55 protein-coding genes, 2 tRNA genes and 2 pseudogenes (2 of these 59 only partly in view) are annotated in these 55,529 nt (G+C 67.0%); 21 read left to right on the top strand and 38 right to left on the bottom strand.

Annotation, left to right across the window (positions count from 1 at the left end; genetic code table 11):
* Together QZL87_RS05265 and QZL87_RS05260 are read right to left on the bottom strand one after the other, a co-directional pair.
* Positions 1-142: pseudogene (locus tag QZL87_RS05265) on the bottom strand (YciI family protein); its annotated part reaches 209 nt to the left of the window's first position; the annotation flags it as partial.
* Between the two features lie 90 nt (positions 143-232).
* Complete coding sequence (locus QZL87_RS05260) at positions 233-1,246, bottom strand: GlxA family transcriptional regulator (RefSeq protein WP_295324819.1); 1,014 nt, start codon at positions 1,244-1,246, stop codon at positions 233-235.
* A 128-nt stretch (positions 1,247-1,374) separates the two neighbouring features.
* Between QZL87_RS05260 and QZL87_RS05255 the strand changes: the two genes are divergently transcribed.
* Positions 1,375-2,202 (top strand): alpha/beta hydrolase, encoded by an 828-nt coding sequence (locus tag QZL87_RS05255; protein ID WP_295324816.1) that lies wholly within the window; start codon positions 1,375-1,377, stop codon positions 2,200-2,202.
* A gap of 54 nt (positions 2,203-2,256) precedes the next feature.
* Complete coding sequence (locus QZL87_RS05250; RefSeq protein WP_295324812.1) at positions 2,257-2,751, top strand: hypothetical protein; 495 nt, start codon at positions 2,257-2,259, stop codon at positions 2,749-2,751.
* Positions 2,752-2,787: 36 nt separating this feature from the next.
* On the opposite strand, the gene QZL87_RS05245 is transcribed toward QZL87_RS05250, so the two are convergent.
* Entirely contained in the window at positions 2,788-3,528 is a 741-nt protein-coding gene (locus tag QZL87_RS05245; RefSeq protein WP_295324809.1) for a CPBP family intramembrane glutamic endopeptidase, read from the bottom strand.
* Positions 3,529-3,801: 273 nt separating this feature from the next.
* Complete coding sequence (locus QZL87_RS05240) at positions 3,802-4,488, bottom strand: AraC family transcriptional regulator (protein ID WP_295324807.1); 687 nt, start codon at positions 4,486-4,488, stop codon at positions 3,802-3,804.
* Between the two features lie 131 nt (positions 4,489-4,619).
* Here QZL87_RS05240 and QZL87_RS05235 point away from each other — a divergent pair, with 131 nt between their 5' ends.
* Both QZL87_RS05235 and QZL87_RS05230 read left to right on the top strand, forming a co-directional pair.
* A complete protein-coding gene (locus QZL87_RS05235) occupies positions 4,620-5,039 on the top strand; it encodes a VOC family protein (RefSeq protein WP_295324805.1) in 420 nt (139 codons plus the stop codon).
* A 66-nt stretch (positions 5,040-5,105) separates the two neighbouring features.
* The gene (locus QZL87_RS05230) at positions 5,106-6,077 is read left to right on the top strand and encodes a nitronate monooxygenase family protein (protein ID WP_295324803.1); all 972 of its coding nucleotides are present in this window, start codon (positions 5,106-5,108) and stop codon (positions 6,075-6,077) included.
* 237 nt (positions 6,078-6,314) lie between these two features.
* On the opposite strand, the gene QZL87_RS05225 is transcribed toward QZL87_RS05230, so the two are convergent.
* The 14 genes from QZL87_RS05225 to QZL87_RS05160 all read right to left on the bottom strand — a co-directional run bounded on the left by QZL87_RS05225 (position 6,315) and on the right by QZL87_RS05160 (position 20,854).
* Positions 6,315-6,791 carry an AHH domain-containing protein gene (locus tag QZL87_RS05225; protein WP_295324800.1) on the bottom strand — a complete coding sequence of 159 codons (477 nt, stop codon included), beginning with the start codon at positions 6,789-6,791 and terminating at the stop codon, positions 6,315-6,317.
* Positions 6,791-7,615 carry a hypothetical protein gene (locus tag QZL87_RS05220; protein WP_295324796.1) on the bottom strand — a complete coding sequence of 275 codons (825 nt, stop codon included), beginning with the start codon at positions 7,613-7,615 and terminating at the stop codon, positions 6,791-6,793. Before QZL87_RS05220 ends, QZL87_RS05225 begins: the two co-directional genes overlap by 1 nt.
* 114 nt (positions 7,616-7,729) lie before the next feature.
* Positions 7,730-9,703, bottom strand: coding sequence for a potassium transporter Kup (locus QZL87_RS05215; protein WP_295324794.1), 1,974 nt, complete (start codon positions 9,701-9,703; stop codon positions 7,730-7,732).
* 39 nt (positions 9,704-9,742) lie between these two features.
* Entirely contained in the window at positions 9,743-10,426 is a 684-nt protein-coding gene (locus tag QZL87_RS05210) for a tetratricopeptide repeat protein (RefSeq protein ID WP_295324791.1), read from the bottom strand.
* The gene (locus QZL87_RS05205) at positions 10,423-10,875 is read right to left on the bottom strand and encodes a cytochrome c-type biogenesis protein (RefSeq protein ID WP_295326758.1); all 453 of its coding nucleotides are present in this window, start codon (positions 10,873-10,875) and stop codon (positions 10,423-10,425) included. Before QZL87_RS05205 ends, QZL87_RS05210 begins: the two co-directional genes overlap by 4 nt.
* A 101-nt stretch (positions 10,876-10,976) precedes the next feature.
* A complete protein-coding gene (locus QZL87_RS05200) occupies positions 10,977-11,507 on the bottom strand; it encodes a DsbE family thiol:disulfide interchange protein (protein WP_295324788.1) in 531 nt (176 codons plus the stop codon).
* Positions 11,504-13,471 carry a heme lyase CcmF/NrfE family subunit gene (locus QZL87_RS05195; RefSeq protein ID WP_295324785.1) on the bottom strand — a complete coding sequence of 656 codons (1,968 nt, stop codon included), beginning with the start codon at positions 13,469-13,471 and terminating at the stop codon, positions 11,504-11,506. The genes QZL87_RS05200 and QZL87_RS05195 overlap by 4 nt, the downstream gene beginning before the upstream one ends.
* Before the next feature lie 127 nt (positions 13,472-13,598).
* Complete coding sequence (gene ccmE / locus QZL87_RS05190) at positions 13,599-14,036, bottom strand: cytochrome c maturation protein CcmE (protein ID WP_295324782.1); 438 nt, start codon at positions 14,034-14,036, stop codon at positions 13,599-13,601.
* Positions 14,033-14,188: a hypothetical protein gene (locus tag QZL87_RS05185; RefSeq protein ID WP_295324779.1), complete on the bottom strand. Its 156-nt coding sequence runs from the start codon at positions 14,186-14,188 to the stop codon at positions 14,033-14,035. Before QZL87_RS05185 ends, ccmE begins: the two co-directional genes overlap by 4 nt.
* 3 nt (positions 14,189-14,191) lie before the next feature.
* Entirely contained in the window at positions 14,192-14,923 is a 732-nt protein-coding gene (ccmC, locus tag QZL87_RS05180) for a heme ABC transporter permease CcmC (RefSeq protein WP_295324776.1), read from the bottom strand.
* A gap of 97 nt (positions 14,924-15,020) precedes the next feature.
* Positions 15,021-16,037 (bottom strand): quinone oxidoreductase, encoded by a 1,017-nt coding sequence (locus QZL87_RS05175; protein WP_295324772.1) that lies wholly within the window; start codon positions 16,035-16,037, stop codon positions 15,021-15,023.
* Between the two features lie 49 nt (positions 16,038-16,086).
* Positions 16,087-16,662, bottom strand: coding sequence for a TetR/AcrR family transcriptional regulator (locus QZL87_RS05170; protein WP_295324768.1), 576 nt, complete (start codon positions 16,660-16,662; stop codon positions 16,087-16,089).
* A 63-nt stretch (positions 16,663-16,725) separates the two neighbouring features.
* Positions 16,726-19,485: a winged helix-turn-helix domain-containing protein gene (locus tag QZL87_RS05165; protein WP_295324763.1), complete on the bottom strand. Its 2,760-nt coding sequence runs from the start codon at positions 19,483-19,485 to the stop codon at positions 16,726-16,728.
* Between the two features lie 283 nt (positions 19,486-19,768).
* The gene (locus tag QZL87_RS05160; protein WP_295324758.1) at positions 19,769-20,854 is read right to left on the bottom strand and encodes a redoxin domain-containing protein; all 1,086 of its coding nucleotides are present in this window, start codon (positions 20,852-20,854) and stop codon (positions 19,769-19,771) included.
* A gap of 241 nt (positions 20,855-21,095) precedes the next feature.
* On the opposite strand from QZL87_RS05160, the gene QZL87_RS05155 reads away from it, so the two are divergent.
* The 3 genes from QZL87_RS05155 to QZL87_RS05145 are packed head-to-tail and all read left to right on the top strand — an operon-like array spanning position 21,096 to position 23,585.
* A complete protein-coding gene (locus QZL87_RS05155) occupies positions 21,096-22,325 on the top strand; it encodes an epoxide hydrolase family protein (protein WP_362988755.1) in 1,230 nt (409 codons plus the stop codon).
* Positions 22,326-22,361: 36 nt separating this feature from the next.
* Entirely contained in the window at positions 22,362-22,775 is a 414-nt protein-coding gene (locus QZL87_RS05150; RefSeq protein ID WP_295324752.1) for an organic hydroperoxide resistance protein, read from the top strand.
* Positions 22,776-22,802: 27 nt separating this feature from the next.
* On the top strand, positions 22,803-23,585 hold the full coding sequence (locus tag QZL87_RS05145) for an alpha/beta hydrolase (protein WP_295324749.1): 783 nt from the start codon (positions 22,803-22,805) through the stop codon (positions 23,583-23,585).
* Between the two features lie 116 nt (positions 23,586-23,701).
* On the opposite strand, the gene QZL87_RS05140 is transcribed toward QZL87_RS05145, so the two are convergent.
* The 3 genes from QZL87_RS05140 to QZL87_RS05130 all read right to left on the bottom strand — a co-directional run bounded on the left by QZL87_RS05140 (position 23,702) and on the right by QZL87_RS05130 (position 26,147).
* Entirely contained in the window at positions 23,702-24,244 is a 543-nt protein-coding gene (locus QZL87_RS05140) for a cytochrome P460 family protein (protein WP_295324743.1), read from the bottom strand.
* The gene (locus tag QZL87_RS05135) at positions 24,241-25,290 is read right to left on the bottom strand and encodes an alpha/beta hydrolase (RefSeq protein ID WP_295324740.1); all 1,050 of its coding nucleotides are present in this window, start codon (positions 25,288-25,290) and stop codon (positions 24,241-24,243) included. The genes QZL87_RS05140 and QZL87_RS05135 overlap by 4 nt, the downstream gene beginning before the upstream one ends.
* Positions 25,291-25,526: 236 nt before the next feature.
* On the bottom strand, positions 25,527-26,147 hold the full coding sequence (locus QZL87_RS05130) for a TetR/AcrR family transcriptional regulator (protein WP_295324737.1): 621 nt from the start codon (positions 26,145-26,147) through the stop codon (positions 25,527-25,529).
* Positions 26,148-26,392: 245 nt separating this feature from the next.
* Between QZL87_RS05130 and QZL87_RS05125 the strand changes: the two genes are divergently transcribed.
* Genes QZL87_RS05125 through QZL87_RS05115 form a run of 3 tightly spaced genes read left to right on the top strand, consistent with a single transcriptional unit; the run spans position 26,393 to position 29,440 of the window.
* The gene (locus tag QZL87_RS05125; protein WP_295324734.1) at positions 26,393-26,755 is read left to right on the top strand and encodes a c-type cytochrome; all 363 of its coding nucleotides are present in this window, start codon (positions 26,393-26,395) and stop codon (positions 26,753-26,755) included.
* A complete protein-coding gene (locus tag QZL87_RS05120) occupies positions 26,755-28,170 on the top strand; it encodes a D-arabinono-1,4-lactone oxidase (protein WP_295324731.1) in 1,416 nt (471 codons plus the stop codon). The genes QZL87_RS05125 and QZL87_RS05120 overlap by 1 nt, the downstream gene beginning before the upstream one ends.
* The gene (locus tag QZL87_RS05115) at positions 28,163-29,440 is read left to right on the top strand and encodes an alanine racemase (RefSeq protein ID WP_295324727.1); all 1,278 of its coding nucleotides are present in this window, start codon (positions 28,163-28,165) and stop codon (positions 29,438-29,440) included. The genes QZL87_RS05120 and QZL87_RS05115 overlap by 8 nt, the downstream gene beginning before the upstream one ends.
* Before the next feature lie 73 nt (positions 29,441-29,513).
* On the opposite strand, the pseudogene QZL87_RS05110 reads toward QZL87_RS05115, so the two are convergent.
* Positions 29,514-31,384 (bottom strand): annotated as a pseudogene (locus tag QZL87_RS05110) (ATP-binding cassette domain-containing protein).
* A gap of 221 nt (positions 31,385-31,605) precedes the next feature.
* On the opposite strand from QZL87_RS05110, the gene QZL87_RS05105 reads away from it, so the two are divergent.
* On the top strand, positions 31,606-32,262 hold the full coding sequence (locus QZL87_RS05105; protein WP_295324723.1) for an SIMPL domain-containing protein: 657 nt from the start codon (positions 31,606-31,608) through the stop codon (positions 32,260-32,262).
* A 192-nt stretch (positions 32,263-32,454) separates the two neighbouring features.
* On the opposite strand, the gene QZL87_RS05100 is transcribed toward QZL87_RS05105, so the two are convergent.
* Positions 32,455-33,135, bottom strand: a complete 681-nt coding sequence (locus QZL87_RS05100) for a 2OG-Fe(II) oxygenase (protein ID WP_295324719.1) — start codon at positions 33,133-33,135, stop codon at positions 32,455-32,457.
* A gap of 102 nt (positions 33,136-33,237) precedes the next feature.
* On the opposite strand from QZL87_RS05100, the gene QZL87_RS05095 reads away from it, so the two are divergent.
* From QZL87_RS05095 to QZL87_RS05085, 3 genes are all read left to right on the top strand, one after another.
* Positions 33,238-33,314 (top strand) — tRNA-His (locus tag QZL87_RS05095).
* 109 nt (positions 33,315-33,423) lie between these two features.
* Positions 33,424-34,476, top strand: coding sequence for a Glu/Leu/Phe/Val dehydrogenase dimerization domain-containing protein (locus QZL87_RS05090; protein WP_295324714.1), 1,053 nt, complete (start codon positions 33,424-33,426; stop codon positions 34,474-34,476).
* 130 nt (positions 34,477-34,606) lie between these two features.
* On the top strand, positions 34,607-34,960 hold the full coding sequence (locus QZL87_RS05085) for a YbaN family protein (RefSeq protein ID WP_295324711.1): 354 nt from the start codon (positions 34,607-34,609) through the stop codon (positions 34,958-34,960).
* A gap of 189 nt (positions 34,961-35,149) precedes the next feature.
* Here QZL87_RS05085 and QZL87_RS05080 read toward each other — a convergent pair whose 3' ends face one another.
* Positions 35,150-35,632 carry a DUF6456 domain-containing protein gene (locus tag QZL87_RS05080; protein ID WP_295324708.1) on the bottom strand — a complete coding sequence of 161 codons (483 nt, stop codon included), beginning with the start codon at positions 35,630-35,632 and terminating at the stop codon, positions 35,150-35,152.
* Between the two features lie 88 nt (positions 35,633-35,720).
* Here QZL87_RS05080 and QZL87_RS05075 point away from each other — a divergent pair, with 88 nt between their 5' ends.
* Together QZL87_RS05075 and QZL87_RS05070 are read left to right on the top strand one after the other, a co-directional pair.
* Positions 35,721-36,281 (top strand): helix-turn-helix transcriptional regulator, encoded by a 561-nt coding sequence (locus QZL87_RS05075; RefSeq protein ID WP_295324703.1) that lies wholly within the window; start codon positions 35,721-35,723, stop codon positions 36,279-36,281.
* A 107-nt stretch (positions 36,282-36,388) separates the two neighbouring features.
* A complete protein-coding gene (locus QZL87_RS05070; protein ID WP_295324699.1) occupies positions 36,389-37,564 on the top strand; it encodes a glycosyltransferase in 1,176 nt (391 codons plus the stop codon).
* Positions 37,565-37,753: 189 nt separating this feature from the next.
* Here the strand turns inward: QZL87_RS05070 and secF are convergent, their stop codons facing one another.
* The 3 genes from secF to yajC are packed head-to-tail and all read right to left on the bottom strand — an operon-like array spanning position 37,754 to position 40,767.
* Entirely contained in the window at positions 37,754-38,734 is a 981-nt protein-coding gene (secF, locus tag QZL87_RS05065; protein ID WP_295324695.1) for a protein translocase subunit SecF, read from the bottom strand.
* Positions 38,735-38,748: 14 nt separating this feature from the next.
* Complete coding sequence (gene secD / locus QZL87_RS05060; protein WP_295324692.1) at positions 38,749-40,386, bottom strand: protein translocase subunit SecD; 1,638 nt, start codon at positions 40,384-40,386, stop codon at positions 38,749-38,751.
* A 51-nt stretch (positions 40,387-40,437) separates the two neighbouring features.
* Entirely contained in the window at positions 40,438-40,767 is a 330-nt protein-coding gene (yajC, locus tag QZL87_RS05055; RefSeq protein ID WP_052182143.1) for a preprotein translocase subunit YajC, read from the bottom strand.
* Positions 40,768-41,022: 255 nt separating this feature from the next.
* Here yajC and QZL87_RS05050 point away from each other — a divergent pair.
* The 3 genes from QZL87_RS05050 (at position 41,023) to QZL87_RS05040 (ending at position 42,747) form a co-directional block, all read left to right on the top strand.
* A tRNA-Pro gene (locus QZL87_RS05050) sits at positions 41,023-41,099 on the top strand.
* 98 nt (positions 41,100-41,197) lie between these two features.
* Positions 41,198-41,941: a sulfite exporter TauE/SafE family protein gene (locus tag QZL87_RS05045; RefSeq protein ID WP_295324688.1), complete on the top strand. Its 744-nt coding sequence runs from the start codon at positions 41,198-41,200 to the stop codon at positions 41,939-41,941.
* A gap of 32 nt (positions 41,942-41,973) precedes the next feature.
* Positions 41,974-42,747, top strand: coding sequence for a TSUP family transporter (locus QZL87_RS05040; protein ID WP_295324683.1), 774 nt, complete (start codon positions 41,974-41,976; stop codon positions 42,745-42,747).
* On the opposite strand, the gene QZL87_RS05035 is transcribed toward QZL87_RS05040, so the two are convergent.
* The gene (locus tag QZL87_RS05035; protein ID WP_295324678.1) at positions 42,744-43,079 is read right to left on the bottom strand and encodes an EF-hand domain-containing protein; all 336 of its coding nucleotides are present in this window, start codon (positions 43,077-43,079) and stop codon (positions 42,744-42,746) included. The two genes, QZL87_RS05040 and QZL87_RS05035, sit on opposite strands and share 4 nt — an antisense overlap.
* 103 nt (positions 43,080-43,182) lie before the next feature.
* A complete protein-coding gene (locus QZL87_RS05030) occupies positions 43,183-44,160 on the bottom strand; it encodes an NADPH:quinone oxidoreductase family protein (protein WP_295324673.1) in 978 nt (325 codons plus the stop codon).
* 71 nt (positions 44,161-44,231) lie between these two features.
* Here QZL87_RS05030 and QZL87_RS05025 point away from each other — a divergent pair, with 71 nt between their 5' ends.
* Positions 44,232-44,801 (top strand): glycosyl hydrolase 108 family protein, encoded by a 570-nt coding sequence (locus QZL87_RS05025; RefSeq protein WP_295324667.1) that lies wholly within the window; start codon positions 44,232-44,234, stop codon positions 44,799-44,801.
* A 64-nt stretch (positions 44,802-44,865) separates the two neighbouring features.
* Complete coding sequence (locus tag QZL87_RS05020; protein ID WP_295324663.1) at positions 44,866-45,279, top strand: holin family protein; 414 nt, start codon at positions 44,866-44,868, stop codon at positions 45,277-45,279.
* A 115-nt stretch (positions 45,280-45,394) separates the two neighbouring features.
* Here the strand turns inward: QZL87_RS05020 and QZL87_RS05015 are convergent, their stop codons facing one another.
* From QZL87_RS05015 to QZL87_RS04975, 9 genes are all read right to left on the bottom strand, one after another.
* Entirely contained in the window at positions 45,395-45,880 is a 486-nt protein-coding gene (locus QZL87_RS05015; protein ID WP_295324659.1) for an SRPBCC family protein, read from the bottom strand.
* Complete coding sequence (gene alaS / locus QZL87_RS05010) at positions 45,877-48,522, bottom strand: alanine--tRNA ligase (RefSeq protein WP_295324655.1); 2,646 nt, start codon at positions 48,520-48,522, stop codon at positions 45,877-45,879. Before alaS ends, QZL87_RS05015 begins: the two co-directional genes overlap by 4 nt.
* Before the next feature lie 90 nt (positions 48,523-48,612).
* Positions 48,613-49,206, bottom strand: a complete 594-nt coding sequence (locus QZL87_RS05005) for a hypothetical protein (RefSeq protein ID WP_295324650.1) — start codon at positions 49,204-49,206, stop codon at positions 48,613-48,615.
* Positions 49,196-49,822 (bottom strand): glutathione S-transferase family protein, encoded by a 627-nt coding sequence (locus QZL87_RS05000; protein ID WP_295324645.1) that lies wholly within the window; start codon positions 49,820-49,822, stop codon positions 49,196-49,198. Before QZL87_RS05000 ends, QZL87_RS05005 begins: the two co-directional genes overlap by 11 nt.
* Positions 49,823-49,837: 15 nt before the next feature.
* Positions 49,838-50,653, bottom strand: a complete 816-nt coding sequence (gene speB, locus QZL87_RS04995) for an agmatinase (RefSeq protein WP_295324641.1) — start codon at positions 50,651-50,653, stop codon at positions 49,838-49,840.
* Between the two features lie 157 nt (positions 50,654-50,810).
* Complete coding sequence (gene recA, locus QZL87_RS04990; RefSeq protein ID WP_295324636.1) at positions 50,811-51,887, bottom strand: recombinase RecA; 1,077 nt, start codon at positions 51,885-51,887, stop codon at positions 50,811-50,813.
* Positions 51,888-52,087: 200 nt separating this feature from the next.
* Positions 52,088-52,441, bottom strand: coding sequence for a response regulator (locus tag QZL87_RS04985; RefSeq protein WP_295324630.1), 354 nt, complete (start codon positions 52,439-52,441; stop codon positions 52,088-52,090).
* Positions 52,431-54,797: a response regulator gene (locus QZL87_RS04980; protein ID WP_295326755.1), complete on the bottom strand. Its 2,367-nt coding sequence runs from the start codon at positions 54,795-54,797 to the stop codon at positions 52,431-52,433. Before QZL87_RS04980 ends, QZL87_RS04985 begins: the two co-directional genes overlap by 11 nt.
* A gap of 108 nt (positions 54,798-54,905) precedes the next feature.
* Positions 54,906-55,529, bottom strand: partial view of a M13-type metalloendopeptidase gene (locus tag QZL87_RS04975; RefSeq protein WP_295324624.1) — the end only. 1,431 nt of this gene lie beyond the right edge of the window; only the last 624 of its 2,055 coding nucleotides appear in the window; its start codon lies off the right edge, out of view; the stop codon is at positions 54,906-54,908.

Raw genomic sequence — 55,529 nt, 5'->3', positions numbered from 1 at the left:
CGTCGCCGTCGACCATCACTCCGGCATTGACCAGTTCCTCGTTAAACTTGCCCATCGCCTCGAACATCTCGGTCATTTCTTCGGTGGGCGGCAGGCCCTTTTCGCTGTCCTCGGTCGCTTTCACGAAAACCATCACACGCATTGTCCATCTCCTTTTCGATCGGGCCAACAGCGGCTCCTGACCACATGACGAACGAGCCGCCGTCAAATCGACAGGGGCCGCAAAAAAAATTCAGGCGACCTCGGCAAGCGATTGCGGCGTCGAAAAACGCTGGCGATATTCATGGGGCGACAGACCGGTCAGGCGGTGGAACAATTTGCGGAACGCCGCCGCATCCTCATAACCCACCGACCAGGCGATCTGGTCGACCGTCCGCCTGGTGAATTCCAACAGCTCGCGCGCCTTGCCGACACGCAGATGCTGGAGATATTCGACCGGCGTCATGCCCGTCGCCGCCTTGAAGCGGCGCTGGAAGGTGCGCTCCTCCATCCCCGCCTCGCGCGCCATCTCGGCCACCGCGACCGGTCCCGTGCCGCGCGCCTGCAGCCAATGCTGCACCTTCAATATCGCTTCGTCGCCATGGTTGAGCCGCGGCGCGAAGCTCGCATAATTTTTCTGCGCGCGTCCCGCCGGGTCGATCAGCAGGAAGCGCGCGGTCTCCATCATCACCGTCGGGCCGAGCAGCCGCTCGACGATGCGTAGACCCAGATCGGTCCACGCCATCAGCCCGCCCGCGGTGACGATGTCGCCGTCATCGACGACCATCCGGTCGACCTCCATCCGCACGTCGGGAAAGCGTGCGCGAAACTCTTCGGCGAAGAACCAGTGCGTCGTCGCGGGACGCCCCGCGAGCAGCCCCGTAGCTGCCAGCACAAAGGCCCCACCGCAATTCGACGCAAGCACGGTTCCTTGCGCATGCCGGTCGAGCAGCCAACGCGCATAGGGTTCGACCTCGCCCGGTTCGAGCAGCTTGTGCAGGCTCCCCGGCGCGATCAGTACCGCGGGCGAATTGGAAGCCGGCTCGTGCGTATGGCTGTCGTGATCGCGCGCAAAGCCCCCATCCTCCTCCAGCCGCCAATGGCTCGCGCGGATCGGGCGGCGCCCATGCTCGACCGCGAAGCGCCCCGCGACATCGAACAGGTCGGTGATGCCATGCACCATCCCCATCTGGCAGTCGGGATAGATCATCATCCCGACCTCGATCAGCGGCACGTTCGCCGCGTCCGGCACCTTCAGCTTGGGCATGGCGGCTCCTTTGTCGGAATCGGCCCGCATAATGTCGTATCCGCCAATTCCACGCAAGGGCGCCCCGGCCTATCTCCTGTCTCACCGGGACGGACATCCCGCCCTCTCGAAACGAAAGGAACCGCATCATGACCACCATCACCACCAAGGACGGCACCAACATCTTCTTCAAGGACTGGGGTCCGAAGGATGGACAGCCGATCGTCTTCTCGCACGGCTGGCCGCTGTCGGCCGACGCCTGGGACGCCCAGATGGTCTTCTTCGCGAACAAGGGCTTCCGCACCATCGCCCACGACCGCCGCAGCCATGGCCGCTCGGATCAGGTCTGGGAAAACAACAATATGGACCAATATGCCGACGACCTCGCCGAACTGATCGAACAGCTCGATCTCAAGGACGTCATCCTCGTCGGCCATTCGACCGGCGGCGGCGAAGTCACCCGCTATATCGGCCGACATGGCACCGCCCGCGTCGCCAAGGTTGCCCTCATCGGCGCGGTTCCTCCGTTGATGCTCAAGACCGAAGCCAACCCCGGCGGCCTCCCGCTCGACGTCTTCGACGGCATCCGCAAGGGCACGTTCGACAACCGCCCGCAATTCTTCAAGGACCTCACGCTGCCCTTCTATGGCTATAACCGCGACGGCGCGGTGGTCAGCGAAGCGGTGCGCGACGAATTCGTGCGGCAGGGCATGAACGGCGGCCTCAAGGGCCTGCTCGACAGCATCCGCGCCTTTTCGGAAAGCGACTTCAACGAGGACCTCAAGAAGTTCGACAAGCCGACGCTCGTCCTCCACGGCGACGACGACCAGATCGTGCCGATCGGCGCCGCGGCGCTCTCGACCGTCAAGATCGTCAGCCAGGCCGTGCTCAAGGTCTATGAAGGCGGCGCCCATGGCCTCACCGTCACCGAGCAGGACCGCTTCAACGCCGACCTTTTGGGCTTCATCAAGAACTGATCCGGACATGCGGGGCGGCGGCGCGGCCGTCGCCCCAAGCAGGGAGCAAAGATCATGATCCTCGGCCTCACCATATCGCAGTTCACCGCACTCCATGTCGCGATCAGCCTGATCGGCATCGGTGCGGGCCTCGTCGCCCTCCCCGCCTTCGCGCGCGGGCGCCTTCTCCGCCGCACGACCCACATCTTCCTCTGGGCGACCTTGCTCACCAGCCTCACCGGCTTCCTCTTTCCGATCGTTGCTTTCACCCCGGCGCTCGGCACCGGCATCCTCTCGACGCTGATCCTCGTCTTCGCCTTCGCCGCCTTTTACGGGCGCAAGCTCGCCGGCCGCGCCGCCACCGTCTATGCCGTCAGCGCCACCGCCGCGCTCTACCTCAACCTCTTCGTGCTGGTCGTGCAGTCCTTCCTGAAAGTGCCCGCGCTCAACGCGCTTGCCCCCAACGGCACCGAACCCCCGTTCGCCGCGGCACAGGGCGCACTCCTCCTCGCGGCGATCCTCTTCGGATATGTCGCGGTCAGGGCAAGCCGCCGGCCTCTCGCGGCCTGAGGCTTCCCGGAAACGGTGCAAGCCGCCCTTGTCGCATCAAGTCCACATCGCGTTGAGCGCGATCACGATCGCCACTTCGGTAAAATTACCCATCCCGTGTGCGACCATCGGCGCGAACAGACTGCGCGACCGCTCCATCAGCCAGACATAGACGAGCCCCCAGGCAAAAGCGTAAATCTGCTGCGCCATCGCCTGATAGAAGGGGTCGACGGTGAAGGATCGCCAGTGCGCCACCCCGAACATCAGCGCGACGATATAGGCGGCGACGGGCAGGTCGAGCGATCCGATCCGCAATCGCCCCGGCACCAGCACGACGAGCATCCCGACGAGCAGCCCGCGAAAGATGGTCTCTTCGGCGAGCCCCGTCGTGATCATTCCGAGCAGATAACCCGCCGAATCGAGTGGATATTTCGAATAGCTCATGTCGGGCGCGGCCTGTGCCGCGAGCGGGGGCCAGTAATCGGCGACGAGCATCACCAGCCCCATCCCGATCCCGATCAGGAAAGCGGGCCCGGCGTAGCTGCGCCCCGGCGGCCAGCGCAGATGATCGTCGGCGGCGGGAAGCAACCGGCGCATGATCAGGATTGCGATGAGGCCAAGCAGCGCCTGAAAGGCGATGGCAAAGAGCAGGAACACCGAAACATGGTCGGTCCATAGCGTTTCGCCGGCGCGATACAGCGCCCGCGCCGGGACACGCCCGAGGTCGAGCAACCCTTGCATCAGCAGCGCGGCGAAAAGGATCGGCCACAAGCGAAAGCGGAAGCCGGAAAGCGCCACGAGGGGGCGCGGCGAAGCGGGGGAGAGGCTGGTCATGCCCGCTGCCTAACGTGGCGCGGAGCCGCGTTTCTTGAACAAATGTGATGGGCAGTGACGCGTTCGACCGATTGCTGCCGATCCTCCCCGGCACGGGGAGGGGGACCACCGAAGGTGGTGGAGGGGCTCGGGCGGAGTCGCGCGACGCATAAAGGGCAGGAAACAGCTCGCGTGCCCCTCCACCATGCTTCGCATGGTCCCCCTCCCCCAAGGGGGAGGATCGTCCGCTCACCACCTCTAAACCGGCACCGCTCCACCTACCGCCACCCGCCAGCGCCGCGGCGACATCCCGGTCAAGGTCGTTACCGCACGCGTCATATGCGCCTGATCGGCATAGCCCGCCTCCACCGCGATCCCCGCAAGGCTGTCCTTGCTCGCGACGATCATCCGCCACGTCCGCTTCGCCTGACAATCGGCGCGATAGGCAGCGGGCGAAACGCCATAGAGCTTCTCGAAGCTGCGCGACACATGCTCGCGCGACCGGCCGCGCGCCGCCGCCCATTCGCCGATCCGCGGCGATGCCGACGCGCGCAGCACAGCCGACAACTGATCGGGCAACTCTTCCTCCTCGTTCGCCGGCGCGGGCGCGAGTTCGCTCAGCAGCGCCGCGACCGCCTCGGCCGGGTCGCGTTCGGCCAGCCGGACGATCCATTCGGGATCGGCGAGTCGCGCGCGCGCCGGCCAGTCGCGGCCGTCGAACGGCAGCGGCAGGTCGAGCACGACAGTCCGCTTCGCCGATATCCGGTCGCGATGCGCCGAAAAGGGCCCGTGGAGCAGCACTTCGCCCGCCCGCGCTGCCATCCGCCCGGCGTCACCGGCCTCCTCATATGCACCGGTCAGCACCACCGTCGCATAGGGTTCGCGATGACGGTGCCGTGCGATGTCGGCCGCGGCGGGCAACAGGCTGGGCTGGAGCAACTGCATCGCCCGATCCTGTCGCGCCCGGCCGGCGATCGCAACCGCCACCGGACCAACCCCCGTCACCGGTCGATGGACAGCGGGCGGGTGCGCCAATTAAAAGGCCCCTCCGAGCATGAATTCGAGGAGCGACCGCCGTGGACACACCCCCCTTTACCCTTCGCGCGATCGACCATGTGGTGCTTCGCGTCGTCGATCTCGACCGCATGGCCGGCTTTTATCGGAATGTCCTCGGCTGCACCGACGAACGTACCCAGGCCGAAATCGGGCTCTATCAATTGCGCGCGGGCAGCTCGCTGATCGACCTTGTCACTGTCGACGGCAAGCTTGGCGCGATGGGCGGCGCGGCGCCGGGCGCCGAGGGCCGCAACCTCGACCATTTCGCGATCACGATCACGCCGTTCGACGACGACGCCATCCGCGCCCACCTCGCCCGTCACGATGTCGCGATCGAGCAAGCCGGCCCGCGTTACGGCGCCGAAGGCGAAGGGCCATCGATCTACATCGCCGATCCCGAAGGCAATATCGTCGAACTCAAGGGCCCCGCCTTCGACTGAATATCTTGCACAGCTTTCCGTTTACGTTAAGGTCAGTTTCAAACCGCAACCGGAGAGTGTGATTCCATGGCCCTTCCCCCGATTTTCGACCGCCTGCGCCTGCCCGTCATCGGTTCGCCGCTGTTCATCGTATCGGGTCCCGACCTCGTCATCGCGCAGTGCAAGGCAGGCATCGTCGGCAGCTTCCCCGCCTTGAATGCGCGCCCGCAATCGCTGCTCGACGAATGGCTGCACCGGATCACCGAAGAACTCGCCGCGTGGGACCGCGACAATCCAGACCGCCTCTCGGCGCCCTATGCGGTCAACCAGATCGTCCACAAGTCGAACGACCGGCTCGAAGCCGATATCGCGACCTGCGCCAAGTGGAAGGTGCCGATCACCATCACCTCGCTCGGCGCGCGCGAGGAGCTCAATCAGGCCGTCCACGGCTGGGGCGGCATCACGCTCCACGACGTCATCGACGACCGTTTCGCGCGCAAGGCGGTCGAAAAGGGCGCTGACGGGCTGATCCCCGTCGCCGCCGGCGCGGGCGGCCACGCGGGGCGGCAATCGCCCTTCGCGCTCGTTCAGGAAATCCGCGAATGGTTCGACGGCCCGGTCGCACTGTCGGGCGCGATCGGCCACGGCCGCTCGATCCTCGCCGCGCAGGCGTGCGGCGCCGACCTCGCCTATATCGGCAGCGCCTTCATCGCGACCGCCGAGGCCAATGCCGAGGACGGCTACAAGAACGGCATCGTCGAAGGGCGCGCCGCCGACATCGTCTATTCGAACCTCTTCACCGGCGTCCACGGCAATTACCTTCGCCAGTCGATCGTCTCGGCAGGCATGGACCCCGACAATCTGCCCGAAGGCGACCTGAAGACGATGAACTTCGGCTCGGGCGGCAACACCAAGGCGAAAGCGTGGAAGGACATCTGGGGCTCGGGTCAGGGCATCGGCCCCGTCACCGCGGTGCGCCCGGTCGCCGAATTCGTCGCCGACCTCGAAGCGCAATATCTCGCGGCCCGGCGCGAGTTGGAGGCGAAGGTCCGGCTGTAAGCCTGGCGCTGTCGGACCGTTCCCAGCTCGAGGGGCAAAGAGCGGACGCTCCGCCCCTCCCCGTGCCGGGGAGGATCGTCTCCTCCGGGATGGAGAGCGGACGTTGCCTATAACCGTCGCCCCCGCGAAGGCGGGGGCCGTCAGCGGCCTTAATCAGCGGTGCCCACGTAAACCGACAGCGGCCCCTGCCTTCGCGGGGGCGACGGCTAGTTTCGACCGAAAGCCGACCTCAGCCCCCTACCCTCCGAACAACCGGTCGATCGCCGCGTCCAGATAGGGGCGATCGACGAACAGCCGCATCGGGTCGCGCCGGTTGAGCCAGAATCCTCCGCCGTGCCGATCGGTCAGCGCGCGCCGCGTCGTGTCCTGAAGCAGCCGCAGGCGCATCACCGCGACCCGCCGCGCAGCGCGGAGGTCGGCCGGGGCCTGCTCCGCGAAATGCGCCCTGATCGCTTCGACCCGCGCGGCGACGACGTCGCTATAACCCCGATGCGGCCCGCGGTGCAGCGCGTGCCCCAGCGACAGCGCCGCCGGTTCGGATGCCGGCAACATCAATCCGTTGCGCGCGAAATGCTGGAGCGCGAAGCCTTCGTCGCGGAGATGATCGAACATCGCCGCCATCTGCGCGCGTCGCAGCAGGGCGATCGGGATCAGATGGTGGCGCTGGAACCCGGCTCGCGGCGGCGGCGCCCCATGCCAACCGCCACGCCGCATCAATCGCCGCGGCCGAATTCGACGGCGACCATCGATTGCCGGTTTCCGGTCACAGGTCCGGGCGTGAGCCCGATCCACTCGCCGGCCGCAAGGCCGCGCGTGGTGCGCGCGCGCAGAACGGGACCGTTGAGCATCATGTCGAGCGCCAGCCGCGACAGGCGCCGGACCATTTCGGCGACCGTCCAGCCCGCCGGAATACGCGCTTCCAGTTCCTGCCCGGCAAAGAGCGCCAGCCCGCGCGTCACCATGGTCGCGCCTTCGCCGGCCTCGCGGCGCCGGAACGCGACCAGATGCAGCACCGGCGGCATTCCGCTCGCCAGCATTTCGGCGATCGAGGCGCGGAACTGCGGCGCGTCGGACCAGAGCCGCGCGGGCGACCAGAAGATATGGCTGGCGTCGAACAGGTCGATCAGCACCACCATCATCTTGAAAAATTCGCGCATCCGCGTCGTCTGTTCGCGCGATGGCGCCGCCGCGCGGTCGTTTTCGGGAATGAAAATCCAGCAATCGCCGCTCTCGCGCCAGCCCTGCGGCAGGCTGGCGGCGAGCAGGCTCGTCAACGGGTGTTCGGGATCGACCAGATCGAGCGCCGTGCCCGCGGCGGGGCCGGCGAGCACGGAGACCGCCCCGAACGTCATGCGAAAACAGGGCACGGCGATCCGCGCGTCGGAGGCCGCGCCGGCCCGCTCGGGCCGCAATCCCATATGCCGAAGCGATGTTTCGAGCGCATTGCCCGACGCACCGCGCATCGCAGGCCCGAGAATCAGCGCAAAGGGTTCCGGCGGAACCGGCAGGATCAACGCATCGCGGTCATCGGCATCCATCTGTCGCGCGCCCTTCGTGGGTTCGCCGCTTGCATCGCAAGACGGACCGCAATGTTCAAACGCTTATTGGCGCATGTCGGAAAGTTAATCGGGCGCGCCCATGCCCCGTCGGCGTCAGATCGCGACCTGGCTGCCCAGTTCGACGACGCGGTTCGTCGGCAGGCGGAAATATTCCATCGCGCTTTCCGAATTGCGCAGCATCCATGCGAACAGCTTTTCGCGCCAGATCGGCATGCCCGGCTTGCTCGCCGCGATCAGCGTCTGGCGCGACAGGAAAAAGCTCGTCTCGAGCATCTTGAACTCACCGCCGCAACTTGTGACGCGCCCCAGCGCGGCGGGGACGTCGATCGGCTGCATGAAACCGTAATTCAGGATCAGCCGGTGGAATCCCTGCCCCAGATCGTCGAGCGCGCAGTGATTTTCCGCGCGCACATAGGGGACGTCGGCGATCTTGATCGTCAAGAGGATGATGCGCTCGTGCACATGCTCGTGCAGCACCTTGTTGTGCTTCAGATTGTGGAGCAGCGCGTGCGGCACCCCGTCGCTGCTCGACGTCATGAACACCGCGGTCCCCGGCACGCGCGTCGCGCTATTCGCCGCCGATTTGACGAACACCGGGATCGGCATCGCCCCCTCGGCCATCTGCTGCTGCATCAGCTTGCGCCCGCGCGACCAGGTCGTGAGCATCGTGAAGATCGTCAGCCCGATCGCCAGCGGCACCCAGCCGCCATCGGGCACCTTGATCAGATTCGCGCCGAAATAGGCGATGTCGACGATGAAGAAGACCGCAAGGATCGGCAGCGCCTTCCACGCCGGCCACTTCCACAAGGTGAAGAGCACGACGCTCATCAGGCAGGTGTCGATGAACATCGCGCCCGTCACCGCGATGCCATAGGCGGCGGCGAGGTTGCTCGACGATCCGAAGCCGAGGACGAGCAGGATGACCATCACCATCAGCCCCCAGTTGACCATCGGAATATAGATCTGTCCCGCGGCCGACGCGCTGGTATGCTCGACGCGCAGCCGCGGCATGAAGCCGAGCTGGATCGCCTGCTGGGTCAGCGAGAAGGCGCCCGAGATCACCGCCTGGCTCGCGATGATCGTCGCGAACAGCGCCAGGATGACGATCGGCACCCGCCACGCATCGGGCATCATCAGGAAGAAGGGATCCTGGATAATGCCGAGCCGCGCGCCCATTTCGGCTTCGAGCACCATCGCGCCCTGCCCCATATAATTGAGCATCAGCGCCGGCAGCACGAAGGTCAGCCAGCTCAATCCGATCGGCCCGCGTCCGAAATGCCCCATATCGGCATAAAGTGCCTCGGCGCCCGTCACCGCCAGCACGACCGCGCCCAGCGCGATGAAGGCGGTGAAACCGTCGACGTAGAAGAAGCGCAGCGCGTTCAGCGGATTGAGCGTTTCGACGATGATCCCCGGATGATCGACGATATGGATGAGGCCAAGGATCGCGAGCATCGTGAAATAGGCGAGCATGATGGGACCGAACAGCATTCCCACTTTCGCCGTCCCGCGCGACTGAAGCGCGAACAGCCCGATCAGGATCGCGAGCGCGATCGGCACGATATAAGGCTCGAACCCCTCGTTGACGTAGCTCAGCCCTTCGGTCGCCGAGAGCACCGACATCGCCGGGGTGATCATGCTGTCGCCATAGAAGAGCGCCGTCGCGAACACGCCGAGCAGGATGATCGGCCAGGTCCAGCGTTTCTCGCCCGACGAGCGGCTGATCAGCGCGAGCAGCGCGAGGCTTCCCCCCTCGCCCTTGTTGTCGGCCTTCATGATCGTCAGCACATATTTGAAGGTGACGACGAGCATCATCGACCAGAAGACGAGGCTCAGCACGCCATAGATATGCAGCCGGTCGGCGTCGATCGAATGATGCCCGGCAAAGGTCTCGCGAAACGCATAGAGCGGACTCGTGCCGATGTCGCCGAACACGACGCCGATCGCGCCGACGGCCAGCTTCAGCTTGCCATCGCCATGATGCCCATGGCCGTGATGGCCGGTATCGGCGGCGGCCGGTGCGACGCCTTGCGCGCCGCCGTCCGCCTGTTGCGACTCAGCAGTCATCGCGCGCCTTTAGACGAGCCCGCGCCTTTGGAACAGGTTTCAATTCGGGACGCTCGCGGCCGGTGCGTCGGCCGGAGTTCCGCCCGAGGTTTCGGGAGGAAGCTGCGGCCCCAGCGCCTGCTTGAGCTGCGCCAGCCGCATTTCGAGGTCGCCCCGCCACGGCGCGTCGGCCGGGCTGCGCGCGAGCAGTTCGCTCCACACCGCCTCGGCGCCCTTCAGGTCGCCGCCCTGCGCGAGCGCGAGCCCCGCGAAGAAGGGCGGCGCCGGATGCGACGGATCGCGCTTCGCCGCCTCGTCGAAGGCGAGCGCCGCCGCGGGCGACATCATGCCGCCGCCATGCGCCGCGAGCGCGTTGCCGAGCCCGACCCACAGGTCGACATTGTCGGGATATTTCTCCAGCCCCTTTTCGAGCGTCTTCGCGGCCAGTTCGGTCTTGCCCGTGCGCGCAAAGCCGTCCGACATGCCGAGCCACTGCGCTGCGGGTCCAAAGCGTTCGGCCATCCCCTGTCGCTGGTCGGTCAGCGCCTCGCCGAAGCCTTCGGGCTCCTGAGCCGTCAACACGGGCTTGCCCGCCAACGACGGACTCCCCTGCAGCGCATAGCCCGCGAGGCCCAGCATCACCGCCGCCCCCGCGAGCGGCCGCGCCGCGGCGGGAAGCCTGCCGAGCCAGAAAATGCCGCCGATCGTCAGCGCCGCGGCAAGCAGGACCCAGAGCCAGATCATGCGCCATCCTCCGCATCATCCCTGCCGCGCCGGAACCGGCCGAACGCCAGCCATCCCCCGACCGCGAGGAACAGCAGCGGCCCCAGCCACAGCAACGCCGTCGCGCCATCGAACGGCGGGTCATAGCTCACCCAATTGCCATAGCGCGCGACGAGCCAGGCCTTGATCGCATCCGGACTCTCACCCGCCGCGATCTTGCTGCGCACCTCGTGCCGCATGTCGCCCGCGAGCGGCGCGTCGCTGTCGGCAATCGACTGCCCCTGACAGACGAGGCAGCGCAATTCCTCCATCAAGGCCTTGGCGCGCGCTTCTTTCGCCGGGTCGTTCAATTGTTGATAGGCATAGGGCGCGGGCGGCAAGCGATCCTGCGCCGCCGACGGCAGCGCGAGACCGAGAAACAAGGCCGAGAGCAAAAAAGCCCACGCGCCCCTGCGCAGGCAGGGGCCCATCACCCGCCGTCTCGCCGCCGCACTACGATCCGTTCGGTAACCGGCCGTCCGGTGATGGCCCCCTGCCTTCGCAGGGGCACGGCGACTTTGAAACGAGACACTCACTTCATCGCCTCAAGCTTGGCGACGATCTCCGGCACCTGATCGGCGAGGATCACGCCCTGAATCTGCTCGCGGATGATCCCCTTGCCGTCGATCAGGAAGGTTTCGGGCACGCCCGACGACCCGAGCGCGATCTGGACGCTGCTCTGCATGTCGGCGCCGATGCGGTCGAACGGATTGCCATATTCGTTCAGGAACATCGCGACATCCTCGGGCCGGTCGCGGATCGCGATGCCGTCGATCGGCACCCCCGCGGCTTTCAGCGCCTCAAGCTGCGGCGCCTCGGCGCGGCACGGGATGCACCAGCTCGCAAAGACGTTGACAAGGCGCGGCTTGCCGTCGGCGAGCTGGCTGCTCTTGAGCCCCTCGACGCCCGCCGTCGCGGGCGGCAGGTCGAACAAGGGCATCGGCTTGTCGATCCATTGCGACTGGATCAGCGTCTCGGCGGGCGTCACCAGCCGATAGATGAAGGCCCCGAACAGCAGCCCCATGATCGCCAGCGGCACGAACAGGACCCAGCGATTCTTCATGCGAAACGTTCCTCTGCCTTGCGGGCCCGGCGCGCGCGCCAGATCGCCAGCAATTGCGCGCGCCCGAGCAGCGACAGCGCGGCACCGATCGCGATCAGCGCGCCGCCGAGCCAGATCCACCATACCAGCGGCTTCCACCAAAGGCGGATCTGGTAGCGGTCGGCGCGGCCGTCGTCGCTCGTTACCGGCTGGCCGAGCACGGCATAAAGCTGACCGCCCGGCCGCGTCAGCAACGCCGCCTCGTTGGTCTCGGTCGGCGCGGTGCCCATCAGCCCCGGAAAGGTGCGCGCCTCGGGCATCATCGTGAAGCTGCCGCCCGACGAGGTCGTCGCGACCAGCGTCCCCTCGATCGCGGTATAATTCGGCCCCGCGACCGGCTTCACCCCGGCGAACTTCACCGAAAAATCGCCGATCTTGATATTGTCTCCGGGAGCCGCCGCGACTAGCCGTTCCTTGATGAAGGCGCTTTCGGCGCCCATGCCGGCGAGGCACACCGCGACGCCGAAATGCGCGACGACCATGCCCCACGTCGGCAGCGGCGTGCGGCGGAGATTGCGCCCCCACAAGGGCGCAAGGCTCGCGACCGCGACGATTCCCGCGACCGTCATGCCGAGCAGGGGCAGGATGCCGACCTTGCCGCCGAACAGGATCAGCCCGAACAGCACCGCCGCGCCCGCAAAGATCGCGAGCGGCAGCCGCGACCATAGCCTTTTCCCGTCATCCTTGCGCCAGCTCAACAGCGGCCCTGCGACCATGACAAGGCAGAGGATCAGCGCCAGCGGCCCCGCGACCTTGTTGTAATAGGGCGGCCCGACCGAAATCTTCTCGCCCATCGCCTCGGCGACGATCGGGTAGAGCGTGCCGAGGAGCACGAGCGCGAGGATCGTCGTGAGCAGCAGATTGTTGATCACCAGCGAGCCTTCGCGGCTCAAGAGCGCGAATTTCTTGCCCTCGGCGACCGCCCCGGCGCGCAGCGCGAACAGGGTCAGCGCGCCGCCGATATAGATCGCCATCAGCACGAGCAGGAAGGTGCCGCGCTCGGGATCGACCGCGAAACTATGGACGCTCGTCAAGAGCCCCGACCGCACGATGAAGGTCCCGACCATCGACATCGAGAAACCGATCACCGCGAGCATCACCGTCCATGCGCGCAGCGCATTGCGCGTCGCGGTCACCGCGACCGAATGGAGCAAGGCCGCGCCCGCGAGCCACGGCACCAGCGAGACATTCTCGACCGGATCCCAGAACCACCAGCCGCCCCAGCCGAGCTCATAATAGGCCCAATAGCTGCCCGCGGTGATACCGAGGGTCAGAAAAATCCAGCTCCCGAGCACCCACGGCCGCATCGCGCGCGCGAACGCCGGGCCGATCTCGCGCGTGATCAGCGCGCCGACGGCAAAGCTGAACGCGACCGACAACCCGACATAGCCGACGTAAAGCGTCGGCGGGTGGAAGGCCAAGCCGATGTCCTGCAAGAGCGGGTTGAGCCCCTGCCCGTCGGGCGGCGCCACCGGCAGCCGCTTGAACGGGTTGGAGGAGAAAAGCAGGAAAGCGAAGAACCCGAGGCTGAGCGCCGCCTGCGCCGCGAGGGTCGCGACCAGCGTATCCTCGCGCAGCCGCCGCTCGAAAATCGCGATCAGCCCGCCCGACAGCGACAGGATCATCAGCCACAGCAGCATCGACCCCTCATGGTTGCCCCACGTCCCCGCGATCTTGAAGATCATCGGCTTCAGGCTGTTGCTGTTGCGCGCGACGAGTTCGACCGACATGTCCGACCGCACGAAGAGCGCGATCAGCAGGCCGAACGCGGCAGCGGTGAGCACGCCCTGCGCGACACTCGCGGGACGCACCAGCGCCGCGAGATCCTTCGGCCCGCCGCGAAGGAACAGCGTTCCCGCGACCAGCGACAGGCACGCAAGCGCCGCCGCGATCCAGAGCAAGGCGAGACCGAGTTCAGCGATCATGCGATCACACCATCGATATATGAAACACCGTCATTGCGAGGAGCCGAAGGCGACGCGGCAATCCAGAGTCGCGTAAACCGCCCTGGATTGCTTCGCTCCGCTCGCAATGACGAAACTGAAAAACCCCTCATGCCCCCGCCGCCGCCTTCATATTCTTCGGCATATCGCCCATCTGCGGCGGCATATAACGCTCGTCGTGCTTCGCGAGGATGCGGTCGGCCACGAACACACCGTCGGCGCGCATCCGGCCGTCGGCGACCATGCCGCTCTCCTCGCCGAACAGATCGGGCACGATGCCCTTATATTCGACCGGCACCGACGCCTTGCCGTCGGTCGCGACGAAACGGATCGTCAGCCCGTCGGCCTGCCGCACGATGCTGCCCTTGGCGACCATGCCGCCGAGCCGCATCGCCTCGCCGGTCGCGGCCCGGCCGCCCGCGACCTCGGCCGGGGTGCGGAAATAGGCGGCTTCGTCGCGCAGTGCGCTCGCCGCGAGCACGCCCGCGCCGGCCACGCCGGCCAGCGCGACCAGCGCCAGAATCAACCGTTGATGCTTGGCCTTCACTTGCGATCCTTTCGCAGCGCGTCGCTGCGCTTCTCGGCCTTCCTCATCGCGCGCCAGCTCGCCCACAGCACCGCGCCGGTCAGCACGACCGTCAGCCCATAGGCCGCGGCGACGAACGCCCATTGGCCGCCCCCGCTGATCACCCCCGTCACGCGTCAATCCTCCTCGTCGGCCAATCGCCGCAGCCGCGACGCGACGCGGTTGTCGGCGATGATCCGCCGCATCCGCATCAGCACGATGGCCCCGAATAGCAGCGAAAAGCCGAGCACGGTCAAGCCCAGCGGCCACAGCAAGGCGCCGTCGATGCTCGAACCGCGCAAAGTGATGCTCGGCCCTTGGTGCAGGCTGTTCCACCACACGACGCTGCGGTTGATGATCGGAATATTGATCGCGCCGACCAGCGCATAGATCGCCGCGCCGCGCGACAGCGAGCCGCCCTGCCTTTGCCCGTCATCGCCGCTCGTCAACGCAATGAAGCCGGCATAGAGGAAAAGCAGGACGAGCATCGACGTCATCCGGCCGTCCCACTCCCACCAGGTCCCCCAGGTCGGGCGGCCCCAGATCGATCCGGTCGCAAGGCAGAGCGCGGTGAACAGCATCCCCGGCACCGCGATCGCGCGCGCGGCGATGCCCGACAAAGGATGCCGCCACACGAGCTGGACCAGTCCCGCGACCGCGAGCGACGTCCACCCGCCCATGCCGAGCCACGCCGAAGGGACGTGGACATAGAGGATGCGCGCGGTCTCGCCCTGCTTGTAGTCGCCCGGCACCATCGCCAGCCCGGCCCACGCCCCGGCGAGCGCGAACAGCAGCCCGGCGCCGAGCAACCACGGCGTCAGCGGCTTGGCGATCGCCAGAAAACGGGTCGGATTGGCGTAGGCGTGCATCGGTTTCGCCTCGTCCTTAGGCGAGCCGGACAGGAGGGTCCAGCGATTTGCCCGGCGCGATCTGGCGGCGCCTCTCTCGCCGCAACGCGCGCAGAGGTCAACCTCCGGCGAATATCCGGGCTTGATCCGCCCCCCTGTCGCGCACGCCCTGGAGCAGCAGCAGCTTGCCGGTGGTCGCCCGGCTTTCCATCGCTGCATGGGCAGCCGCCGCCTCCGGCAAGGCGAACTCGGTCGCCGGCGCGATCGTCACCTTGCCTTCGCGCACCCATTCGAACAGCCGCGCCGTGCGGGCACGGAGCAATTCAGGTGTATGGATGTGGTCGGAGAAAACGGCGTAGCCGATCTTGACGCTCCGCGGCAGGCTCATGATGTCGATCCCGCCCGGGCCGCCCAATACCGGCCCATACCAGCAGAATGTGCCCGAGCGGCGCAGCGACGCGAGTGATCCTTCGAAAGTGGCGGGACCCGAACCGTCATAGACGACGTGGACGCCCTCGCCCCCGGTCAGGCGGAGCACCTCGTCCGCGAAGTCGCCCGCGTCAGCGACGATCACATGATCGGCCCCCGCGGCCTTGGCCGCGTCGATCTTGGCCGCCGACGAGACTCTGCCGATCACCGTTCCGCCACGCAATTTGATGATTTGCGTGAGAAGCTGGCCCAGGCCGCCTGCCGCCGCATGCACCAGCGCGACGTCGCCCGGCTGGACCGGATAGAAGTCGGTCGCAAAATGACTTGCCGTCAGCCCCTGCATCATCAGCGAAGCCGCCAGCCGATCATCGATATGATCCGGCAGCGGTACGGCAGACGTCGCCGGAAGAACGATATGTTCGGCGTAACTGCCCGGCGCATAGACCCACGCGACGCGCTGGCCGACCGTGAGATCGCGGACCCCCTCGCCCAACGCCGCGATGCGGCCCGCCCCTTCGGCGCCCAGCACGCGAGGCAAAGGCATTTCGTGCCACGCCATGCCCTGCCTGATCCCCACATCCATGAAATTCACCCCGGCGGCCGAAACGTCGACCAGAATTTCGCCCGGCCCCGGAACGGGCTTGGGCAGATCGAGGATCTTCAACACATCGGTCCCGCCCACCGCGGTCATCGCAACAGCTTTCATTTGTCATTCTCCTTATTGAACGATCATTCCATAATCAGGCAAAAAAAATTCAGCGCAGAGAGCGCATGGCAAGGTCCGCGAGTCCCGAGACCTGATCCCTCCCCGCTCCGCCGCGCGCAGTGAGACGGATGGCGGAAATCGTGGCGATCAGGAAAGTCACGAGCTGATCAATATCGAGATCCGCTGCCAGATCGCCCTGGTCCCGCGCCGCGCCAAGCGCCTTCGCGAGAGCCCGGCCCAGAATATCGCCGGATGCCTGGCGTATTTTTACGAGTTCGGGGCGCGTGCAACCAAATTCGGTGATCGATCCCACACCGAGACAAGGGCGTTCGGCCTCCGCCGCCACGCGTTCCAGCATCGCGCGAATCCCCTCGATCGCCCTGTCGTGGCGATCGAGCACCTCGATATGCTCCCGCACCTCGCCCTGCGAATAATGCCTCACAGCAGCGCAATAGAGTCCCCATTTGTCGCCGAACGTGTCGTACAGGCTTTGACGGCCGATTTTCATCGTATCGACAAGCATCTGGGCCGAGGTGCCTTCGAAGCCATGCTCGCGGAATATTTCCACGGCAGCATCGACGGCGGCCTCCACATCGAATTCCTTGGGTCGTGCCATATCGCCCATATAGATTATTGGAACGAACATTCAATAATAAATTGCGCGGCGTACTTGCCGCCACTTGCCGGCCTATGCGGACAGCATCTTCTCTATGCGAACTTGCCAGGCTCGCGCCCCTTGCCCGCGGGCGAGGGACATCGCGTCGCGGAGCAATTTCTCGCTCATCGCGTGATCGCCATCGATCCGACGGACCAGTTCCGCCTTGATCCGCAAAAGTTCGGGCATGGCGAAGAGTTCGCCCAGCCCTTCGCAGCGGGATATTGCGGCTTCGGCGAGATCCTGCGCGTCGCGAAGCCGCTCGCTGCGCAGCAAACCCCATAGCAGCATGAGCGTGAACGGCGTTACGAGCAGCTCGTATCGAGCGGCACGCAGGCTGGCGATACTCTTTTCGAGGGTAGCGAGGGCATCCGCCCGCGTTCCGCGCTCGAAATCGAGCGCGCCGCGAAAGCCTTGAGCCGCGACGATATAGGGACCGAGCGCACTGGCCTGCGCGCGTGCGGAAAGAGCCTCGACCGCTTCTTCCGCCGCCTCGAGATCGTCGCTCCACAGATGGATGATCGCCGCCCAGACCAGCGCTATGCACTGGGTGATCCCGTGCTCGAGCTGCCCGGTCTCGCGAACCGTCTGCCGGGCCAGGCGGTTCGCTTGCTCTACTTCGCCCGCAAGCCAGAGCGTATAGGCGAGTGCGATCCCGGTCCGGCTGCGGTTGTCGAAGCCGTAACGGATCGTCCGGCTCCGCAGCGCCGGCCCGCTCTTTTCCATGGCATCTTCGAGTTCGGCGCGTGCGCGCAGCAGGTCGCCCGCGAGATAGTGCGAAATGCCCGACAGGGAGCGGGCGATGCCGGACGCCTCGCCGCCGCCGATATGCGCCGCGACCTCGACTGCCCGCCCGGCATGGGATCGGGCAGCGGCATAAGCGCCAAGCCGTTTGCTGAAAATGTGCAGACGGGCGAGCATCCGCAGCTGGTTCCAGCGATCTTCCAGCCGAGTCGCGAGGTCGAGCGCATGGCCCAGCGCATCGCCCGCCGCCGTGCCGTTGCCCTGCGTAAACATCAGCGCCGTTCCCAGTGCCCCCTGAAGCTCCAGTTCCACCTCGGGCGCGGTCCCGCCGCCGGCATGTCCCGCTTCGGCGAGCGCGCGGGCGCACCAGCTCTGGCACTCGATCAGATGCGACAGGTTGAGAAAGACGGGTGCGCTCGCCGCGGCGAGGCGCACGCCGGTTTTCAGGTCGCCATCATCGCCGAAGCTGAAGTCCAGCGCGCTCCGAATATTGCCGAGTTGCTGGCGAAGCGGCGTGGTGTCTTCGAGCGCGTTCTCCTCGTCATCACCGGTGATCGCCTCGAGTTCGTCGAGGTAAAAGCTCGCATGGCGGCGCGCCGCGGCAGCAAATTCGCCGATCCCCCGCGCGCGCAATTTCTCCCGGGCATAGGCGCGGGTCATTTCAAGCAGACGATAGATGCCGGCGCCGCCGGTGCGATTGACCGCGACGAGCGATTTCGCCGCCAGTTCGTCGAGCGCCAGCGCCACTTCGTCCGATCCCAGGCTTCCGTCAGCGGCGACATGGAGCGCGGCATCGATCGAGAAGGGGCCAACGAAAATCGAGAGCCGCTCGAACAGGATCTTTTCGGCTACGGGAAGGAGGTCATAGCTCCAATCGAGCGTCGCTTGCAGGGTTTTCTGGCGCCGCTGGGCGGTTCGCCGGCCCGACCAGCCGAGACTGAATCGCTCGCCGAGCTGGCGCGCCGTCGCCGGAATGCCGTGGGTCGCCGCGCGTACGGCGACGAGCTCGATCGGCAGCGCCATGCCGTCGAGCCGGCGGCAGATGCCAGCGGCAAGGTGCATCGTCTCCTCATCCGCGACGAAGTCGCTGTCGGCGGCGGCGACGCGCGAGCAAAAAAGCTCGACCGCGGGATAGGCGAGGATTTGTTCGACCGTGAGGCCGCCGGTGTCCTCGGGATAGGGCAAGGCTCCCAGGCGGTGAATATGCTCGCCGCGAACCCTGAGCGGCTCGCGCGATGTGGCGATGAGACGCATGAGAGGCGCCTCGTCGATGAAGCGCTCGACGATCGTCGCGATCGGTTCGATCAAATGCTCGCAATTGTCGAGGACCAGGAGGAAGCGGTGCTCACGGATATGCCCGAGGATCACCGCGAGCGGATCGTCGCCATCGACGGCAATGCCCATCGCTCCCGCGATCATCGACGGTACGACCGCGGAATCCTCCAGCATGGCGAAGTCGACAAAGGCGGCATGGCCGCCGAAGTCGGAAGCCCTGCGATGCGCTATTTCCACCGCGAGCGATGTCTTGCCCACCCCCGCCGGACCGACGATCGTGAACAGGGGCGTGCCGGCGATCCGCTCGCCGAGCCGTTCCACATCCCGCTCGCGCCCGACCAGCTGCGGCTGCGGCGGCAGAGCGGGTGTGCGACCACCGTCACCGCCTGCGATGCCGTCGGCGCTCGGCGCTACCGTGCCAGCGGAGACACCGGCGGCCGCCCGCCGTTCCACTGGCGCGACAAAGGCATAGCCGACGCCGACCTGCGTCGCGATATAACGGGCGCCGCCCTGACCATCGCCCAGCAATTTGCGGAGGCCCGCCATGTGAAAGCGAAGGCTGCCGTCTTCGACGACGACGTCGGACCACACCCGCTTCAGAAGATCGCGCTTCGACAGCACCGCTCCGGGCTTTTCGATCAGGGCGACGAGAAGGTCGAACGAGCGTCCGCCGATCGGGACCGGTTCGCCGTTCCGCGTCAGCAGCCTTTCGTCCGGCCACAGGCGGAATGGCCCGAATGCCAATTGATCGCCGAGTCTCTCGCTGTCGGTCACGCTACCCTTGTTCCCCGCGCCTTTCGCCCCGATACCATTGCGGCATGCGGCTGGCGTCCCGACCTGTGACAGAAAGCGTTCGTCTGTCCAAGCCGGAGAGGTTACAAGTTTCGCGGGCGCACCCCCCGATCGGCGGCCGTACAGGGCCAGTCGACATTCAGGAGATGGCGAGCCGAAAATGGTGGTTTTCCGTGACCCGGAGCGCAGCGTGCTTCTGCACGTGAGCACCGGAAGCGCGGAAGGCCGCCATTTGCAGGCCGCCAGAACTGAATGTCGATTGGCCCTAGCCGAAGGTGAAGACATAGGCCCGCACACCCGGGCCCGAGAATTCGACCGTCACCGTATGATCGTCGATCGCCCCGCTTTGCCGGACGAGCTGGTATAAGCGGTCCTCGCGCACCTCGCCCCAGCCTTCGGCATTGACGTCGGCGCCGTGATCGGCGCCCGGCGCCGCGCCGTCGATCATGACACGAAAACGCACCGGCCGGCCATCGGGCGCGCCTCCAAGAACGAGATGCGCATCGCGGGCATGAAAGCGAAAGCGGATCGCGCCCGCCGCGCCGTCCAATGCCGCAAACTCGCGGCCGACCGTCCATTTGCCGGCCAGGTTCCAATTGTTGAGCCCAAGATCGGCAGCCGCGGCATAGCTGGCGGCCCTGTCCTTTCGCAGCCCGCCGGGCGACCGAAAATTTTCCGCCTTGTCATAACCGACATAGGATTCGGGCGACCCCAGATGCGCCCAATCCGCTTCGGCCTCGACGCCGGTGCCCGTGATCGGCGAGACGGGAGCGGCGGCAAGATCCTGACCAGCCTCCACCAATAGCTTGCGGATCAGTTTCTCCGCGCCGGCATATTCGCCCTCGCCGATACGATAGCCGCGAACGCGCCCCTCGGCGTCGATGAAATAAAATCCCGGCCAGCCCTGGTTCGCGAAACGCTGCCACACCGCATAATCATTGTCCTGCAGGTTGGGATAGCGCACCCCAAGCTGGTTCGCCGCCTGGCGCACCCTCGCGGTATCATGCTCGAACCCGAATTCCGGCGCGTGGACGCCCACCACGACGAGGCCCTTGTCGCCATAACGCTCGTCCCACGCGCGAAGATAGGGCAGCGCGCGCAGCGAATTGATGCACGAATAGGTCCAGAAATTCACGACCACGACCTTGCCGCGCAGCGCCTGCGGGCCGCCCGGAACGGCGGTGAGCCACGGCTTTGCGGAACCGAGCACCTCCAGCGGCCGCGCTGTCGCACCGAATGGCGCGCTTTGTGCGTGGGCAATGGCGAGAGCGTCGCCGAAGCAGACCGCGGTAACCGCGCCTGCAGCGACGAGCGCCGCGGCGATGAAGCCGATCGATCGTCTTTTGGTCATGATGCCTGCCTTCCATTGCAGCCGGTTCCGAACGATCCGGTCATCGCAATGTAAGGCGCCCCATGCGCGCCACCCGTTAGTCGCCGACGGCGCGCGTTAGTTTGCGCGCAGCGAGCCTAACATCACCTCACCACGCCTAACGGGCGGCCCGCGGCGATGCCGCTATGTCTTCAGCCGATCCTTTCCCGCACTCAGGAGACGAGATTTGTCCGCAGATTTTACGACTTCACGCCGCGGATTCGTGGCCGCTGCCGCCGCGCTCGGCGCGATCGCCGCCGTTCCGCCCCTCGCCCGCGCCGGCACTGCCGCGATCCGGCCGTTCAAGGTCGCGATCCTCGACGCCGATCTGGCGGCGATGAAACGCCGTATCGCGGAGACGCGCTGGGCCGACGCGCAGCCGGTCGCCGACGATGGACAAGGCGTGCGCCGCCAGACGCTGGAACCGCTGATGCGCCATTGGGCCGGCGACTATGACTGGCGCAAGGTCGAGGCGCGGCTGAACGCGCTGCCGATGTTCGTCACCGAAATCGACGGGCTCGACATCCACTTCATCCATGTGCGCTCGCGCCATGACAAGGCGATGCCGATGATCCTGACGCATGGCTGGCCGGGCTCGATCCTCGAATTCATGCGCGTGATCGATCCGCTCACCAACCCGACCGCGCATGGGGGCAAGGCTGAGGACGCCTTCCACCTCGTCATCCCCTCGATCCCCGGTTTCGGCTTTTCCGGCAAGCCGGCGGTCGCCGGCTGGGGCTCCGACCATATCGGACGCGCGTGGTCGACGCTGATGCTGCGTCTCGGCTATGATCGCTACGTCAGCCAGGGCGGCGATTGCGGCTCGGTCATCTCGCAGCGCATGGCGCTCCAGCACGTGCCCGGCCTGCTCGGCATTCACCTCAACATGCCCGCCGTGGTCCCCGCCGACATCGCCCGCACGCTCGCGGCAGGCGACCCCGCCCCCGCCGGCCTGAGCGCAAAGGAGCGCGGCGCGTTCGACCAGCTCGAAGCCTTCTACCGCGACAATTCGGCCTATGCCGCCATGATGAACACGCGGCCGCAGACGATCGGCTATTCGCTGGTAGACTCGCCGGTCGGGATGGCAGCGTGGATGTATGAAAAGATCGCGCAGTGGGTCCATGCTGACGGCCAGCCCGAGCGCGTGCTCGGCCGCGACGCGATCCTCGACGATATTTCGCTCTACTGGCTGACGGGCACCGGCGCTTCGGCCGCGCGCATCTATTGGGAAGACCATTCGAACAATTTCAACGCGCGCGGCATCATCGACATGCCCGTCGCGGTCAGCGTCTTTCCCGGCGAGATTTTCCGCGCGCCCAAAAGCTGGGCCGAACGCTGCTACACCAACCTCACTTATTTCAACGAGGTAAGCGACGGCGGTCATTTCGCCGCCTGGGAGCAGCCGCAGCTGTTCGCCGAAGAAGTCCGCGCGGCCTTCCGCCCGCTTCGCTGATCCCCACCCCTCACCCGTGCAAGAAGGAGAATGACGATGTCCGATACCAAGACCCTCTATACCGCCGCCGTGCATGTGACCGGCGGCCGCGACGGCGCCGCGAAGAGCAGCGACGGCCGCCTCGACGTCAAGCTGTCGAGCCCGGGCGGTCCCGGTCAGGGGACCAACCCGGAGCAATTGTTCGCGGCGGGCTGGTCGGCCTGTTTCCAGGGCGCGATGGGCATTGCCGCCCGAGCGAAAGGCGTCACCCTGCCCGCCGAACTCGCGATCGATGCCGAAGTCGCGCTTCGCCAGGGCGACGACGGCTATTCGCTCGCCGCCCGGCTGAACGTCCACGTCCCCGGCGTCGATCCCGATGTCGCGCGCCAGATCATCGAGGCCGCGCACCGCACCTGCCCCTATTCGAAAGCGATCAAGGGCAACATCGACGCCGTCGTGGCGCTCGTCTGAGCCAATTCCGCCATCGAGGAGATTGACATGCGAAAATATATTTCGGGCGGGCTGGCGCTGGCCGCCGCACTGCTCGCCTCCGGCGCGCAGGCGCAGTCCGGGCCCGCCAAACCGACCATCGTTCTCGTCCACGGCGCCTTCGCCGATTCGTCGAGCTGGAACCGGGTCATCACGATCCTGCAGCGCGATGGCTACGCCGTGGTCGCGGCGCCCAATCCGCTGCGCGGCGTCCGCGCCGACGCCGATGTCGTCGCGGACGTCGTGAGGAGCATCGATGGCCCGGTGGTGCTCGCGGGACACTCCTATGGCGGCTCGGTCATCAGCGAAGCCGCCGAAGGGCTGCCGAACGTGAAGGGACTCGTCTATGTCGCCGCCTTCGCGCCCGACACCGGCGAGACCGCGCTCGGACTGACCGGCCAGTTCCCCGGCAGTACGCTCGGCCCCGCGCTCGCGCCGCCGGTCAGGCTGACGGCCGGCGGCAACGACCTCTATATCCTCCAGGCCCGCTTCCACGACCAGTTCGCCGCCGACGTCCCCGCCGCCGAAGCGCGGCTCATGGCGGCGGGCCAGCGCCCAGTCGCCGAGGCGGCGCTGTCCGAGCCCTCGACCGCACCCGCCTGGAAGCATCTGCCCTCGTGGTTCATCTATGGCGACGCCGACAAGAATATTCCGCCGGCCGCCATGGGCTTCATGGCCGAGCGCGCGAAGGCGCGGCAAACCGTGGTGGTCAAAGGCGCATCGCACGTGGTGATGGTGTCGCATGCGCCCGAAGTGGCGAGCGTCATCGAGCGGGCGGCCGCCGCCCGATAGGAGCGCGGCGCCGGCTCTCTCCCCTCCCCCGGAGTATCGGCGCGCACTCCCGGCCGGTCATGTTCCCGACATGACCGGCCGTGTTTGCTTGGGAAATGTGGGCAAGCCCGCCCGGATCAACGGGAATAGTCGGTGAAGACCAGATCCTTGCCCGGATCGAGCGCTTCGAGCTTCTGGTGACAGGCGAAGCAGGACTCCACGAGCGCCCGGTCGGGGTTCGCCCGGCCATCCTCGAACTGGCCGTAACCCCAGCCCCCGGTGGCGGCATAGCGTTTCGCATCCTTGACGCTGACCTGCACATTGGTCGGCGCCCCCGCGACGAACGACTGCGGCGCGGGAAAGACCTTGTCGTTGCGCGCCGAGGCTTCATATCGCCACGCGAGCCGGACGAGGATCGCGCCGTCGGGGAAGGGGCGCTTGCCTTCCCGGAAGGCCCTGATCGCGATGTCGTTGCCCAGAATGGCGCGAATGTCGTTGTTCCGGCCATTCTCCTGCGCGACGCTGATCAGCTTCCAGTCGCGGTAGCCCTCGGGCAGTTCCACGCCATGGATGGGCGACGCCCGCTCTTCCGCCCGTGACGCGGCGACGCCTGCCGACAGACCGAAGAGCAGCGTCGAGGCGATCAGCGCGGCGGCGCCCAGCTTTCGCACCCCGATCATCGCACAAGCTTCGCGACATCGAGCACCGCCTGCGCGAACGCGGCCGGGGCTTCCTGCGGCAGATTGTGGCCGATGCCGCCCGCAATCAGGCGATGGGCATAGGGGCCGGTGAACTTGGCGCGATAGTGTTCCGGCTGCGGATGCGGCGCGCCGTTCGCGTCGCCTTCCATCGTGATCGCGGGGATCGTCACCGGCGGCATGGCCGCCAGCTTTGCCTCGATCGCATCATATTGCGGCTCGCCATCGGCCAGACCCAGCCGCCAGCGATAATTGTGGATGACGATCTCGACATGATCCGGATTGGCGAAGACGGCGGCCGAACGCTCGAAAGTGGCATCGTCGAAAGCCCATTTCGGCGAAGCGAGTTGCCATATCTGCTTGTTGAAGGCGTTGGTGTTCGCCGCATAGCCCGCCTTGCCGCGCTCGGTCGCGAAATAGAACTGATACCACCATTGCAGTTCGGCGGCGGGCGGCAGCGGCTTGGCGTTCGCCGCCTGGCTGCCGATCAGATAGCCGCTGACCGAGACCAGCGCCGCGCAACGCTCGGGCCAGAGCACCGCCATGATGTCCGCCGTGCGCGCGCCCCAGTCGAACCCCGCGACGATGGCCTTCGGAATTTGCAGCGCATCCATGAGCGCGATGCCGTCGGCGGCGAGCGCCGCCTGCTGTGCATTGCGCGGGGTCGCCTCCGACCGGAACCGCGTCGTCCCATGCCCGCGAAGATGCGGCACGACGACGCGATAGCCTCTGGCCGCCAGCAGCGGCGCCACCTCGGCAAATGCGTCGATGGCATAGGGCCAGCCATGGAACAGCAGAACCGGCGTCCCCGATGCGGGCCCCATTTCGACATAGCCGATATCGAGCGCGCCGGCATCGACCTGCCGGATCGGGCCGAAAGAGGGCGGACCTGACGACGGCGCGCTGCCCGATGCGATGTGCGCGCGGGCTTGCGCGGCGCCGCCAACCAAAGTGGCGGCGATCAGGGCGCTGCCGCGCAAGAAGCCCCGCCGATCCGACGTGGCGGTTTCTGATCGAGAAATGGTCATGATTTGCTCCTTCGGATGATCCAGATGCCGCAAGCATTAGCGCCATTCGCGCCAAAGGCTTGTTAGCTGCCGTGATCTGCTGTGAGCAGTGCGCTACGCGGTAAAATCGCTGGCGATGCTGAGCGGCCGCCAGCGCTCGAGTTCGTCGAGCCGTTTCCGGTCGGACAAAGCCTTTTTTATGCCCGCCCGTTGATTGCTGCTCGGGGAGCTCCGGCGGGAAACCCGGCGGCGCTCTCTCAATCGAAAAGTGCCAGCGCAGCCAATTTTTGCATCTCGGCGGTTTCGGCGAGAATCGCGTCCCTGTCGATCCCGCTCTCCGCGTGGAGCAGCTCGGTCGCGACATAGCCGAACTCGACGAGCATCCGCATGCGGAGCCAGATATGATCGCGCGGACGATCGGGGAGGAATTGTGCGAAGGCCTCGGTGAGCCTGTCCGTCACAAAACGGTGGGACTCGATACGGATATGCTCGAGGCGCGGGCTCGAATGCAGCGCCCGCTCGATCCAGATCCCGCCCGGTTCCGCTTCGGTAATGTCGGCCGTCTCGCGAAGCAGCTCGCCGGTGTTTTCAGCATAGGCGCGGATTCCGCCGGCGGCATGCCGATCGAGCCAGCGAGCGAGTGCTTCGTTCTGGCGGTCCATCAGCCGCTCGCCTAGCGCCACGACGACCTCATACTTGTCCGCGAAATAATAATAGAGTGCTGGCGGCGTGACGCCCGCGCGCTCGCAGATCAGGTTCGTCGTGATCCGGTCGATCCCGACTTCGGCGAGCAGCTCGCCCGCGGTATCCAGGAGGCGCTCGCGTGTCGGCTTTTTGCGAATCCGCGCAGCCGCTTGCTCGGTTTCATCTTTCGCCACCACGCACCAAATCCTTTGCTCTCCGGCCTGCGTCGCCCGGGATTGCACCAATATAGCAAATACTATAATATAGCAAAAACTATAACGGTCAGGGGATAAAATATGTCGAGATTCAGGGCCGATCCGCGAATCTCCGCTGCCTTGCTGCCGATCGTTGCCGCATCGCTTCCGGCGACCGCGGCGGCGCTCGCGCCGGTATTTCCCGGCCGGCGACAGCCCGCTTCCCGGATGTTCGGGATCGAACCATGGTCCGAATATTGATGCGCGCGCTGCTCCTCCTCTCCGCGCCGCTCCTGCTGACCGCCTGCCAGTCGGAGCCGCCGGCGAAACCGCTGACGCCCGAACAGAGCGCGGCGCTGAAGCCCGCCGACACGCGCGTCGCGGGACTCTACGAGCAGGCGTGCAAGTCGTGCCACACCGTCGCCGACACCGGCGCGCCGCTGTCGGGCGACCGGACGCAATGGGATGCGCGCTGGGCGAAGGGCGAGCCCGAACTGCTGAACAGCACGATCCGCGGCCTCAATGGTATGCCGGCGGGCGGGCAATGCTTCTCCTGCTCGCCGGACGATTATAAGGCACTGATACGCTTCATGGCGGGGAGGGATTGATGGGCAAGGTCACACGGCGAGCCCTGCTCGCGGGCGGCGGCGTCATCGGCGTCGGCGCGCTTGGCGCCGGCGGCCTTGCGGGGCGCAACTGGCTGCGCGACCGCGAACCGCCCCTGCCCGCTTCGCAGGATGCCAGCGGGCGGCTGCTGTGGAGCAACTGGTCGGGCATCGCGACCTCCTATCCCGCAAAGCGCGCCGCACCGGCGAGCGAGGATGAACTGCTGTCGATCCTGACCAGGTCGCCCGCCCCGGTGCGGCCCGTCGGCTCGGGGCACAGCTTCACCGCGCTCGTGCCGACCGGCGGCACGCTGCTGACGCTCGACGGCATGGCGGGGCTCGTCGGCCACAACGCGGCAAAGAACCAGGCAAGGGTGCGCGGCGGCACCCGCCTCGCCGACCTCGGCCCCGCGCTCGCCGCGATCGGGCAGGAGATGGTGAACCTGCCCGACATCAACAAGCAATCGATCGCGGGCGCGATCGCCACCGGGACGCATGGCACCGGGCGCGGCATCCAGGCGATGCACGGCGCGATCGTCGCGATGCGGATCGCGACACCCGCGGGCGAGATCGTCGATTGCAGCGCGACCGAACGGCCGGAGGTCTTCCACGCCGCGCGCGTCGGGCTCGGCGCCTTCGGCGTCGTTACCGAGGTGACGCTGCAGAACCAGGCACTGACCCGCGTCGCCAAACGCGTCGAAATCCGCCCGACGGGCGAGGTGCTGGAGGATTGGCCGGCGCTGCGCCGGCGGCACCGCAACGTCGAATTCTATGTCCTTCCTTTTACGGGCCATTCGGCGGTCATCACCCACGACGTCACCGGCAAGCCGGTGAAGCCCCGCGGCCCCGACGCCGATGTCGAGACGCTGATGGGACTCAAGCAGCTTCGCGACTGGTTCGAGTTCGCGCCGTCGCTGCGCCGCAAGTTCGCGGCCGAGGAGCTGGCGAAGATCCCGCCCGAGGAGGTCGTCGACGAAGGCTGGAAACTGCTGTCGAACGAGCGGCCGGTGCGCTTCAACGAGACCGAATATCATCTGCCGATCGAAGCGCAGATTCCGGCGCTTCGCGAAATTCTCTCAGCGATCGAGACCGGGCGGCGCGATGTGTTTTTCCCGATCGAAGTGCGCGTGATCGCCCCCGACGATGCCTGGCTCTCGCCCTTCTACAGCCGGGAAAGCGGGTCGATCGCGGTCCATGCCTATTACCGCGAGAGCCATGACTTCTTCTTCAGCATCGTCGAGCCGATCTTCCGCCGCCACGGCGGCCGGCCGCACTGGGGCAAGCTGCACAGCCTGAAGGCGCGCGATCTCGCCGCGCTCTATCCGCGCTGGAAGGAAGCGGGCGAAGTGCGCCGCGAACTCGATCCCGACGGACGGATGCTCAACGATTATCTCAAGGGGATTTTCCTCGATGGCTGAACCGGAACGCAAACGGCGCTGGACGCGCCGCGCGGCGATCGTCGGCGGCGGGCTGGCGGTCGTAGGCGGCGCGGCCGTGCTCGCCTCGCGCAAAGGCGACAAGGGCGGCGCGCACGACCGCTATTTCGCCAATCTGTCCGCGGCGCTGCGCAGGGCGGGAATCGCGCATCCGGTGCTCGTCGTCGATCGGGCGCGGCTCGACCGCAACATCGCCGCCGCGCGCACGACGCTCGCCCCCTCGCGCCTGCCGCTCCGCGTCGTCGTCAAGTCGCTGCCCGCGGCGGGCCTCATCGACCATGTCGCGCGCGGCCTGGCGACGAGCCGCTTCATGGTCTTCAACGGCGCGATGCTCGAAGCGATGGCGGCGCGCCCCGAAGCCGATCTGCTGCTCGGCAAGCCGCTGCCCGCGGCCGAATTCGCCGGCCTCGTCGACAGGCTCGGCGCCGAAACCGCGAGCCGCATCCAGTGGCTGATCGATACGCCTGGGCGGCTGAAACAATATGCCGCGATCGCCGCCGCGCGGACGATGCCGCTGCGCGCCAATATGGAGATCGACGTCGGGCTCCACCGCGGCGGCTTCGCCGACGGCAAGGCGCTGGCCGAGGCGGTCGATCTCGCGCGCACCCTCCCGCAGGTCGCCGTCAGCGGGCTGATGGGCTATGACGCGCACGTCCCGAAGATGAGCGACCCCGACGAGGCCTATGCCGCCTCGCAAAAGCTCTACCGCGCGGCGGCGGCGGTGCTGCGCGAAAAGCTCGGCGTCGATCCCGGCACGCTGACGCTCAACGGCGCGGGCAGCCCGACCTATGCGCGGCACGCGCAGGGGACGGCGGCGAACGAGGTGTCGGTCGGTTCGGCCTTCGTGAAGCCGGTCGATTTCGACCTCCCCTCGCTCGCGCGCCATGTGCCGGCGAGCTTCATCGCGACGCCGGTGATCAAGGCGGGGCGCATGGAGCTTCCCGGCAACGAATGGCTGACCGGGCCGCTGACCTTCATGGACGCCAATGCCGCGCGCGCCTTCTTCATCTATGGCGGCCACTGGCTCGCGACCCCGGTTTCGCCGCCGGGCCTCCAGTTCAGCAACCTCTACGGCCGCTCGAGCAACCAGGAAATGCTCACCGGATCGACCAGCGTTGCGCTGAAACCCGACGACCATGTCTTCTTCCGCCCCAATCAGAGCGAAGCGGTCTTCCTCCAGTTCGGCGACATCGCGCTGTTCGACGGCGAGGCGATCACGGGCAGCTGGCCGGTCTTTCCCGCCTCGGCTTGACGGCGCGCGCCGGACGCGGGCCGGCGCAGCTCCCCAAGTCGCTCGCGGATCGATCGGCTGCGTGTCCTCGCTGCTATTGGAGAGCTTCGACCTCTTCGGCCAGCGTCAGCCAGCGGTCCTCGGCCGCCGCCTTTTCGCCGCGCAGCTCGTCGAGTTTCGCCGTCAGCGCCTGGAAGCGCGCATTGTCGCGCGTGAACAGGCCGCCATCCGAAAGCTCGGTCTCGATCTCCGCCATCTCCGCCTCGATCGCCTCGATCCGGCCGGGCAGCATGTCGTAGTCGCGCTGATCCTTGTAGCTGAGCTTCTTGCGCGTCGTCGGCGGGGGCGGCGGCGCGGCGCCTGCAGGAGAAGGACGGGACTTGGTGCTCATCAAGGCCAACCTGGCATCATGAGCACCAAGTCCCGTCCTTCGAGCGGGGGCGGCGGCGCGGCGCCCGATGCCTTGACCTTGGCTGCGACCGGCTTGACCCGCTTCGCTTCCCAGTCGGCATAGCCGCCCGCGACGATGTCGACCTTGCCCGACCCGTCAAGGCCGAGCGTGACGGTGACGGTGCGATCGAGGAAATCGCGGTCGTGGCTGACGAGCAGCACGGTGCCGGCATAGTCGGCGATGACTTCCTGCAACAGGTCGAGCGTTTCGAGATCGAGGTCGTTGGTCGGCTCGTCGAGCACGAGCAGGTTCGATTCGCGGGCGAATTCGCGCGCCAGCAGCAGCCGCGAGCGTTCGCCGCCCGAAAGCGCGCCGACGCTCGCCTCGACGACGCCGGGGTCGAAGAGAAATTCCTTGAGATAGCCCTGGATATGCTTCTTTTCCCCGCGCACCTCGACCCAGTCGCCGCCGTCGGCGAGGACATCCCTGACCCGTTTGTCGGGCGAGAGCAGGCTGCGCTGCTGGTCGATGACGATGCCGTCGAGCGTCGGCGCGAGGGTGACGGTGCCGCTGTCGGGCGCGATCTCGCCCGTGAGCAGCTTGAGCAGGGTCGACTTGCCCGCGCCGTTGGCGCCGACGATGCCGATGCGGTCGCCGCGCTGGACGCGGAAATCGAGATTCTTGATGATCGTGCGGTCGCCGAAACTTTTCGACACGCCCTCGGCGACGATCACCGATTTCGAGCGGACGTCATCGTTGGCGAGGCCGAGTTTCGCAACGCCGGGGCCGCCGATCATCGCGGCGCGGGTGGCGCGCATTTCCTTCAGCTTTTCGAGCCGGCCCTGATTGCGCTTGCGCCGCGCGGTGACGCCGCGCTCGAGCCAGTGCGCCTCGAGCCGCAGCTTGGCGTCGAGTTTCTGCGCGGCGCGCGCTTCCTCGGCATAGACAGCCTCGGTCCATTCGTCGAAGCCGCCGAAGCCGATTTCCTTGCGGCGGATGCTCCCGCGGTCGAGCCACAGCGTCTGCCGCGTGAGCCGCGTCAGGAAGGTGCGGTCGTGGCTGATCACGACAAAAGCGCCCGTGTAGCGCGCGAGCCAGGATTCGAGCCAGTCGATCGCGGCGAGGTCGAGGTGGTTCGTCGGCTCGTCGAGCAGCAGCACGTCGGGATTCTGCGCCAGCGCGCGGGCGAGCGCGGCGCGGCGGCGCTCGCCGCCCGAGGCGCTGGCGGCGGTACGGGTCATGTCGATGCCGAGCTGGTCGGCGATGGCGGCGACCTCATGGCTTTCCGGGCCGTCGACCCCCGCGACCGCGAAATCCATCAGCGTCGCAAAGGGACGGAAATCGGGCTCCTGTTCGAGCATCACGACATGGGTGCCGGGCACGATCGTGCGCTTGCCCTTGTCGGGGTCGATCCGCCCTGCGAGCAGCTTGAGCAGCGTCGTTTTACCCGCGCCGTTGCGGCCGATCAGTGCGAGCCGGTCGCGTGCCCCGACATAGATGTCGAGGTCCTGGAACAGCCAGCCGCTGCCCTGCACAAGGCCGAGGCCTTCGTATGAAAGAATAGGTGCCGCCATGATGAACGGCTCGCTACTGGCGCGTTCAGCATCATGCAAGCGCCGTCCGCGCAAAGGGCGGAACGCGTTCGCTCCGTCTGCGTTACGGGGCGGAGATCACAAAGAACCGGAAGCCCGGTTCGCAGGAGAATGAAATGACGAAGCAAATGCTCGCCGCTATGGCAACCGGACTGGCTCTGGTCGCGGCCACGCCCGCAATCGCGCAGCAAGGAGGCCCGGCTATGACGGCAGCGACGACCCAGGGACCGATATTGACCTTCAGCGTCAGCGAAGAAGTGCGCTCGCGCCCCGATCAGGCGACCGTCGGCGCCGGGGTGACGACGACCGCGCCGACCGCGGTCGAGGCGATGCGCGCCAATGCCGCGGCGATGGACAAGCTGATCGCCGCCGCCAAGGCGCGCGGGATCAAGGCCGAGGACATCCAGACGAGCGGCATCAACCTGTCGCCGCAATATGATTACAGCAACCGCACCGACGGCCAGCCGCCGCGCTTCCTCGGCTATCAGGTGTCGAACAGCGTGCGCGCGACGACGGACAAGATCGACGACATCGGTCCGCTGCTCGACGCGCTGGTCGCCGCGGGCGGCACCAATATCGACGGGCCGTGGTTCGGCATGAAGGACGCCGACGCGCAGCTCGTCGGCGCGCGCGGCGCGGCGATCAAGGCGGCCGAGGCGAAAGCGCAGGATTATGCGCGGCTCGCGGGCTATCGCGGCGTCGAACTGGTCTCGATCAGCGAAGGCGGCTTTGCCGGCCCGCCGCCGCCGATGCCCTATGCGCGCGGCATGGTCGCGGCCGAAGCAAAAGCCACACCGGTCGAACCCGGGCAGGTCGCGAACACGCTGACGCTGAATTTCCAGTATCGGCTGGTGCGGTGAGATTCCCTCCCCCTTGATGGGGGAGGCAGCGAGACTTGGCAGCTTGCTGCCTAGTCGCAGCGGTGGGGGTGCGGTTTCGGTCTGAAGCCATGGTGCAAGGACGGAGCATCACCCCCATCCAACTCCGCCTAGCGCCTGCGGCGCAAGGCTCCGTATCCTTCCCCCATCGAGGGGGAAGGAGGCCGATAAATCCTACCCCAGCTCCCCCGCCCCCCACGGCCACGGCCGTTCGCGAAACCATTTGGTGATGATATATTTGCGGCCCTTGCGCACCTTCATCCCGTGATGGAGCGTATCGGGGTTGGCGGTGCCGTCGGGGCGCACATTGTTCCACGCGAGCAGCTTGCCGACCTCGGGCTGGTGCATCTTGCCCGTCGCGAGGAAGCGCGTCGCGCCGCCCGCCGCCGGTTCGTTGAGATAGATCATCAGCGTCCAGCTCCGCTGGCCCGGCACCGCGCAATAGGTGTCCCAGTCGGCGCCGTGCGGGTCGAAATAGTCGGTATGCGCCTTGAACTCCTGCCCGACGTCGTAACGCTGGCCCTGCATCGGCTCGCCATATTCCAGCGGAATGCCGGTGAGGTCGTGGAGGCGCGCGTTCACCGCGATCACCAGCGGGTCGCGGTGGTCGAGATCGCAGGTCGTGCTGGTGCGGAAGGCTTCGTCGCCATTCGGGTCGGCGATGGTCGACGGGCGCACGTCGCGGTCGATCTGCGCGATCAGCGCGGCGCAGGTCTCTGCGTCGAGGAAGCCGGGCAGCATGAACTGCTGCAGCTTCGGCGTCGGCGCGCGGCGGATGCCGGGGGCCGCGGCGAGCCGCTCGGCGGTGCGGTCGGCGCCCGAGGTCGCCATGTCGACATGTTCATTGCCAGCCATGGCGCGCTTTTACCGGCCCGGCCCCGCGCGAACAATGCTTGACGAAGGAGGAGGGCGCGCCTATCGCCGCGCGCTGTCGCAGGCGGTTTCGCCGGGCATGTGGCGATCATAGCTCAGTTGGTTAGAGCGCCGGTTTGTGGTACCGGAGGTCGCGGGTTCGAGCCCCGTTGATCGCCCCATTTTCTCTGTCATCGCGCGTTCGAGATTTTGGGGACGCTTTTGAGGTGACTCGCTTCGCTCGTTTGATTATTACGCCTTCACGTAATTTTTTAACGTGAGGATGAGCCAATGTCCGCTGTCTGGGATTTCGCCGATTTCGACGATCATGAACATGTCCACATGTTCCGTGACCGGCAGAGCGGACTGACCGCGGTCATCGCCGTCCACTCGACGCACCTCGGGCCCGGCGCGGGCGGTGTGCGCTACTGGCATTATCCGCAGCGCGCGGCGGCGATCACCGACGCGCTGCGCCTGTCGCGCGGCATGAGCTACAAGAATGCGATGGCCGGCCTGCCGATGGGCGGCGGCAAGGGCGTCATCCTCGCCGACGAGCGGGGCGCGAAGAGCCCCGAACTGCTCGCCGCGTTCGGCCGCGCGGTCGAGTCGCTCGGCGGCGCCTATGTGACGGCGGAAGACGTCGGGATCAATGACGCCGACATGGTCGAGATCGCGAAGCAGACGAAGCATGTCAGCGGCTTGCCGGTGGCGAGCGGCGCCGATGCCGGCGGCGATCCGGGACCGTTCACCGCGCTCGGCGTCTATCTGGGCATCAAGGCGGCGATTCGCGAAGGGCTGAAGACCGACAGCGCCAAGGATGTGCGCATCGCGATCCAGGGCGTCGGCAGCGTCGGCGGCGGCGTCGCGCGGCGGCTCGCGGCCGAGGGCGCGAAGCTGACCCTCGCCGACGTCAATCTGGCGCGCGCGAAGGCGCTGGCCGAGGAACTGGGCGCCGAGCTCGCCGATTCGGCGGCGATCATGGAGGTCGAGGCCGACATGCTGAGCCCGAACGCCCTGGGCGCGATCCTGACCGAGCAGAGCATCGCGAAGCTGCGCGTGCCGATCGTCGCGGGCGGCGCGAACAACCAGCTCGCAACCGCGCTCGACGGCCAGCGCGTCCACGATCGCGGCATCGTCTTTGCCCCCGATTATGTGATCAATGCGGGCGGCATCATCAACGTCGCGCTCGAATATCTGGGACAGGGTAACCGCGAGGAAGTCGAGAGCCGTATCCACCAGATCCCCGGCCGCCTCGCCGAAATCTGGGCCGAGAGCAAGGCGAGCGGCACGCCGGCGTCGGTCGTCGCCGACCGCATGGCGCAGAAGCTGATCGGGCGGGGTTAAGCTCAAGCGTCGCCCCCGCGAAGGCGGGGGCCGCTGGAGAGATAGCGTAAGGCGGATTGCGGCCCCCGCCTTCGCGGGGGCGACGGTAAGTGGATGGCGTGGTCGATTAATTCCGCTAAGCCAACCCTTGATGAAACGGCATTTCTACCTGGTCGCGGGCTGGGCTTCGCTGGGACTCGGCGCGATCGGTGCTTTCCTGCCGTTGCTGCCGACGGTGCCGTTCGTCATCCTCGCCGCCTTCTGCTTCGCACGATCATCGCCGCGGCTCGAGGCCTGGCTGCTCACCCACCCGCATTTCGGCCATCACATCGCCGCGTGGCGCGGAAAGGGCGCGATCAGCCGCAAGGGAAAGGTCGCCGCGACCGCCGCCTTTGCGTTCAGCATCATATTGGCGGCGATCTTTTCGCCCTGGCCGTGGGTGATGCTGCCGGTGATCGCCGCGGTGGTGACGGGAAGCTGGATCTGGACGCGGCCCGAGGGGTGACTTTCGCCGGCTATGGGGGGATCGACGACGCTTAGGAGTTGAGCTGGTTTCCCCTCCCGCCTGCGGGAGGGGCAGCGAAACTTGCGAACTTGTTCGCTAGTTGCAGCGGGGTGGGCAATCGCAATGTCGCTGCCCACCCGTGACCAGAGGCGCGTGACTCTGGTCACCCCCTCCCCCAAGCCGTCGGCATCACCCGGTCCCGTAAAACCTCGCCAACCGGTCGAGCGCCAGCCCCAGCACCAGCTTGCCCGACCGCGCCGGCCACCCCAGCGCCTTCTCCGCGCCGCCGATCCCTTCGCCCGCGCAAATGACGCGCCAGCAAATATCGGCCAGCCCCGGCCCCGCCGCATCGAGCGCCGCGTGAAAGCGCCGATGCGCGTCGATCCGCGCCAGCGACGCGTCGGACGCGCGCGCGCCGCCGCGGCTCTTGCCCGGCGGCGCGGCGTCCCAGCGCATCGTCACCCGCGCCGCCAATCCCGCGTGCTCGTAATCGCCGCGCAGCCGCTCGCCCGCCGCGAGTTGCGCCGGCGTCAGCATCCCGCGCGACGCGAGCCAGCCGATCGGAGTCTCCGCGACATTGACCGTCACGTGCCGCATCACCCGCGGCCCGGCTTTGCCAGGGCCGATCCGGTCGTCGGGATGCAGGCGGGTTTCAAGGCGGCGTGCGGTCATGCGATTCTCCTTTGTTGCACGCCGGGCTTGACACTGGATTATTTTGTAGGAAAGAAGAAACCGATTTGGTTATCAAGGAATCGCCGCCATGATCAACAGCATTCGCGCCGTCCGCCGCGCCAAGGGCCTGACGCTCGAGGAGGTCGGCCAGCGCTGCGTCCCGCCGACGACCGCGCAGACGATCGGCCGCCTCGAAACCGGGACGCGCACGCTGTCGCTCGGCTGGATGAACCGCATCGCCGCGGCGCTCGGGGTCGACGCCGCCGAGCTCGTCCGGCTGCCGCAGGATACGCAGCTCACCATCACCGCTCTCCTCGGCGCCGAGGGCGCGCAGGCGCCGGCGCGCGTCGAGCAGGCGCTGCCCGCCCGCCCGGGCGAGGATATGGTCGCGGTGCGCGTCACCTCGTCGATCGGCGACTATCGCGCCGGCGACGAAATCTGGTGCCGCCGCATCGAGAGTGACTGGGCCAGCGCGCTCAATCGCGACCTGCTCGTCCCGCGCCCCGCCGGCCGCTTTTTCTTCGCGCGGCTGCTCAACGTCGATGGCGAAAAGCTCCATCTGCTCCCGCTCGGCACCGGCCAGCGCCAGCAGGTCGTCAACAATCCGCCCTGGGCCGCCGTCGCGGTGCGGCTGCTCCGCACGCTATAAGCCCCTTCGTTCGCCCTGAGCTTGTCGAAGGGCCGTCCTTTTTCTCTACGCTCGCAAGGAAGAACGGTGCTTCGACAAACTCAGCACGAACGGAGGGGAGGTCGGGCATGAACCGGCCCCTGCGCATCCTCAGCATCGCGACGCTCTTCCCCGACGCCGCGCGGCCGAACTTCGGCCTGTTCGTCGAGAAAAGCCTGCGCGCGCTCGCCGCCGAGCCCGGGATCGAACTCACGATCGTCGCGCCGCTCGGCCTGCCGCCCTTTCCGCTCTCGCTCCACAATCGCTACCGCGCGCTTCGCGGCCTGCCGCAAGCCGAGCAATGGAACGGCCTCACTGTCCTGCGCCCGCGCTTCGCGCTGATCCCGCGCTACGGCGCGCGCTTCAATCCCGCGCGGGTCGCGCGCGCGGTGCTGTCGGCGGTGCGCGGGCGCGCGTTCGATGTCGTCGATGCGCAATTCTTCTACCCCGACGGCCCCGCCGCGATGCGCGTCGCGGCCGCGCTCGGCCTTCCCTTTTCGGCGAAGGCGCGCGGCGCCGACATCGGCCATTTCGGCCATGATCCCGCGACCCGATCGCAAGTGATCGAGGCCGGCGCGAAGGCCGCGGGCCTGCTCGCCGTTTCCGAAGCGATGCGTCGCGACATGGCGGCGATCGGCATCGACGCGCAAAAGGTCGCGGTTCATTACACCGGCATCGACACCGCGCGCTTCCACCCCGGCGACCGCGCCGCGGCGCGCGCCGCGCTCGGCATGGACGATGCCCCCGCGATCCTCACCGTCGGCGCGCTCATCCCGCGCAAGGGGCAGGCGCTGGTGATCGAGGCGCTGTCCGCGCTGCCCGGTGTCCACTATTGGCTCGCCGGCGCCGGCGAGGAGGAAGCCCGCTATCGCGCGCTCGCCCGCGAACATGGCGTCGAAGCGCGCGTCCATTTCCTCGGCCCCGTCGCCAATGCCGGCCTGCCGCAGCTTTATCGCGCCGCCGACGCGGTCGTCATGCCGTCAGCCAGCGAAGGGCTTGCCAATGCGTGGGTCGAGGCGCTCGCCTGCGGCACCCCAATCGTCATCAGCGACGCCGGCGGCGCCGCCGAGCTCGTCACCTCACCCGTCGCCGGGCGTATCGTCGCGCGCACGCCCCGCGCCATCGCCGAAGCGGTGCAGGCGCTGCTCGCCGCCCCGCCCTCTCCCGCCGACGTCGCATCGAGCCTCGGCGGCCGTTTTGACTGGGGCCGCAACGGCCGCGAACTCGCCGATCATCTGCGCCGCTGCGCCAGGCGCCGAGCATGATCGGGCCGTCTCCTCCCCCATTTCGTCATCCCGGCGAAGGCCGGGATCTCACCCTCTCGGCCTGACGCACCGGCGAGATCCCGGCCTTCGCCGGGATGACGATTCGATAAGAGCGTTCATGCTTCGGATACGTCAACGCCAGCCCGCTCGAAAAGCGGACCGGCGTTGGCGTTCACAAATCGAAGGCGATCAGACGACCGCGCCGTCGTCCTTGCGGGTCACGCGCTCGCCGCCCTCGATCCCGGCGACGGTGCGCGGCACGAAGCTGTGCGGGCCGACCTTCAGCCACACCAGCACCGGCGTCGACATCAGGATCGACGAATAGGTGCCGACAAAGACGCCGAACAGGATCGCGGCGGTAAAGCCGAAGATCACGTCGGGGCCGAAGATCAGCAGCATGCCCAGCGCGAGCAGCATCGCGACGCTCGTCATCACCGTGCGCGACAGCGTCTCGTTGATGCTGAGATTGAGCAGCGGGACGATCTCCATCTTGCGGTATTTCTTCAGATTTTCGCGAATGCGGTCATAGACCACGATCGTGTCGTTCAGCGAATAGCCGACGATGGTCAGCAGCGCCGCGACGCTGTTGAGGTCGAACTGCAACTGCGTCACCGCAAAGAAACCGAAGGTCAGCGCGACCTCGTGGAACAGGCGGCCGAGCGCGCCGACGCCGAACTGCCATTCGAAGCGGATCCAGATATAGATCGAGATGCCGAGCATCGCGAGCGCGAGGCTGATCGCGCCGGTGCGCAGCAATTCCTCCGACACCTTGCCCGACACGGTCTCGACCGATCCGGTCTTCGCGGTCGGAAACGCCTTCTGGATGCCGGAGACGAGCTGCTGCCCCGCGCGCTCCGCCGCGGCCTTGTCGCCCTCGGGCAATCCGGTGCGGATCGACACCGCCTTGTCCGATCCGAATTGCTGGATCGTCGCTTCGCCGAGGCCGATGTCGCCGACCTTGTCGCGGATCTCGTCGATCGGCGGCATCGTGCCGGTGAATTCGACGCGGACCGACTGGCCGCCGACGAAATCGACGCCGAGGTTCAATCCCTTGACCGCGACGAGCGCGATCGAGACGACGACGAGGAAAAAGCTCATGAACGAGGCGACCTTGCGCCACCGCAGGAAGTCGATGTTCGTGTCGTCGGGGACGAGTTTGAGCAGGCGCATCTTTCGCTCCCTCCTTAGATATTGATCGCCGTCGGGCGCTTGGTCCGCAGCCAATGGGCGACGAACATGCGCGTGACGGTCACGGCGGTGAAGACGCTGGTGACGATGCCGATGGTCAGCACGACGGCAAAGCCCTTGATCGGGCCCGAGCCGAACCAGAACATCAGCAGGGCCGCGATGACGTTGGTGACGTTCGCGTCGAAAATCGCGCGGCTGGCTTCGGTATAGCCGAGTTCGACAGCCTGAAAGACGCGCCGCCCGCGTTTCAGTTCCTCGCGGATGCGCTCGTTGATGAGCACGTTCGAGTCGATGGCCATCAGCACGTTCGCGTCGACCGCGGCACCGATGGTCAGCACAAAGCCCGCGATGCCCGGCAGCGTCAGCGTCGCGTTGAACGCCGCCATGATCGCGATGATCAGGAAGACGTTGAAGATCAGCGCGATACAGGCATAAACGCCGAACCGGCCATAAACGACCAGCATCAGCACGAGCACCGACACGGTGGCGACGATGCCCGCGATCGCGCCCTTTCGGATAGAATCGGCGCCGAGTTCGGGGGTCACCGTGCGTTCCTCGACCACCGTCATCTTCACCGGTAGCGCGCCCGAGCGCAGCGAGATGGCGAGAGCATTGGCGCTCGCGACGCTGAAGCTGCCCGAAATCTGCGCACTCCCGCCCAGGATCGGTTCGTTGATCGACGGCGCCGACAGCACCTTGCCGTCGAGCACCATCGCGAATCTCTTGCCGACATTCTGCGCGGTCACCTTGGCAAAGGTGCTCGACCCGCCCGAATCGAAGCGGATCGAAACGACCGGCTGGCCCGACTGCGGGTCATAGCTTTGCTGCGCGTTGATCAGCTGTTCGCCGCTGATCATCACCTGGCGGCGCAGCACCTCGAACGCGGCGCCGCTGCCCTCGCCTTCGGCATAGGGGACGATTTCGCTGCCCACCGGCACCCGGCCCGCGGCGGCCTCGGCCGGGTCGGCATTGGTGTCGACCATGCGGAATTCGAGGCGCGCGGTCTTGCCGATCAACTCCTTCAGCGCGGCCGGATCCTGCAGGCCCGGAACCTGCACGACGACGCGGTCATTGCCTTCGCGGATGATCGTCGGCTCGCGCGTGCCGAGCGCATTGACGCGCTTGTCGATGATGTCGCGCGCGGTATCCATCGCATTCGCGACCGCCTGCGCCTGTCCCGCGCTCGTCGGGGTCAGCACGATGCGCTGCGAATCGATGACGGTGATGCTCCAGTCGCGCTGCCCGGTCAGCCCGGCGCCCCGCGTCTCGCTGAACAGGCGCTCGCGCGCTTCGTCGAGCTGCGCCTGGTCGCGGACGAGGAAGCTGATCTTGCCGCCCGCGTTCGACAGCTCGCCGATCGCGATATCGTCGTCGGCGCCGCTTTCGCCGCGCATTGCGGTGCGCACCGTCTTTTCCATGTTGGTGAGCTGCGTCTTCCTGAGGTCGGCGATGTCGGCCTCGAGCAAGAGGTGGCTGCCGCCGGCAAGGTCGAGGCCCAGATTGACCTTCGCCTGCAACACCGACGGCAGGCTCTCCCGCGTCTTTTCGGGGAGGAAGCTGGGGATGGAAAAGAGGATGCCGAGCAGCAGGATGATGCTGATGCCGACGGTCTTCCAGCGCGGGAAATCGAGCATAGGGTGATTCCGGTTCGGAGGGGCGGGCCCGCGGACGCGGGCCGCGCCGCATCAATCGTTGGCGGGCTTGCCACCGGGCTGCAGGACGTCGGCCAGGGTCGACTTCACGACCTTGATCTTCACCCCCTGGGCGATTTCGACATCGACGAAATCATCGTCGACGCGCGTGATCTTGCCGACGATGCCGCCGCCGGTCACCACCTGGTCGCGCGGCTTCACCGCCGCGACCTTGGCGCGATGTTCCTTCGCGCGCACCTGCTGCGGGCGGATCAGGAAGAACCAGAAGACCGCGAAGATCAGCAGATAGGGGACCAGCATCAGGAAACCGGCAGCCCCGCCGCCCGATCCGGCCGCCTGGGTCAGAAGCAATTGCGTCGACATGGATGAAGAACTTTCGTTACAGGCAGCGCCCGCTCCCCTCCGGAGCGAGCACGCAAATATGGCGCGGCGCCTATCATGCAGGGGCCGTGCGCGCAACCGGTCGTGCGCGCGCCTCCCCCGTGACGGCCGCGCCCGACATGGGGTCCGCGGCGGCGAGATCAAGCCCGCGGTATCAAGTCTGCCGAAAAGCCGCCATCGCTGCTTGCATCCCCCGCCAAGGCGCGCTAGGGGCCTCGCCTGCCCAATCGGGCCGGTCGGGACGTAGCGCAGCCTGGTAGCGCATCACACTGGGGGTGTGGGGGTCGGAGGTTCGAATCCTCTCGTCCCGACCAATTTAACGGACAAGTTGACAGCTTGCTGACAGCATGCCCCCGCCATCGGCGAGGCTCGGCAACGCGCGCACGCGCGCACGGCAGGAAAGCGAAGGACGATGCAGGCAGGCCTTTTGATCGTTGCCGCCGCATTCCTCACGTCCATTCTCTCGGGCATTTTCGGCATGGCGGGCGGCCTTGTCTTCATGGGTGTGCTCGCGTGGATACTGCCCGTTGCCCCTGCCCTCGCGCTCCATGGCGTGATCCAGTTCACCTCGAATCTCTGGCGCGTCGTGCTGCACCGCGCGCATGTCGCCTGGCCGGCCCTGCTCTGGTTCGGAGTCGGCGCGGCGGCCTCGATCGGCTTCTTCTCGCTGGTGATCTTCACGCCGACCAAATTCTTCGTCTTCCTGGCCCTCGGCCTGATGCCGGTCCTCGTCTGGTTGCCCGAACGCTGGCTGGCGCTCGACGCGACCAATCGCTGGCACGCGATCGGCGGCGGCTTCGTTTCGACCGGTCTCGCGCTCGTCTCGGGCGTATCGGGCCCGGTGACCGATCTTCTCTTCATTCATAGCAAGCTGAACCGGCATCAGGTCGTCGCGACCAAGGCGGTAATGCAGGCGATCGGCCACGCTTCGAAGGTCCTCGTCTACGGCTCATTGCTGCTCGGCGCCGCGACGCGCGAAATCGTCCCGCTGTCCGTCACCGCGGTCGCGGTGCTCGCATCGATGGCGGGCATCATGGTCGGTGGCGCCATCCTCGGCCGCATCAGCGAGGCGCATTTCCGCGCGAGTCGCCGCTGGATCGTCACGATCATCGGCGCGGCCTTCCTCTATCAGGCGATCCTGATCGCCGCCGCTTGAGCATCGCGATACAGCGCACTACGAGCGCCCGCATGGAATTTGCTCCCGAAATCTTCGCCTTCCTGATCGCGGTCGCCTTTCTCGCGGGGACGATCGACGCGATGGCGGGCGGCGGCGGGCTTCTCACGATTCCGGCGCTGATGGCGGCCGGGGTGCCGCCGGTATCGGCGCTCGCGACGAACAAGCTGCAAAGCACGATCGGCACCGGATCGGCCTTCGCGACCTTCTGGCGCGCGGGGCATGTCGACCTCCGCCGCTTCGCCTGGCCCGCGGCCGGCGCCTTCGCTGGCTCGGTGCTCGGCGCGACCGCGGTCCAATATGTCGGCTCGGATTTTCTCGCGGCCTTCGTGCCGATCCTCCTGATCGCGATGGGGCTTTATTTCCTGCTCGCGCCGCCGATGAGCAGCGTCGACCGCCACGCCCGCACCGGCCCGCTCGGCCTCACCCTCATCGTCGCCGCGCTCGGCTTCTACGACGGCTTCTTCGGCCCGGGCACCGGCTCCTTCCTGACGCTGACGCTCGTCGCGCTCGGCGGGCTCGGGCTCGTCCGCGCGATCGGCAACACGAAATTCCTCAATCTTTCGACCAACATCGCGGGGCTGCTCGCGATGATCGTCGGCGGCAACGTCCTCTGGCTGCTCGGCCTGTCGATGGCCGCCGCCAACGTCGCGGGCAATCAGCTCGGCGCGCGGCTCGCGATCCGCTTCGGCGGGCGCGGGGTGCGGCCGCTGCTCGTCGTCATGTCCTTCGCGCTCACCGCAAAGCTGCTCGCCGACCCCGCCAATCCGCTCTGGAGCCTGTTTTAGGACTCGCCCTTGCCGTCGCCCTCCGCCGGCGGCGGCGGCGCGGCGCGCATCTTGCGGGTGGCCTGCAGTTCGGCCTTGTCGACCGCGCCATCGCCATTGGCATCGGCGCGCTTGATGAAGGCGTCGATCTTTTCGGGGCTCTTCAGCGTCGCATCGCCCCGCCGTTCGGCGCGCATCTCCATCATCTTCGTGATTTCGGCCTTGTCGAGCTTGCCGTCGCCATTGGCGTCCATCCGCTCGAACATGCGCCCGCCACCCTGCGGCGGCTGCGCGGCAGCGATGGCGGGCAGCGCCAGACCCAACGAAGCGACAATCCAGATAGCTGTCTTCACGTCATTTCCTCTCGAATGATGCGGCGACCCCGCCGCGACGCCCCGGCGCGTCAACTCAATGACGGCGCGATGTCGCAAAATTGTCCCAGCATCGCTCGGCCCGTCACGGTTTCAGCACCACCTTCCCCACCACTTCGCGCCGCTCGAGCATCGCAAAGCCCTCGCGCCAGTCGGCGAGGTCGAGCGCGGCATGGACGTGCGGCCGGATCCTGCCTTCATTCGCCAGCGCGTCGATCGCCGCGACATTATCCGCCCCGCGCTCGGGAAAGCGCCGGCCATATTCGCCCGCGCGCACCCCGACGACCGAGAAACCCTTGATCAGCGGCATATTCACCGACACCTCGGGAATCCGGCCCGAGGCAAAGCCGACGACGAGCAGGCGTCCCCCGAAAGCGATGCAGCGCGTCGATTCGTCGAACACATCGCCGCCGACCGGATCGAAGATCACATCGGCGCCCTTGCCGCCGGTCAGCGCCTTCACCTCCTCGCGGAACCCCGGCCCCGCCGCGATCACCGCATCGGGCGCATAAAGCCGCGCGACCGCTTCGCGCTTTTCCGCACTGCTCGCCGCCGCGATCACCCGCGCGCCCAGCGCCTTCGCCAGGTCGACCGTCGCCAGCCCGACGCCGCCCGCGGCGCCATGGACGAGCAGCCACTCGCCGGGCTCGATCCGCGCGCAGCGGACGAGCGCGACATAGGCGGTCAGATAGGCGACCGGATAGGCGGCCGCCTCGTCCCAGCTCAGACCATCGGGTTTCGCGCGCAACGCGCGCGCGGGAACGACGGCATATTCGGCCATCGCGCCGAAGCGATTGCCGCCGACCACCGCGTCGCCCGCCGCCCAGCCGGCCACCCCCTCGCCTACCGCATCGATCTCGCCGGCGAACTCCAGTCCCGAGACGAAGGGGAGCTCGGGCTTCAGCTGATAGCCGCCCGCGGTCATCAACAGGTCGGGAAAATTCACCGCCGCCGCGCGCACCCGCACGCGCACTTCGCCGGGTCCGGGCACCGGCACCGCCAGATCGGCGAGCCCCGCGCCGCCATGGTCGGGAAGCAAATCACGCACCTGCAAAGCCCGCATGGAGAAAAGCCTTTCCTACAATATCCCAATATGGTTCGTTTTACCTGTTCAACAAACCAAAGGAGCGAATCATGCCACGACCCGACCCACTCGCCAGCGACGCCGACGCGTTGATCGACGCCGTCATCGACCGCGAAGGCCGCTATGTAAACCACCCCGCCGACCGCGGCGGCCCGACCTGTTGGGGAATCACCGAAGCGGTCGCGCGCGCAGAGGGCTATGCGGGCGCGATGCGCGACCTGCCGCGCGCCGACGCGGCATCGATCTATCGCCGCCTCTATTGGCTGCGTCCCGGCTTCGACAGGGTCGCGCTGCGGGCGCCGAAGATCGCCGCCGAACTGTTCGATACCGGCGTCAACATGGGCACCGGGACCGCCGCCGGTTTCCTGCAGCGCGCGCTCAACGCTTTGAACCGCGCCGCGCGCGACTATCCCGACATCGCGGTCGACCGCGCGATCGGCCCGCGCACCCTGTCGGCGCTCGACGGCTTCCTGACAGCGCGCGGCAAGGGCGGCGAAACCGTCCTCCTCCGCGCGATGGAGGCGCTGCAGGGCGAACGCTACATCGCGCTCGCCGAGCGCCGCCCGAGCCAGGAAGCCTTCCTCTACGGCTGGCTTGCGAACCGCATCGGCGACGCCTGACGGGTATCATTATACCGAGACGTATCGACAAGTTTGACAAGTTACGGAAAAAGGACGTGTCCATATGAGCATCATCGAAGGCCTGATCGGCCCCATCGCCAAGCTGATCGACAAGATCATCCCCGACCCCGAAGCGCGCGACCGCGCCAAGCTCGAGCTCATCAAGCTCGAGGGCAGCCAGGAGATGGAGGCGATCCGCACCCGGATGACCGCGATCGTCGCCGAGGCCAACAGCGCCGACCCGTGGACCAGCCGCGCGCGGCCGAGCTTCCTCTACGTCATGTATGCGCTCTTGCTGTGGGCAATCCCGATGGGCCTGATCGCCGCCGCGCGCCCCGACATGGCAAAGGGCATCGCCGACGGCATGAACGCCTATCTCGCAGGGATTCCCGAACCGCTCTACGCTCTCTTCGGCACGGGCTATCTGGGCTACACCGCCGCGCGGGCGTGGGGGAAAGCGAAGGGGGTGGAAGGCTGATCACCTCACCGAAATAAAAAAGCTGTGTGCCCCCGCGAAGGCGGGGGCCCATCGCCGGTCGGCGCTATTTTGAACCGACGGGAGATGGATCCCCGCCTTCGCGGGGATGCACGCTTCATTTCGAAGCTGTCTCCACCACCGCCGCCAAATTCGCCAGCGACGAATTCAACCCCGCTTCATGATCCTTCGCCGAAATCCCCGGCGGCACATGATGCGCGTCGATCGTGACCAGCGTGCCGCCGCCCTTGCGCGACAGATACCAGTGCATCGCCATCGTCCCCGAAAAACGCGGATCGTCGGATTCGAATTCGACCTCCCAGACGATCAGACGTCCCTCGTCGAGCGTCGGGATATGCACCTCGACGACATCGCTATCGTCGTCGCTCTTGGTTTCGACCTCGGGGTCGTCGAACGCCAACCGCAGCCGGAATCCCCCGCCGGCGCGCAAGTCGCAATGCTCGAACGCGCCCGTCGCGCCCTCGGGCGGCAGCCAGCGCGCCAGCTTGTCGGCGCTGGTGAAGGCCGCGAACACGTCGACCAGCGGCGCCGCGATCAGCCGTTCGGCATGATCGGTGCGCCGCGTCTTCTTTGTCGGTTTCAAGCGAGCGCGGCTTTGACCGCCGCGACGGCATCGTTCGCCGCGCCGCCGTCGGGACCGCCGCCCTGCGCCATGTCGGGACGGCCGCCGCCGCCCTGTCCGCCGAGCGCCGCGACCGCCGCCTTGACCAGATCGACCGCGCTGTGGCTGCCGGTCCTGTCGTCGGTCACCCCAACCGCGACCGAGGCGCGCCCGTCGTTCACCGCGACGAGCATCGCGACGCCGCTGCCGACCTGCTTCTTGAGCCCGTCGACCGTGCCGCGCAATTCCTTGGGGTCGAGCCCGTCGACCACCTGCGCAAGGAACGCGACGTCGCCGACCTGCTCGACCGCTGGACCAGCGGACGAGCCGCTACCACCTCCCATCGCGAGCGCCTTCTTCGCGTCAGCCAGCTCGCGCTCGGCCTTCCTGAGCTGCTCGGCAAGCGCCGCGACGCGCGCCGGCACTTCGTCGGGCGAGGTCTTGAGTGCTGCAGCAGCAGCCTTCAGCGCCTCGTCGCGACCATTGAGCCACTGCCGCGCCGCCTCGCCGGTCAGCGCCTCGATACGCCGCACGCCCGAGGAGACCGCGCTTTCGCTGACGATCTTGAACAGGGCGATGTCGCCGAGCGCGCGGACGTGCGTCCCGCCGCACAGCTCGACCGAATAGCTCTTGTCGTCGGCATGCCCCATCGAAAGCACGCGAACCTCGTCGCCATATTTCTCGCCGAACAGCGCGAGCGCGCCCGCCGCGACGGCATCGTCGGGCGTCATCAGCCGCGTCGATACAGCTTCATTGCCGCGGATCTGCGCGTTCACATCGGCCTCGATCTGCGCGATCTCCTCGGCGTTCAGCGCCTTGGGATGCGAGAAGTCGAAGCGGAAACGATCCTCGGCGACGAGGCTGCCCTTCTGCGTCACATGCCCGCCAAGGCGGTTACGAAGCGCGGCGTGCAGCAGGTGCGTCGCGCTGTGATTGGCACGAATGCGGTCGCGGCGTTCGGCATCGACGGTCAGCTGCACCGTGTCGCCGACTTTCAGCGTCCCCGCCTCGAGCTTCGCCTGATGCGTGTGCAAGCGGCCGAGCGGCTTGCCCGTATCGCTCACCACCGCCTTCGCGCCCTCCAGCGTCGCGATCGTCCCCGCGTCGCCCATCTGGCCGCCGCTCTCGCCATAAAAGGGCGTCTGGTTCGTCAGCACGACGACCGCGTCGCCCGCCTTCGCCTCATCGACCGGCTTGCCGTCCTTGACCAGCCCGATCACCGTCGCCTCGCCAGCGGTCGAGGTATAGCCGGTGAATTCGGTGCTGCCGTTCGTCTCGGCAAGGTCGAACCAGATCTCATCCGACGCCTTCTCGCCGCTGCCCTTCCACGCCGCGCGCGCCGCCGCCTTCTGCTGCGCCATCGCCGCGTCGAAGCCCGCGCGGTCGACCGCGATGTCCTGCGCGCGCAGCGCGTCCTCGGTCAGATCGTAAGGGAAACCATAGGTGTCGTAGAGCTTGAACGCGACCTCGCCCGCCAGCGTATCGCCCTTGCTCATTCCCGCGGTCGCCTCGTCGAGCAGCCTCAGCCCCTTGTCGAGCGTCTGGCGGAACTTGGTTTCCTCGCGCTCCAGCGTCTCGGCGATCAGCGGCTGCGCGCGGATCAGCTCGGGATAGGCGGCGCCCATCTCGGCGGTCAGCGACGGCAGCAGCCGGTGCATCAGCGGATCCTTCGCGCCGAGCAGATGCGCGTGGCGCATCGCGCGGCGCATGATCCGGCGCAGCACATAGCCGCGTCCTTCATTGGACGGCAGCACGCCGTCGGCGACGAGGAAGCTCGATGCGCGCAGATGATCGGCGATCACGCGGTGGCTCGCCTGGGTCGCCCCCTCAGCGGGCACGCCCGTCAGGTCGACCGACGCCGCGATCAGCGCCTTGAACGTGTCGGTGTCGTAATTGTCGTGGACGCCCTGCAGCACCGCGGCGACGCGCTCCAGCCCCATGCCGGTGTCGATGCTCGGCCGCGGCAGGTCGACGCGCTCGCCGCCCGGCAGCTGCTCATATTGCATGAACACGAGGTTCCAGATCTCGACGAAGCGGTCGCCGTCCTCTTCCGGCGATCCCGGCGGGCCGCCCCAGATATGATCGCCATGGTCATAGAAGATTTCGCTGCACGGACCGCAGGGCCCGGTGTCGCCCATCGACCAGAAATTGTCGCTCGTCGCGATGCGGATGATCCGCTCGTCGGGCAGGCCTGCGATCTTCTTCCACAGGTCGAACGCTTCGTCGTCGGTGTGATAGACGGTCGCGGTCAGCTTCTCGGGCGCGAGGCCCCAGGTCTTGGTAATCAGCGTCCAGGCGTGGTGGATCGCCTGTTCCTTGAAATAGTCGCCGAAGGAGAAATTCCCCAGCATTTCAAAGAATGTATGGTGCCGCGCCGTATAGCCGACATTGTCGAGGTCATTGTGCTTGCCCCCGGCGCGCACGCATTTCTGCGCCGACACGGCGGTGCTGTAGGGGCGCTTCTCGAGCCCCGTGAAGACATTCTTGAACGGCACCATGCCCGCGTTGACGAACATCAGCGTCGGGTCGTTATACGGCACCAGCGGCGCCGACGGCTCGATATGATGTCCTTCCTGCCCGAAATAGTCGAGGAAAGAGCGGCGAATGTCGTTGGTCGATATCATGCGCGCGATCTAGTGCGGAACGACGCGTTTCTCAAGCGCGATGCGCGCGGCGGCCGAACGCCGATGAACGCGCCCCGATCCGGCTCGGGATCAAAAGGCCGTGGCAATCCCTTTGCCCAGATAGCAGGGCAGCTGGCGCAGCACGTCGGCCTTCGGCACCCCGTCCTCCATCAGTTCGGGCGGCACTTCGGACGTATCGGTGCGCACGACGGTCCAGCCGGCGGCCGGCTGCGCGCGGTGGACCACGACATAGCCGCAGTCCATCGTGCCGTCCTTGCGGTCGCCGCGAAAATCGAAGGCGGCATAGAGCCCCGCCGGCTGCCCCGCAGGATCGAGATACCAGCTGAGGCGCAGCGGGCGGATTTGCCCGTCGGCCCACAGGGTCGCCCGCTTGCGCAGGTTCATTTCCCATTCGAGCCGCGGGTTCGATGCCTGGAACGACAGGCGAAACATCGCATAGGCAGCCGCGTAATCGCGCTTTTCGAGCGCGAGCGTATATTCGGCGAACCTGTCGACTGCGCCTTCCTCATCGATCGCCGTCGGTTTGAAGTCCTTTCCTTCGGGAGCGACAATCTGGCGCTCTACCTCGGGCGCGAGCATGGGCGGCGCGGCGAAGCTTACCGGAACGCCGGCAATCAAGGCCGCGAGGGTCAGCAGCGCGCGGCCTCGACAATCAATAGCCATAATAGGCGCCGCCCTTTTCGCGCGCGCGGCGCCACGCCGGCCGGTCGTGGCACATGTTCACAAAGGCGGCGAGCTTGGGATAACGCGGCGCCATGCCCTGCATGATCGCGATCTCCGCCGGGAAGCTCAGCATGATGTCGGCGGCCGACAGGTCGTCGCCGATGAAATGACCATTCTCCCCCACCCGGCTTTCCATATAGGCGAAATGCGCGTCGAGCTGCTGCGCGATGCGCGGCTCGAGCGGCGCCGCGGCTTCGCCGAGCCGCGCGGTGTAGATACGCAGCAGGATCGGCGTCATCGCCGACCCTTCGGCGAAGTGCAGCCATTCGAGGTGGCTGATATACGCGTCGCTGCCGCGCTCCGGGACCAGATGCCCGCCACCGTGCCGCTCGCAGAGATATTCGGTGATCGCGCCCGATTCGGTGATGACGCGGCCTTCGTCTTCTATCACCGGCGATTTGCCGAGCGGATGCACCGCGAGCAGTTCGGACGGGGCCAGATTGGTCACTGGGTCGCGGTCGTAATATTTGATTTCATACGCCGCGCCGATCTCCTCGAGCAGCCAGAGGATGCGCTGCGAGCGGCTGTTGTTCAGATGGTGGACGATCAGGCTCATGGGCTTTCCTTCGGATCAGGGGCGATAAGGGCCGTTGCGGTCGATCAGCGCCGCCAGTTCGCGGACGAGCTTGGCGCCGAGGATCGCGGTGACGCCGCCGACGTCGCGGCCGGGATGGAGTTCGACGATGTCCGCCCCGACGATCGGCGCGGTCTGCTTGTGCAGCACCGCGAGCAGTTCGCGCACCGTCAGCCCGCCCGGTTCGGGATGCGCGACCCCGGGCGCCGCCGACGGGTCGAGCCCATCGAGGTCGATCGAGATATAGAGCGGGCCGCCCAGAACCGGGACGCGGTCGGGCGAGAAATCGGCCATCGGCACGATCTCGACCCCGAAGCGCGCCGCCTGTTCGCGGCAATGATGGGTGAGGGTGCGGATGCCGACCTGCACCAGCCGCTTCGCATGGCCCGCCTCGCAAATGCGCGCGAAGGGCGAAGCATGGCTGCGCGGGTTGCCGGCGAAATCGTCGTAGAGATCGGGATGCGCGTCGAAGTGGAGGATCGTCACCGGCCCGTGGCAGGCGGCGGCGGCTTCGACGAGGGGGAAGGTCACCGCATGATCGCCTCCGAGGGCAAGCGGAATGTCTCCATCTTCGCGTACATAAGCGACGTGGCGGCGGATCGCGGCGTCGTCCTGCGCCGTGTCCTCAGTGAGCGGGAGGTCGCCGTCGTCGGTGAGCGCGATGTCGGTCCCGATTTCGGGGCCGAGCTCGCTCGCCATATTGCCGCGGTCGCTCCACAGCATCGCACGGATCGCGGCGGGCCCGGCGGCGGCGCCGCGTTCGAAGCTGCTGTTGATGTCGGTAGGCAAGCCGAAGAGGCGGATCGCGGGCATGCGCCGCTTGTAGCGGCTGCCAGGGTCCGCGCAAGGATCAACGGCGGGCGGGCCGACCTGCTTGGGAGGGGGAGAGCGCAGGTCAAAGGGGCTGGTGGCCCGCCGCCGTCGGCCGGCCGGTTCGAGCAAGGCGAACCGGCCGGATGGCAGTCTCGGATCAGATGTCGTCGCCCTCGTCGTCGGGGCCGGCCATCATTTCCTCGGCCACTTCGTCGGTGCGGCCGCGGATCGCGGCTTCGAGCCGCTCGCGCAGTTCGGGATTTTCGGTCAGGAAATTCTTCGCATTTTCGCGGCCCTGCCCGATGCGGATCGAGTCATAGCTGAACCAGGCGCCCGACTTCTCGACGAGCCCGGCCTTGACGCCGATGTCGAGGATCTCGCCGATCTTCGAAATGCCCTGCCCGTACATGATGTCGAATTCGACCTGCTTGAACGGCGGCGCGACCTTGTTCTTCACCACCTTCACGCGGGTGGTGTTGCCGACGATCTCGTCGCCATTCTTGATCTGGCCGGTGCGGCGGATGTCGAGGCGGACCGACGCGTAGAATTTGAGCGCATTGCCGCCGGTCGTGGTTTCGGGATTGCCGTACATCACGCCGATCTTCATGCGCAGCTGGTTGATGAAGATCACCATGCAGCGCGAGCGGCTGATCGAGCCGGTGAGCTTGCGCAAGCTTTGCGACATCAGACGCGCCTGCAGGCCGACATGGCTGTCCCCCATTTCGCCTTCGATTTCGGCACGCGGGACGAGCGCGGCGACCGAGTCGACGACGAGCACGTCGATCGCGTTCGAGCGGACCAGCGTGTCGACGATTTCGAGCGCCTGTTCGCCGGTGTCGGGCTGCGACACGATCAGCTCGTCGATATTGACGCCGAGCTTGCGCGCATAGACGGGGTCGAGCGCATGTTCGGCGTCGACGAAGGCGACGGTGCCGCCGGTCTTCTGCGCTTCGGCGAGCGTGTGCAGCGCAAGCGTCGTCTTGCCCGAGCTTTCGGGGCCGTAGATTTCGATGACGCGGCCGCGCGGCAGCCCGCCAACGCCGAGCGCGATGTCGAGGCCGAGCGAGCCCGTCGAGATCGCCTCGACCTGCATCGCTTCCTTCGAGCCCAATTTCATCACCGAGCCCTTGCCGAACGCGCGATCGATCTGCGCGAGCGCGGCGTCGAGCGCCTTCTGCCTGTCCGTGTTGTTCACTGATTTCCCCGATTCGACGAGTGACAATTGTCCGGCCATTTGCCGTCCCTTTCCAGCTCTAGAGCGACAGCGGAAGCATCGCAACGCCCGAACCATGTGCCACATTTGTTCTCATAGAACAAGGGGGGAACAAAATATTCTGCCCATATTATCCGTCGCCCCCGCGGAGGCGGGGGCCGCTGGAGGCAGATAGCGAAGATTAGGCCGACAACGGCCCCCGCCTCCGCGGGGGCGACGGGCTATTGAGCCCCGAATTCTTCCAGCGCCGCCTCGATGTCGCTGATCCGGAACGGCTTGGTGATCAGCTTGCGGTGCGCATGCGCGGGCGGAATGACATCGCCCCCGCCCGAGGTGAAGGCGAAGGGAATGTTTTTGGCGGCAAGCGCGTCGGCGACCGGCCAACCCTTTTCGTCGCCGAGGTTGATGTCGACGAGCGCGCCGCCGAGCGGCTCGGACGCGATCAGCGCGAGCGCTTCCTCGTTGCTCGTCGCCTGCGCGGGTTCGGGCAGGTCGAGCGCGTCGAACATGTCGGCGAGCATCATGCCGATCAGCACATCGTCCTCGACGAGCAAAATGCGATGGTTACCGGTCATTCGGCACCCGATGCGCGGCGTCGTCGAGCGCCGCCGACGTCGCCTCGGCAAGCTGCGCGACCGAGAAGGGCTTGGGCAGGAAGGAAACGTCGTCGATGTCGATCGACTGGCGCAGCTGCTCCTCGGCATAGCCCGACATGAAGAGGACGGGCAGGTCGGGGCGCTTGGCGCGCATCGCGCGCACCATCGCCGGACCGTCCATCGTCGGCATCACGACGTCGCTGATGATCAAATCGACCTTCTCCATCTGCGCAAAGCGCTCGAGTCCCTCTTCGCCCTGCGAAGCGGTGACGACGCTATAACCCGCACGGGTCAGCGCGCGTTCCGCGACGGCGCGCACCATATCCTCATCCTCGACGAGCAGGATGGTGCCGGTGCCCCACTGGCTCTTCTTCGGCTTGGCCGGCGGCGGCGGCGCGACGGACGCCTCGCCCCCGGCGCGGTGGACGGGCAGATAGATGGAGAAGCTGGTCCCCTGCCCCGGCTTGCTGTCGGCGAAGATGAAGCCCGCCGACTGCTTGATGATACCATAGACGGTCGAGAGACCGAGCCCCGTCCCCTTGCCGACGTCCTTGGTCGTGAAAAAGGGTTCGAAAATCTTGGGCAGCACGTCGGCGGGAATGCCCATGCCGGTGTCGCTGACCTTCAATGCGCAATAGTCGGCGGGCGGCATGAATTCATTGCCCATCTGGCGCACGTCGGCCGCCGACACCGGATAGGTCTCGATCGTCAGCGTGCCCCCGCCCGGCATCGCGTCGCGCGCATTGACCGCGAGGTTGATGATCACCTGTTCGAGCTGGCCCGGATCGGCGCGCACCGCGCCGAGCCCGCGACCATGATGCACCGAGAGTTGCACCGTCTCGCCGATCAGCCGCTTCAAAAGATGCGACACTTCGGAGATCACGTCGGGGAGCTGCAGGATTTGCGGGCGCAGCGTCTGCTGGCGCGAGAAAGCGAGCAATTGCCGCGTCAGGCTGGCGGCGCGATTGGCGTTGCTGCGGATCTGCTGGATATCGTCATAGTCGCTGTCGCCCGGCGTGTGGCGCATCAGCATCAGGTCGCACGCGCCGAGCACCGCGGTCAGAATATTGTTGAAATCATGCGCGACGCCGCCCGCGAGCTGGCCGACCGCCTGCATTTTCGATGCCTGCGCGACCTGGCGCTTGAGCCGCGATTCCTCGCTCGAATCCTTAAGGCTCAAAAGCACCGCCGCTTCGCCGAGCCCGCGCACCCCGACGACGCGCATCGACACCGGATCGCCGCTCTGTCCCGCGAGCCGGATCGACAGGTCGCCGCCGACCTGCTGCCCGCTGCTGTGGCGGCGGATCATGTCGGCCAGCGGCCCCTTGTCCTCACCGACGACGATGTCGCCGGGATAGCGCGGCATCTTGCCCTCGGGCAGGCTCGCCGCGCGCACGAAGGCGCGGTTCATGTAAAGGAAGCGCCCGTCGCGATCGACCATCGCGAGCCCGAAGGGCAGCAGCGACAACAGGGTTTCGACATAGGTCTGCGCGGTGCCGCGGTCGGTCGGCCCCATTTCCTCGTCGAGCAGCGCGAGCAGCATCGGCGAATGGCTGTCGGCGGGGGCGAGCGGGATCTGGATCAGCCGCACCGGGGTCGCGCGGTCGCCCTCGCGGGCAAAATAGAGCGCGCCGGCATCGTCGAGCCGGATCATCGGCGCGACGTCGCGCCCCGCATAATGCACCGCCTCATCCTCGCCCAGTGCGCGGAGCAGGAAGGCCTGATTGGCGACGCGCAGCCGCCCCTCCGCGCTGACGAGCGCGGCCATCACCCCGGCATGACCGAGCGTGCGGCCCGCGGGACCGCCCAGATGGCGGACGATTTCGGCGACGAGATCGAGCCGTTCGAGCGCCGAGAAGCGCCAGACGAGATAATCCTCCGACTGCCCCGCGCGCGTCACCTGCGCGCGCAGTTGCAGCGGGCCGATCGCAATATCGTCGGCATGGCCTTCGCCGTCGCGCCACGCGATGCGGCCGGCATTTTTCAGCATTTCGGCGCCGCGCCCTTCGAGCGGCAGGCCGGGCGGCGTCACGAAACCATTGAACCATGTTCCGAACAGGTCGTTGGCGCAGACCATCCGCCCCGCGCGGTCGGTCACCGCGATCGCGACATCGTCGTGATTGACCGCCTGGCGCAGCATCGTCCAGTCGGGCGCAACCGCCCCGCCTGACACTGCCGCCGGGAACAGGCGGCGCGCGAGCAGCACCCCGCCCGCCGCAACGGCAAGCCCGGCAAGGAAGCCCGCCGCCAGCACCATGTCGCGCGTCGCCCAGAACAAGAGCGCGGCGGACAGCAAGGCCAGTCCGCCGAGCAGCGCCTTGTCGACCTGCGACAGGCCTGCCGGGGTCGCGAGCGGCCCGGCGGGGCCCGCCCCCCTGATGACATCACCATCAGCGGAGGGCAGGCTTTGCACGGTCAAATGACACTCTTTCTCAGTGGCGCATCACCAGATGCGAACGCGGTCCTTGGGCGCCAGATAGAGCTTCTGGTCCGGCTTGACGTTATAGGCCTTATACCAAGGGTCAAGGTTGCGCGAGACCCAAGCCCGCTGAATCGACGGCGAATGCGGATCGGTCGTGATGCGCTGCGACAGATTCTGCTCGCGATAGTTACGCCGCCACACCTGCGCCCAGCCGAGGAAGAAACGCTGGTCGCCGGTCAGCCCGTCGATCACCGGCGCTTCCTTGCCGCCGAGCGACTTCTTGTAGGCGTCGTAAGCGATCGTCAGCCCCGCGAGGTCGCCGATATTCTCGCCGAGCGTGAAGGTGCCGTCGAGCTTCTCGCCGGGAAGGACTTCATAGGCGTCATATTGCGCGACGAGCGCCTTGCCCGCCGCCTCGAACGCCGCGACGTCGGCGGGGGTCCACCAGTCGGAAAGCTTGCCGGTCTCGTCGTACTTCGCGCCCTGATCGTCGAAATGATGGCTGATCTCGTGGCCGATCACCGCGCCGATGCCGCCATAGTTGATCGCCGCGTCGGCGTGCGGATCGAAGAAAGGCGGCTGCAGAATCGCGGCGGGGAAGACGATCTCGTTCATCCCGAAATTGGCATAGGCGTTGACCGTCAT

Source organism: uncultured Sphingopyxis sp. (genome assembly GCF_900078365.1).
Classification (GTDB): Bacteria; Pseudomonadota; Alphaproteobacteria; order Sphingomonadales; family Sphingomonadaceae; genus Sphingopyxis.
This window is presented reverse-complemented; position numbering and strand designations above follow the sequence as displayed.

Coding starts and splice junctions, on each gene's coding strand:
- QZL87_RS05205 (WP_295326758.1), bottom strand. CDS start 10,875: ATGGGCCCCTGCCTGCGCAGGGGCGCGTGGGCTTTTTTGCTCTCGGCC.
- QZL87_RS05195 (WP_295324785.1), bottom strand. CDS start 13,471: ATGATCGCTGAACTCGGTCTCGCCTTGCTCTGGATCGCGGCGGCGCTT.
- QZL87_RS05105 (WP_295324723.1), top strand. CDS start 31,606: ATGACGGCAGCGACGACCCAGGGACCGATATTGACCTTCAGCGTCAGC.
- QZL87_RS05100 (WP_295324719.1), bottom strand. CDS start 33,135: ATGGCTGGCAATGAACATGTCGACATGGCGACCTCGGGCGCCGACCGC.
- QZL87_RS05075 (WP_295324703.1), top strand. CDS start 35,721: ATGATCAACAGCATTCGCGCCGTCCGCCGCGCCAAGGGCCTGACGCTC.
- QZL87_RS05200 (WP_295324788.1), bottom strand. CDS start 11,507: ATGAAGAATCGCTGGGTCCTGTTCGTGCCGCTGGCGATCATGGGGCTG.
- QZL87_RS05115 (WP_295324727.1), top strand. CDS start 28,163: ATGGCTGAACCGGAACGCAAACGGCGCTGGACGCGCCGCGCGGCGATC.
- speB (WP_295324641.1), bottom strand. CDS start 50,653: ATGCCCGCGATCCGCCTCTTCGGCTTGCCTACCGACATCAACAGCAGC.
- QZL87_RS05080 (WP_295324708.1), bottom strand. CDS start 35,632: ATGACCGCACGCCGCCTTGAAACCCGCCTGCATCCCGACGACCGGATC.
- QZL87_RS05070 (WP_295324699.1), top strand. CDS start 36,389: ATGAACCGGCCCCTGCGCATCCTCAGCATCGCGACGCTCTTCCCCGAC.
- QZL87_RS05125 (WP_295324734.1), top strand. CDS start 26,393: ATGGTCCGAATATTGATGCGCGCGCTGCTCCTCCTCTCCGCGCCGCTC.
- QZL87_RS05230 (WP_295324803.1), top strand. CDS start 5,106: ATGGCCCTTCCCCCGATTTTCGACCGCCTGCGCCTGCCCGTCATCGGT.
- QZL87_RS05020 (WP_295324663.1), top strand. CDS start 44,866: ATGAGCATCATCGAAGGCCTGATCGGCCCCATCGCCAAGCTGATCGAC.
- QZL87_RS05150 (WP_295324752.1), top strand. CDS start 22,362: ATGTCCGATACCAAGACCCTCTATACCGCCGCCGTGCATGTGACCGGC.
- QZL87_RS05170 (WP_295324768.1), bottom strand. CDS start 16,662: ATGGGCGATATGGCACGACCCAAGGAATTCGATGTGGAGGCCGCCGTC.
- QZL87_RS05045 (WP_295324688.1), top strand. CDS start 41,198: ATGCAGGCAGGCCTTTTGATCGTTGCCGCCGCATTCCTCACGTCCATT.
- QZL87_RS05260 (WP_295324819.1), bottom strand. CDS start 1,246: ATGCCCAAGCTGAAGGTGCCGGACGCGGCGAACGTGCCGCTGATCGAG.
- ccmC (WP_295324776.1), bottom strand. CDS start 14,923: ATGCACGCCTACGCCAATCCGACCCGTTTTCTGGCGATCGCCAAGCCG.
- QZL87_RS05040 (WP_295324683.1), top strand. CDS start 41,974: ATGGAATTTGCTCCCGAAATCTTCGCCTTCCTGATCGCGGTCGCCTTT.
- secF (WP_295324695.1), bottom strand. CDS start 38,734: ATGCGCCTGCTCAAACTCGTCCCCGACGACACGAACATCGACTTCCTG.
- QZL87_RS05210 (WP_295324791.1), bottom strand. CDS start 10,426: ATGATCTGGCTCTGGGTCCTGCTTGCCGCGGCGCTGACGATCGGCGGC.
- QZL87_RS05120 (WP_295324731.1), top strand. CDS start 26,755: ATGGGCAAGGTCACACGGCGAGCCCTGCTCGCGGGCGGCGGCGTCATC.
- QZL87_RS05220 (WP_295324796.1), bottom strand. CDS start 7,615: ATGGATGCCGATGACCGCGATGCGTTGATCCTGCCGGTTCCGCCGGAA.
- QZL87_RS05255 (WP_295324816.1), top strand. CDS start 1,375: ATGACCACCATCACCACCAAGGACGGCACCAACATCTTCTTCAAGGAC.
- alaS (WP_295324655.1), bottom strand. CDS start 48,522: ATGATATCGACCAACGACATTCGCCGCTCTTTCCTCGACTATTTCGGG.
- QZL87_RS05030 (WP_295324673.1), bottom strand. CDS start 44,160: ATGCGGGCTTTGCAGGTGCGTGATTTGCTTCCCGACCATGGCGGCGCG.
- QZL87_RS05135 (WP_295324740.1), bottom strand. CDS start 25,290: ATGACCATTTCTCGATCAGAAACCGCCACGTCGGATCGGCGGGGCTTC.
- QZL87_RS05250 (WP_295324812.1), top strand. CDS start 2,257: ATGATCCTCGGCCTCACCATATCGCAGTTCACCGCACTCCATGTCGCG.
- QZL87_RS05000 (WP_295324645.1), bottom strand. CDS start 49,822: ATGAGCCTGATCGTCCACCATCTGAACAACAGCCGCTCGCAGCGCATC.
- QZL87_RS05090 (WP_295324714.1), top strand. CDS start 33,424: ATGTCCGCTGTCTGGGATTTCGCCGATTTCGACGATCATGAACATGTC.
- QZL87_RS05140 (WP_295324743.1), bottom strand. CDS start 24,244: ATGATCGGGGTGCGAAAGCTGGGCGCCGCCGCGCTGATCGCCTCGACG.
- QZL87_RS05240 (WP_295324807.1), bottom strand. CDS start 4,488: ATGCAGTTGCTCCAGCCCAGCCTGTTGCCCGCCGCGGCCGACATCGCA.
- QZL87_RS05225 (WP_295324800.1), bottom strand. CDS start 6,791: ATGCGGCGTGGCGGTTGGCATGGGGCGCCGCCGCCGCGAGCCGGGTTC.
- QZL87_RS04985 (WP_295324630.1), bottom strand. CDS start 52,441: ATGACCGGTAACCATCGCATTTTGCTCGTCGAGGACGATGTGCTGATC.
- QZL87_RS05175 (WP_295324772.1), bottom strand. CDS start 16,037: ATGAAAGCTGTTGCGATGACCGCGGTGGGCGGGACCGATGTGTTGAAG.
- yajC (WP_052182143.1), bottom strand. CDS start 40,767: ATGTCGACGCAATTGCTTCTGACCCAGGCGGCCGGATCGGGCGGCGGG.
- QZL87_RS05160 (WP_295324758.1), bottom strand. CDS start 20,854: ATGACCAAAAGACGATCGATCGGCTTCATCGCCGCGGCGCTCGTCGCT.
- recA (WP_295324636.1), bottom strand. CDS start 51,887: ATGGCCGGACAATTGTCACTCGTCGAATCGGGGAAATCAGTGAACAAC.
- QZL87_RS05005 (WP_295324650.1), bottom strand. CDS start 49,206: ATGGCTATTGATTGTCGAGGCCGCGCGCTGCTGACCCTCGCGGCCTTG.
- QZL87_RS05025 (WP_295324667.1), top strand. CDS start 44,232: ATGCCACGACCCGACCCACTCGCCAGCGACGCCGACGCGTTGATCGAC.
- QZL87_RS05085 (WP_295324711.1), top strand. CDS start 34,607: ATGAAACGGCATTTCTACCTGGTCGCGGGCTGGGCTTCGCTGGGACTC.
- QZL87_RS05215 (WP_295324794.1), bottom strand. CDS start 9,703: ATGACTGCTGAGTCGCAACAGGCGGACGGCGGCGCGCAAGGCGTCGCA.
- secD (WP_295324692.1), bottom strand. CDS start 40,386: ATGCTCGATTTCCCGCGCTGGAAGACCGTCGGCATCAGCATCATCCTG.
- QZL87_RS05145 (WP_295324749.1), top strand. CDS start 22,803: ATGCGAAAATATATTTCGGGCGGGCTGGCGCTGGCCGCCGCACTGCTC.